Source organism: Fusobacterium varium, assembly GCA_021531615.1.
Taxonomy (GTDB): Bacteria; Fusobacteriota; Fusobacteriia; order Fusobacteriales; family Fusobacteriaceae; genus Fusobacterium_A; species Fusobacterium_A varium_C.
In genome coordinates, this window is record JADYUE010000003.1 from 1 (window position 1) to 57,671 (window position 57,671).

At 29.1% G+C, this 57,671-nt stretch carries 57 protein-coding genes, 1 other RNA gene and 2 riboswitches (1 of these 60 running past the window's edge); of the genes, 36 read left to right on the top strand and 22 right to left on the bottom strand.

Annotation, left to right across the window (positions count from 1 at the left end):
- Positions 1-257: 257 nt before the first annotated feature.
- Together feoB and I6E31_02600 are read left to right on the top strand one after the other, a co-directional pair.
- A complete protein-coding gene (feoB, locus tag I6E31_02595; protein ID MCF2638858.1) occupies positions 258-2,600 on the top strand; it encodes a ferrous iron transport protein B in 2,343 nt (780 codons plus the stop codon).
- A gap of 228 nt (positions 2,601-2,828) precedes the next feature.
- A complete protein-coding gene (locus tag I6E31_02600; protein MCF2638859.1) occupies positions 2,829-3,836 on the top strand; it encodes a hypothetical protein in 1,008 nt (335 codons plus the stop codon).
- Between the two features lie 35 nt (positions 3,837-3,871).
- On the opposite strand, the gene I6E31_02605 is transcribed toward I6E31_02600, so the two are convergent.
- The 5 genes from I6E31_02605 to I6E31_02625 all read right to left on the bottom strand — a co-directional run bounded on the left by I6E31_02605 (position 3,872) and on the right by I6E31_02625 (position 8,291).
- Positions 3,872-4,522 carry a porin family protein gene (locus I6E31_02605; protein MCF2638860.1) on the bottom strand — a complete coding sequence of 217 codons (651 nt, stop codon included), beginning with the start codon at positions 4,520-4,522 and terminating at the stop codon, positions 3,872-3,874.
- A 63-nt stretch (positions 4,523-4,585) separates the two neighbouring features.
- A riboswitch (cyclic di-GMP riboswitch) is annotated at positions 4,586-4,661 on the bottom strand.
- Between the two features lie 5 nt (positions 4,662-4,666).
- Positions 4,667-5,068, bottom strand: a complete 402-nt coding sequence (locus I6E31_02610) for a hypothetical protein (GenBank protein ID MCF2638861.1) — start codon at positions 5,066-5,068, stop codon at positions 4,667-4,669.
- Between the two features lie 12 nt (positions 5,069-5,080).
- The gene (locus I6E31_02615) at positions 5,081-5,854 is read right to left on the bottom strand and encodes an alpha/beta hydrolase (GenBank protein MCF2638862.1); all 774 of its coding nucleotides are present in this window, start codon (positions 5,852-5,854) and stop codon (positions 5,081-5,083) included.
- Between the two features lie 62 nt (positions 5,855-5,916).
- A riboswitch (cyclic di-GMP riboswitch) is annotated at positions 5,917-5,992 on the bottom strand.
- 52 nt (positions 5,993-6,044) lie between these two features.
- Positions 6,045-7,997 (bottom strand): GGDEF domain-containing protein, encoded by a 1,953-nt coding sequence (locus I6E31_02620; protein MCF2638863.1) that lies wholly within the window; start codon positions 7,995-7,997, stop codon positions 6,045-6,047.
- An 18-nt stretch (positions 7,998-8,015) separates the two neighbouring features.
- Positions 8,016-8,291: a chorismate mutase gene (locus tag I6E31_02625; protein ID MCF2638864.1), complete on the bottom strand. Its 276-nt coding sequence runs from the start codon at positions 8,289-8,291 to the stop codon at positions 8,016-8,018.
- A gap of 153 nt (positions 8,292-8,444) precedes the next feature.
- Here I6E31_02625 and aroB point away from each other — a divergent pair, with 153 nt between their 5' ends.
- Genes aroB through aroA form a run of 3 tightly spaced genes read left to right on the top strand, consistent with a single transcriptional unit; the run spans position 8,445 to position 11,834 of the window.
- Entirely contained in the window at positions 8,445-9,446 is a 1,002-nt protein-coding gene (gene aroB / locus I6E31_02630) for a 3-dehydroquinate synthase (protein ID MCF2638865.1), read from the top strand.
- A gap of 8 nt (positions 9,447-9,454) precedes the next feature.
- Positions 9,455-10,579, top strand: coding sequence for a chorismate synthase (gene aroC, locus I6E31_02635; GenBank protein MCF2638866.1), 1,125 nt, complete (start codon positions 9,455-9,457; stop codon positions 10,577-10,579).
- Positions 10,569-11,834, top strand: a complete 1,266-nt coding sequence (gene aroA, locus I6E31_02640; GenBank protein MCF2638867.1) for a 3-phosphoshikimate 1-carboxyvinyltransferase — start codon at positions 10,569-10,571, stop codon at positions 11,832-11,834. Before aroC ends, aroA begins: the two co-directional genes overlap by 11 nt.
- A 47-nt stretch (positions 11,835-11,881) precedes the next feature.
- Here the strand turns inward: aroA and I6E31_02645 are convergent, their stop codons facing one another.
- Positions 11,882-12,751: an ROK family protein gene (locus I6E31_02645; GenBank protein MCF2638868.1), complete on the bottom strand. Its 870-nt coding sequence runs from the start codon at positions 12,749-12,751 to the stop codon at positions 11,882-11,884.
- Between the two features lie 181 nt (positions 12,752-12,932).
- On the opposite strand from I6E31_02645, the gene smpB reads away from it, so the two are divergent.
- From smpB to I6E31_02660, 3 genes are all read left to right on the top strand, one after another.
- Positions 12,933-13,373 carry an SsrA-binding protein SmpB gene (smpB, locus tag I6E31_02650; protein ID MCF2638869.1) on the top strand — a complete coding sequence of 147 codons (441 nt, stop codon included), beginning with the start codon at positions 12,933-12,935 and terminating at the stop codon, positions 13,371-13,373.
- A gap of 50 nt (positions 13,374-13,423) precedes the next feature.
- Positions 13,424-13,774, top strand: a transfer-messenger RNA (tmRNA) gene (ssrA, locus tag I6E31_02655).
- 151 nt (positions 13,775-13,925) lie between these two features.
- Positions 13,926-14,513, top strand: coding sequence for a hypothetical protein (locus tag I6E31_02660; GenBank protein MCF2638870.1), 588 nt, complete (start codon positions 13,926-13,928; stop codon positions 14,511-14,513).
- Positions 14,514-14,562: 49 nt separating this feature from the next.
- Here I6E31_02660 and I6E31_02665 read toward each other — a convergent pair whose 3' ends face one another.
- The 4 genes from I6E31_02665 to I6E31_02680 all read right to left on the bottom strand — a co-directional run bounded on the left by I6E31_02665 (position 14,563) and on the right by I6E31_02680 (position 19,397).
- Complete coding sequence (locus I6E31_02665) at positions 14,563-16,299, bottom strand: ABC transporter ATP-binding protein (GenBank protein ID MCF2638871.1); 1,737 nt, start codon at positions 16,297-16,299, stop codon at positions 14,563-14,565.
- Positions 16,289-18,019: an ABC transporter ATP-binding protein gene (locus tag I6E31_02670; GenBank protein MCF2638872.1), complete on the bottom strand. Its 1,731-nt coding sequence runs from the start codon at positions 18,017-18,019 to the stop codon at positions 16,289-16,291. Before I6E31_02670 ends, I6E31_02665 begins: the two co-directional genes overlap by 11 nt.
- 67 nt (positions 18,020-18,086) lie before the next feature.
- Complete coding sequence (locus I6E31_02675) at positions 18,087-19,010, bottom strand: hypothetical protein (protein MCF2638873.1); 924 nt, start codon at positions 19,008-19,010, stop codon at positions 18,087-18,089.
- A gap of 189 nt (positions 19,011-19,199) precedes the next feature.
- Positions 19,200-19,397 (bottom strand): cold-shock protein, encoded by a 198-nt coding sequence (locus I6E31_02680; GenBank protein MCF2638874.1) that lies wholly within the window; start codon positions 19,395-19,397, stop codon positions 19,200-19,202.
- A 323-nt stretch (positions 19,398-19,720) separates the two neighbouring features.
- Between I6E31_02680 and I6E31_02685 the strand changes: the two genes are divergently transcribed.
- Positions 19,721-21,070, top strand: coding sequence for an MATE family efflux transporter (locus I6E31_02685; protein ID MCF2638875.1), 1,350 nt, complete (start codon positions 19,721-19,723; stop codon positions 21,068-21,070).
- A gap of 26 nt (positions 21,071-21,096) precedes the next feature.
- Here the strand turns inward: I6E31_02685 and I6E31_02690 are convergent, their stop codons facing one another.
- The 4 genes from I6E31_02690 to I6E31_02705 form a co-directional block, all read right to left on the bottom strand.
- Entirely contained in the window at positions 21,097-21,603 is a 507-nt protein-coding gene (locus I6E31_02690) for a hypothetical protein (GenBank protein MCF2638876.1), read from the bottom strand.
- Positions 21,604-21,734: 131 nt separating this feature from the next.
- The gene (locus I6E31_02695; protein MCF2638877.1) at positions 21,735-21,929 is read right to left on the bottom strand and encodes a glycine zipper 2TM domain-containing protein; all 195 of its coding nucleotides are present in this window, start codon (positions 21,927-21,929) and stop codon (positions 21,735-21,737) included.
- A gap of 69 nt (positions 21,930-21,998) precedes the next feature.
- Positions 21,999-22,310 carry a hypothetical protein gene (locus I6E31_02700; GenBank protein MCF2638878.1) on the bottom strand — a complete coding sequence of 104 codons (312 nt, stop codon included), beginning with the start codon at positions 22,308-22,310 and terminating at the stop codon, positions 21,999-22,001.
- Complete coding sequence (locus I6E31_02705) at positions 22,311-22,973, bottom strand: flavin reductase family protein (protein ID MCF2638879.1); 663 nt, start codon at positions 22,971-22,973, stop codon at positions 22,311-22,313.
- A gap of 145 nt (positions 22,974-23,118) precedes the next feature.
- Between I6E31_02705 and I6E31_02710 the strand changes: the two genes are divergently transcribed.
- Genes I6E31_02710 through minE form a run of 3 tightly spaced genes read left to right on the top strand, consistent with a single transcriptional unit; the run spans position 23,119 to position 24,889 of the window.
- A complete protein-coding gene (locus tag I6E31_02710) occupies positions 23,119-23,787 on the top strand; it encodes a septum site-determining protein MinC (GenBank protein ID MCF2638880.1) in 669 nt (222 codons plus the stop codon).
- A gap of 28 nt (positions 23,788-23,815) precedes the next feature.
- Positions 23,816-24,607, top strand: a complete 792-nt coding sequence (gene minD / locus I6E31_02715) for a septum site-determining protein MinD (protein ID MCF2638881.1) — start codon at positions 23,816-23,818, stop codon at positions 24,605-24,607.
- 9 nt (positions 24,608-24,616) lie between these two features.
- Positions 24,617-24,889, top strand: a complete 273-nt coding sequence (gene minE, locus I6E31_02720; protein ID MCF2638882.1) for a cell division topological specificity factor MinE — start codon at positions 24,617-24,619, stop codon at positions 24,887-24,889.
- Between the two features lie 345 nt (positions 24,890-25,234).
- On the opposite strand, the gene I6E31_02725 is transcribed toward minE, so the two are convergent.
- The 7 genes from I6E31_02725 to I6E31_02755 form a co-directional block, all read right to left on the bottom strand.
- The gene (locus I6E31_02725) at positions 25,235-26,557 is read right to left on the bottom strand and encodes an amidohydrolase (GenBank protein MCF2638883.1); all 1,323 of its coding nucleotides are present in this window, start codon (positions 26,555-26,557) and stop codon (positions 25,235-25,237) included.
- Between the two features lie 12 nt (positions 26,558-26,569).
- On the bottom strand, positions 26,570-27,697 hold the full coding sequence (locus I6E31_02730; GenBank protein ID MCF2638884.1) for a M20/M25/M40 family metallo-hydrolase: 1,128 nt from the start codon (positions 27,695-27,697) through the stop codon (positions 26,570-26,572).
- A 386-nt stretch (positions 27,698-28,083) separates the two neighbouring features.
- Positions 28,084-28,902, bottom strand: a complete 819-nt coding sequence (locus I6E31_02735; protein ID MCF2638885.1) for an HAD family phosphatase — start codon at positions 28,900-28,902, stop codon at positions 28,084-28,086.
- A 49-nt stretch (positions 28,903-28,951) separates the two neighbouring features.
- Positions 28,952-30,445, bottom strand: coding sequence for a DHA2 family efflux MFS transporter permease subunit (locus I6E31_02740; protein MCF2638886.1), 1,494 nt, complete (start codon positions 30,443-30,445; stop codon positions 28,952-28,954).
- A 14-nt stretch (positions 30,446-30,459) separates the two neighbouring features.
- On the bottom strand, positions 30,460-31,632 hold the full coding sequence (locus I6E31_02745; GenBank protein ID MCF2638887.1) for an HlyD family secretion protein: 1,173 nt from the start codon (positions 31,630-31,632) through the stop codon (positions 30,460-30,462).
- A 10-nt stretch (positions 31,633-31,642) separates the two neighbouring features.
- Positions 31,643-33,064, bottom strand: a complete 1,422-nt coding sequence (locus I6E31_02750; protein MCF2638888.1) for a TolC family protein — start codon at positions 33,062-33,064, stop codon at positions 31,643-31,645.
- A gap of 133 nt (positions 33,065-33,197) precedes the next feature.
- Positions 33,198-33,962: a sugar phosphate isomerase/epimerase gene (locus I6E31_02755; GenBank protein MCF2638889.1), complete on the bottom strand. Its 765-nt coding sequence runs from the start codon at positions 33,960-33,962 to the stop codon at positions 33,198-33,200.
- A gap of 237 nt (positions 33,963-34,199) precedes the next feature.
- Between I6E31_02755 and I6E31_02760 the strand changes: the two genes are divergently transcribed.
- The 19 genes from I6E31_02760 (at position 34,200) to I6E31_02850 (ending at position 51,042) form a co-directional block, all read left to right on the top strand.
- Positions 34,200-35,609, top strand: a complete 1,410-nt coding sequence (locus I6E31_02760; GenBank protein ID MCF2638890.1) for a coproporphyrinogen III oxidase — start codon at positions 34,200-34,202, stop codon at positions 35,607-35,609.
- 14 nt (positions 35,610-35,623) lie between these two features.
- The gene (locus tag I6E31_02765) at positions 35,624-36,127 is read left to right on the top strand and encodes a helix-hairpin-helix domain-containing protein (GenBank protein MCF2638891.1); all 504 of its coding nucleotides are present in this window, start codon (positions 35,624-35,626) and stop codon (positions 36,125-36,127) included.
- 11 nt (positions 36,128-36,138) lie between these two features.
- Positions 36,139-37,032, top strand: a complete 894-nt coding sequence (gene hslO / locus I6E31_02770; protein ID MCF2638892.1) for an Hsp33 family molecular chaperone HslO — start codon at positions 36,139-36,141, stop codon at positions 37,030-37,032.
- A 3-nt stretch (positions 37,033-37,035) separates the two neighbouring features.
- Positions 37,036-37,794 carry a TatD family hydrolase gene (locus tag I6E31_02775; GenBank protein MCF2638893.1) on the top strand — a complete coding sequence of 253 codons (759 nt, stop codon included), beginning with the start codon at positions 37,036-37,038 and terminating at the stop codon, positions 37,792-37,794.
- Positions 37,795-37,803: 9 nt separating this feature from the next.
- Entirely contained in the window at positions 37,804-38,625 is an 822-nt protein-coding gene (locus I6E31_02780; protein ID MCF2638894.1) for a methyltransferase domain-containing protein, read from the top strand.
- Positions 38,626-38,628: 3 nt separating this feature from the next.
- Entirely contained in the window at positions 38,629-38,994 is a 366-nt protein-coding gene (gene acpS, locus I6E31_02785) for a holo-ACP synthase (GenBank protein ID MCF2638895.1), read from the top strand.
- A gap of 6 nt (positions 38,995-39,000) precedes the next feature.
- The gene (locus I6E31_02790; GenBank protein ID MCF2638896.1) at positions 39,001-39,462 is read left to right on the top strand and encodes an NAD(P)H-dependent oxidoreductase subunit E; all 462 of its coding nucleotides are present in this window, start codon (positions 39,001-39,003) and stop codon (positions 39,460-39,462) included.
- A gap of 18 nt (positions 39,463-39,480) precedes the next feature.
- Positions 39,481-40,582, top strand: a protein-coding gene (gene prfB, locus I6E31_02795) for a peptide chain release factor 2 (protein ID MCF2638897.1) whose coding sequence is annotated in 2 segments (ribosomal slippage) — positions 39,481-39,552 and positions 39,554-40,582 — 1,101 coding nt in all. Because the reading frame shifts where the segments join, the coding sequence is not laid out codon by codon here.
- Positions 40,583-40,959: 377 nt separating this feature from the next.
- Positions 40,960-42,474, top strand: a complete 1,515-nt coding sequence (locus tag I6E31_02800; protein MCF2638898.1) for a glutamate--tRNA ligase — start codon at positions 40,960-40,962, stop codon at positions 42,472-42,474.
- A 236-nt stretch (positions 42,475-42,710) separates the two neighbouring features.
- On the top strand, positions 42,711-43,370 hold the full coding sequence (locus I6E31_02805; GenBank protein ID MCF2638899.1) for a DUF969 domain-containing protein: 660 nt from the start codon (positions 42,711-42,713) through the stop codon (positions 43,368-43,370).
- 14 nt (positions 43,371-43,384) lie between these two features.
- Positions 43,385-44,299 carry a DUF979 domain-containing protein gene (locus I6E31_02810; protein MCF2638900.1) on the top strand — a complete coding sequence of 305 codons (915 nt, stop codon included), beginning with the start codon at positions 43,385-43,387 and terminating at the stop codon, positions 44,297-44,299.
- Between the two features lie 36 nt (positions 44,300-44,335).
- The gene (gene pcp, locus I6E31_02815) at positions 44,336-44,977 is read left to right on the top strand and encodes a pyroglutamyl-peptidase I (protein ID MCF2638901.1); all 642 of its coding nucleotides are present in this window, start codon (positions 44,336-44,338) and stop codon (positions 44,975-44,977) included.
- A 568-nt stretch (positions 44,978-45,545) separates the two neighbouring features.
- Positions 45,546-46,118: a tetratricopeptide repeat protein gene (locus I6E31_02820; GenBank protein ID MCF2638902.1), complete on the top strand. Its 573-nt coding sequence runs from the start codon at positions 45,546-45,548 to the stop codon at positions 46,116-46,118.
- A 71-nt stretch (positions 46,119-46,189) separates the two neighbouring features.
- Entirely contained in the window at positions 46,190-46,738 is a 549-nt protein-coding gene (locus I6E31_02825; protein MCF2638903.1) for a DnaJ domain-containing protein, read from the top strand.
- A gap of 89 nt (positions 46,739-46,827) precedes the next feature.
- Positions 46,828-48,177: a bifunctional UDP-N-acetylglucosamine diphosphorylase/glucosamine-1-phosphate N-acetyltransferase GlmU gene (gene glmU / locus I6E31_02830; protein MCF2638904.1), complete on the top strand. Its 1,350-nt coding sequence runs from the start codon at positions 46,828-46,830 to the stop codon at positions 48,175-48,177.
- A 3-nt stretch (positions 48,178-48,180) separates the two neighbouring features.
- Positions 48,181-49,158 (top strand): ribose-phosphate pyrophosphokinase, encoded by a 978-nt coding sequence (locus I6E31_02835; GenBank protein MCF2638905.1) that lies wholly within the window; start codon positions 48,181-48,183, stop codon positions 49,156-49,158.
- A 117-nt stretch (positions 49,159-49,275) separates the two neighbouring features.
- Positions 49,276-49,926, top strand: a complete 651-nt coding sequence (locus I6E31_02840; GenBank protein ID MCF2638906.1) for a threonylcarbamoyl-AMP synthase — start codon at positions 49,276-49,278, stop codon at positions 49,924-49,926.
- Positions 49,926-50,363 (top strand): hypothetical protein, encoded by a 438-nt coding sequence (locus I6E31_02845; protein MCF2638907.1) that lies wholly within the window; start codon positions 49,926-49,928, stop codon positions 50,361-50,363. Before I6E31_02840 ends, I6E31_02845 begins: the two co-directional genes overlap by 1 nt.
- A 130-nt stretch (positions 50,364-50,493) precedes the next feature.
- The gene (locus I6E31_02850) at positions 50,494-51,042 is read left to right on the top strand and encodes a hypothetical protein (protein MCF2638908.1); all 549 of its coding nucleotides are present in this window, start codon (positions 50,494-50,496) and stop codon (positions 51,040-51,042) included.
- A 42-nt stretch (positions 51,043-51,084) separates the two neighbouring features.
- Here the strand turns inward: I6E31_02850 and trpS are convergent, their stop codons facing one another.
- A complete protein-coding gene (trpS, locus tag I6E31_02855) occupies positions 51,085-52,071 on the bottom strand; it encodes a tryptophan--tRNA ligase (GenBank protein MCF2638909.1) in 987 nt (328 codons plus the stop codon).
- Between the two features lie 132 nt (positions 52,072-52,203).
- On the opposite strand from trpS, the gene I6E31_02860 reads away from it, so the two are divergent.
- The 5 genes from I6E31_02860 to I6E31_02880 form a co-directional block, all read left to right on the top strand.
- The gene (locus I6E31_02860) at positions 52,204-53,151 is read left to right on the top strand and encodes an ROK family protein (protein MCF2638910.1); all 948 of its coding nucleotides are present in this window, start codon (positions 52,204-52,206) and stop codon (positions 53,149-53,151) included.
- Positions 53,152-53,381: 230 nt separating this feature from the next.
- A complete protein-coding gene (mglB, locus tag I6E31_02865; protein MCF2638911.1) occupies positions 53,382-54,422 on the top strand; it encodes a galactose/glucose ABC transporter substrate-binding protein MglB in 1,041 nt (346 codons plus the stop codon).
- Positions 54,423-54,514: 92 nt separating this feature from the next.
- A complete protein-coding gene (gene mglA, locus I6E31_02870) occupies positions 54,515-56,017 on the top strand; it encodes a galactose/methyl galactoside ABC transporter ATP-binding protein MglA (GenBank protein MCF2638912.1) in 1,503 nt (500 codons plus the stop codon).
- Between the two features lie 18 nt (positions 56,018-56,035).
- Positions 56,036-57,055 carry a galactose/methyl galactoside ABC transporter permease MglC gene (gene mglC / locus I6E31_02875; protein MCF2638913.1) on the top strand — a complete coding sequence of 340 codons (1,020 nt, stop codon included), beginning with the start codon at positions 56,036-56,038 and terminating at the stop codon, positions 57,053-57,055.
- 164 nt (positions 57,056-57,219) lie between these two features.
- On the top strand, positions 57,220-57,671 hold the 5' portion of the coding sequence (locus tag I6E31_02880; GenBank protein ID MCF2638914.1) for a helix-turn-helix domain-containing protein. 424 nt of this gene lie beyond the right edge of the window; 452 of the gene's 876 nt are visible here — the first part of the coding sequence; its start codon is at positions 57,220-57,222; the stop codon falls past the right edge of the window.

Here is a 57,671-nt window from a genome sequence, read left to right on the forward strand (position 1 = left end):
TTGAAAATGCAAAACTCACTCGCAAGCTCGCTCAAACACGTTGCATTTTCTTAACTGCATTTCGCTGGAGGGATTCTAATATTCACTTCCAAATTACGTCAACTTGATGTTAGGGATAATATATTTTTATTTTAATTATTAGAACGATAAATTATAGTTTAATTAAAATTTCCCTTTGATTTTTACAAAATTGGTATATAATATCTAAAGTAGAAAAAAGATTTTGAGAGAAAAATGTTGTACAGGAGGAAAATATTATGACATTAAAAGAGTTACCAATAGGAAAGACAGCAACAGTTCTTTCTGTTGGAGGAGAGGGAGCTTTAAGACAACATTTCTTAGATATGGGAATTATTCCAAATGCTAATGTTACAATGATGAAACATGCTCCTATGGGAGATCCTGTTGAGTTAAGAATAAATAGTTATGAACTTACACTACGTTTAGCTGATGCTGAAAAAATTGAGATTACAGATGTAAGAGATGAAGTTAGAAAAGAGAGAGAGTTTTTAGAGAAAAAACGTATATCTCACCCAGGACTTGGTGAGGGAGGAAAATATCATAAAAAAGAGGGAGAAAATCCTTTACCTGATGATGTAAAACTTACCTTTGCTTTAGTTGGAAATCAAAACTGTGGAAAAACAACTTTATTCAATCAACTTACAGGTTCAAATCAACATGTAGGAAACTTTCCAGGGGTAACAGTTGATAGAAAAGATGGAGTTATAAAGGGGTATCCAAATACATTAGTTACAGATTTACCAGGAATCTATTCACTATCACCATATTCAAGTGAAGAGATTGTTACAAGAGAGTTTGTATTAAATGAGTGTCCTAAAGGAATAATAAACATAGTTGATGCAACAAATATAGAGAGAAATCTTTATTTGACAATGCAGTTAATGGAATTAGATATTCCAATGGTATTGGCTCTTAATATGATGGATGAAGTTAGAGATAATGGAGGACATATTTTAATAAATGAGATGGAAGAGCTATTGGGAATACCAGTAGTACCTATTTCAGCAGCTAAAAACGAGGGAATAAGTGAACTTATAGATCATGCTATCCATGTGGCAAAATATCAAGAGTATCCAAAAAGACATGATTTTTGTGATATAAATGATAATAAAGGAAGTGTACATAGATGTTTACATGGAATTATGCATATGATAGAGGATCATGCAGAGCAGGAAAAAATCCCTTTACGTTTTGCAGCAAGTAAAATTACTGAGGGAGATAATCTAGTTTTAGAGAGATTAAAATTAGATCAAAATGAGAAAAATACAATAGCTCACATAGTTAGTCAATTGGAAGCAGAGAGAGGACTTGATAGAGCAGCAGCTATTGCAGATATGAGATTTAGCTTTATAGAGAAAGTTTGTCAAGAAACAGTAAAAAAACCAAAAGAGAGCAAGGAGCATATTAGAAGTATAAAGATAGATAAAATTTTAACAGGAAAATATACAGCAATTCCAGCATTTATTGGGATAATGGCAGTTGTATTTTGGCTGACTTTTAATGTGATTGGAGCTTGGCTATCAGATATTTTAAATCTAGGTATTGAATGGATGACGTTAGGTGTTGAAAATCTTTTAGTTAGAGGAAATGTAAATGAAGTTTTATGTTCTTTAATTATAGATGGAATCTTTAATGGGGTAGGAAGTGTAGTTGGTTTCTTACCGATTATAGTAACTCTTTTCTTCTTCCTATCTATGCTTGAAGATAGTGGATATATGGCAAGAGTAGCCTTTGTGATGGATAAACTTTTAAGAAAGATAGGACTTTCAGGAAGAAGTATTGTTCCTATGCTTGTAGGTTTTGGTTGTACAGTTCCTGGGGTAATGGCAAGTCGTACTCTACCATCAGAAAGAGATAGAAAGATGACAATATTATTGACTCCTTTTATGAGTTGTTCAGCTAAACTTCCAATATATGGATTTTTCACAGCACTGTTTTTTCCAAAATCAGGAGCTTTAGTAATGGTAGTACTATATTTTATAGGTATATTTGTAGGAATATTAATGGCTCTTTTAATGAAAAAATCTCTGTTTAAAGGGGAAGCAGTACCATTTGTAATGGAGTTACCTAATTATCGTATGCCTGGAACAAAAAATGTTGCTCATCTATTATGGGAGAAAGCAAAGGATTTCTTACAAAGAGCCTTTACAGTTATTTTTGTGGCAACTATTGTAATATGGGTACTACAAACATTCAATATTCATTTTAATGTTGTAGAAAGTTCTCATAATAGTATCTTAGCAAAAGTTGCTGGTTGGATAGCACCTATTTTTAAACCTTTAGGTTTTGGAGATTGGAGAATTTCAACTGCTCTAATAAGTGGAGTTATGGCAAAGGAAAGTGTAGTTTCAACATTGTCAGTTTTATTTGGAGATACAAAAACTCTATTGGATATGTTAAGTACAACAGGAGCAGCAAGTTTATTGGTATTCTGCTTATTATATACTCCTTGTATAGCAGCAGTGGCATCAGTAAAGAAAGAGCTTGGGGGAAAATGGGCAACAATAGTGGCTTTAGGACAATTTTTAATAGCTTGGATAGTGGCATTTATTATAAGAATTATTGGAATGATTCTTTAGGAGAGTTATATGAATCTATTTAGTATAATTTTATTAGGTATAATTTTTATATATCTGATTTTTTCTCTTGTGTATATATATATAAAAATAAAAAAAAGGGTAAGGGGTGCAATGGAAATTGTAGCTCATGCTCTAAAAGTTGTAAGTAGAAATTTTGATATATTTTCTAGCTGAAATATTGCATTAAAAGCGTTTAAGGTAGAAAATACTAAAATAAGGAGGAAATAAATGAGTATTTATGCTTTAAGAGTAGATATTGCAAAAGAGGTTTATAATTCATTAAAAGATGAAGGAGTAGCTCGTTTTACTTGGTCTTATTCAAAAGAAGGAAATTTGAAAGAGATAGAAAGTAAAATAAAGAAATTTGGTTGGGAAAATTTAACTGAAATTGAAAAAGATTGTTGGAAAGCTAATTTTATGTTAAGTATCAAAGAAAAAGATTATATTGTATATATTAATGTTCCAGAATATGGAGAGTGTACAGTAGCCAAGGTTACAGGAGAATATTTTTGGAATTGGGAAAAATACAAATCAGATGGAAGTCATTGTTTACTAATTGATAAGGAGAGTATAAGAACATTTAATAGAAATGATAAAAATATTCCATCAGATTTAACTAGAAGATTTGGATTGCAAGGAAAATATTGGAGGATATATTTAGAAGATAAATTTTATAATCTTTTACAAGATATAGATGACAAAAAAATTACAGGTGAACTTGCTTCTAGTGAAAGTAGATTACTTAATTGTATAAATGAAAAAATAAATCCATATTTAGAAAGCATTTGTGAAGAACTTCAACATTATCATGTGGGAAAATATTTGGAAGAATTAATAGTGAAAGTTTTAGGAGAAATTCCAGAAATAAAAAATATTAGCAGAAAATCAGGAATATCAGATAAAGGTGGAGACATTTTATTTGATTATGAGAATACTGATGTTTTTGGAAATTATTCACAAAAGAAATGTGCTATTCAAGTAAAATCTTATGAAGGAATTATCAATTATGATCAAGCAATAAAGGACATGAAAAATATTTTTGAGTATGATGATAGTTTAGACCTTGGAATAATAATGACAACTGCAACAAGTATAGGTGAAGAATTTAATGAAAAGTTAGAGGAATTAAATAAAGAATTACTTGAAAAAAAGAAAGAAAAATCAGTAACTATTTTATATGGAAAAGATTTTGCTAGATGGGTTTTAAAATATGGAGAAAAATTTTTTAATAGATAAACTATAGGCAAAAAGGGACTTTAAAGTCCCTTTTTTTAGAAATTAAATTTATATCCCACAGAAAGAGTAACTCTTGAGTAATCAAAGTCCTCTTTTGCTTTCTCCCCTTGAGAAGAAATTGCTTCAAATTTAGCCTTGTTGATTTTGTACATTAAATCAGCAACAAAGTTATTGTATTCAACTCCAGCTCCCACTCCAAAATATAATCCATTTTTTATATCAGAAGAGAATTTTCTAGTTTCTTCTAGATCATATTCAGTTACTTTAAAACTTCCACTACTGTGATTAAATGAGTATCCTAAATCAGCTTTTAAGTAAGGTTTAATATTTGAATTTGTAGGTATATTGTATTTAGTAACTAAATAAATAGGTACAGATGAAAATTTAGGCATATCTAATTTAACATCATATTCTCTATCAACTAATGATTTTGTAGAACCGTGATCTTGATAAGAGATACCAGCACCAAATTCTAAGTTAGGATAGATCTCTCTAGTAGCTTCAATAGTAAGTTCATATCCCATTCTATCAGCTTTTTTTCTATTGATAGTTTCACTATCTCTTGGAGTTATTACATCAAATTTTTGCCAGATATCAGCTCCAGTTTTCAGATATAGATTTGTATCTTGAGATGCTAAAGCTACACAAGATAAAGTTGTCATTCCTAGTAATATTTTTTTAATCATTATATTCCTCCTGTATTTAAATAAAATAATTTTTGTAATAAAAAAGCTGCAAGTTAAAAATTTTCTTGCAGCTGGCTGTCATTTTAAAGACCCTATAGTTTTGCGTCATAATGTTTCCATTATTTTGCCTATTCAATTGGTAAATTAGAACCAAAGTCCAGAAGATACTCCTACACTTGTACTTGTAGATTTGCTCGTTGTTTTAGAGTGAATCTTAGTATTTGTAACACTTGTATTTCCAGAACTACTTGACATTTTTCCAAAGATATCACTATCTATACTAGAATTTCCAAGAGATGCAGTTGTTGAAAAAATATCAGTATCAGTTTTTGATTTTGTATGTGTTTTTGTTTTTGAAGAGTGAATTTTAGAATTTATGTAATCAGCATTATTATATAAAATAGTTGCTATTACACTTTCATAAATTATATTTTCTCTGCTTCTAGCTGTTGTTGGCGTAGTTGCTTTATTAGTAGAATTAGTTGTATTTGCATTTGTACATCCCATAACAAATATAGTTATAAAGAATAAAAATAATTTTTTCATATTGTCTCCTTTTTAAGAATTAAAGATATTAAATAATATTTTATTAGTTTCATAAGAGTTTTCAAGATTAGAGATATGTCCAGCTTTAGATATCTTAATTAATTTTGAATTAGCTACGTATTTAGACATAAGCTCAGCTTCATGAAAAGGTCTAGGAATATCAAACTCTCCAGTAATAAAATATGTTGGGATTTGAATATTTTTTAAAAGCTCTAATGAATTTTCTCTTCCAAAAATAACTCTTCCAAATGGTACAATATATTTCAAGTTATCTTTAGAGAATCCTTTTAATTTTTTTAAAAAATTTAAATAAAGTTGAGAATTTTTATCTATTTGTGGAGAGAAAAAAATAGGGGCTATTTTATTTGCTAACTCTTCAGGTATTTTTTCCTCTTTTTCAATAGTATCTAACATTGAAAAATAAAGTTGTTTCATCTCTATTGGTTCATCTCCAGAAAAAGAATCCATAATAACTAATTTAGAGATTTTATCCTTATCTATATTGTAAATATATGGAGCTAACATTCCACCAACAGAAAGTCCTACATAGATATAGTTATCAATATTTAAACCATCTATAAAATTTTTAATCTCTTTTGCTAATTCACTTAGAGATGAAATATTATTAAATAAAGAGTTGCCATGTCCAGGAAGATCAATAGCAATACATCTAAAATTATCTTTAAAAAACTCAAGTTGAGGTTGCCACATCTCTTTATCCCAAAGATAAGAGTGAACAAAAATTATAGTTTTTCCTTTTCCAATATCACTATATGAAAATTTCATAATTTCCTCCTAAAGTTTAAAATAAAAAAAGTTGCAACGAAGAAAGAAGTATAACTTCTTTTAGTTGCAACTGGCTGTCATTTTAAAGACCCTATAGCTTTGTGCCATAATGTTTCCATTATTTTACCTAATTTAATTTTTTATAGCTAATAATACTATATACTTATCTAAAAAGTCAAGAAAAAAATTTTTAACTATGATTTTTAAATAGAGAAAATCTATTCCTTCCCTCATTCTTTGATTGATATAAAGCTGAATCTGCATCATTAATTAATTTAGAAAGATCATTAGAATTTTTTACAGTATTTTTAGTTCCACCAACACTTAAAGTAATATGATCAGAGACTAAAGAAAATTTATGAGGAATATTTTTTTCTTCTAACCTTTTAAAAATTTTCATATAGATATTTTCAAGATCAAGAGAGTTTCTGTTTTTTAATATTATTAAAAACTCCTCTCCACCATATCTAATTACACAATCTCCCCTTTCAATAGATGAATTTAAAATCTCAGCAACACTTTTAATAACATAATCTCCTTGAATATGTCCATAATTGTCATTGTATTTTTTAAAATAATCAATGTCCAACATTAAAACTCCAATTTCAATAGATTTAGAATTTTTTTTATCTAAATTTTCTAAAATCTTTTTTAAATATTTACGATTATAAACATTAGTAAGTTGATCTATGAAGTTATTCTTCTTTAATCTAGATATTCTTGTAATTTGGAAAAATATAAATGCTGTTATAATTAAAATAGAATAGATCAAAAGCCTAATTTTTAAATTAGATATTTTCTCTTGCTCCTTTAATTGATCAGCAATAAAAGATTTTTCAATAAACTTTAGATAATCTTTTTTTACTTGAAAATCAAACTCTCTATTTACATGAATTAGTTTTTCATGTGCTATTGAGTATTTATCGAACTCTTTAGTTTTTTCATATAACTCCATTTGCAAAGAATAAATTTCACTTTCAAAACCTAATTGATTTGTATTATTTTCAATTAAAATATTTTCTAAAAGTTTTTCAGCTTGTAAATAATTTTTTTCTGCAATATATAGTTCACAATAGGACAATTCTATAAAAATATCATTATTTAATATCCCATTATTTTTATTTTGATATAGAAGTTCTTCACATTGTTCTAAATATTGTTTTGCCTTTTTTAAATGATCTTGATAAATTTCAATTCGAGCAAGATTATTATAAACAAAAATTTTAACTCCATCTACAATTTTATCAGGGAGAAAAGGTATAATTTCTAAAGTTTTCTTAGAATATTCCCTTGCAGTGGAGTATTTTTTTAATTGAATATAACTAGCAGTTCTATTGGTATAAGCACCATATTTAGAAGAGGCATTTTCATATTGATCTTTCATAGGAATATTAATAGCAAGATTATATTTTTCAATAGCAGTTTCATAATCATGAAGTATAAAATGCATATTTCCAATATATTCATAAGCCTTTATTCTAATACTATTTTTTAAATTTATATCTTTTATACTTTCAGCTTCAGAAATAATTTCATAAAAAAGATAGATACTTTCAGCATAATTTTTATTCATCATCTTAAATATAGCAACATAACCTTTTAATTTTAACTTATTTGCTGGAGTTGTATTATCTGAATCCTTTATATATTTTTCAAGTAGATATATAGCTGTTTTTCTATCTTTTTTATTTGATAGGATAGTAGAGAAATTTTCCCAAATAAAGTTGATATCATTGGCTAAAATAGGATATTTATCAATACTATCTATAATATATCTGACTCTTTGAAGATCACCACTTCCACTTAATTTATAAATACAGTTATTAATAAAAAAGTTAAGATATAGCTTTAAAATAGAGTCTTTGCTATTTTTTAATTCAGCATGTCGTAACAGCTCTTTAGCTTGTAAAAAATCATTATTATAGTAACTTTTTAGTCCTCTAAAAAAATAATCTTCAGCTGAATTTTCTTGAAAATTTTTATCAATAGAAAAATCCTCTAAATTTTTAGTGATAGAGTAATTTAAAATTTTATTGTAAATAATAGAGGATTCTAACTCCTTATTATTTGACTTTTTATAGAAAATAAGAAGAATTATAAAAGTTAAAATTATTGTAAAATAAATTAAATATCTTTTTTTCATCTATTCTCCTTAAAGATACTATTTTTTCTCCAATATCTCTTTTTGATATTTTTTAGAGATACCCATCATCATTTGAATAAATTCAACATAATACTCTTTGTATTTTTCTTCTTGTATAAGAGAAGAATTTTTTTTAATAACCTCTTGCTCTCTTTTTTCATCAAAGATAGGAAGATTATTTTCTATTTTATAGCTAATGACATCTTCCACAGCTTTCATTCTCTCTTCAAAAAGAGAGGCAATCTCTCTGTCTATTTCATTGATTTTAACTCTAGCTTTTTCAATTTTATTCATAATAAAAACCCCTTATATTGTTAATTTATAATATATTATACCATTTTTTTTATAGTACATCTAGAAAAGAAAAAGAGATAAAAATACAACTTCTTGTAGAAAAACTTAATCTCTGATAAAATTAAAATATTAGTGAAATAGTAGAGGTGAAAAATGAAAATTTCAGTAGATTTAAAAGAGAATAGTTATGATATTTTAATAGAAAATGGAATTTTAAATAGAGTTGGAGAATATATTGATCTCAATAGAAAAGTTATGATAATAACTGATAATGGAGTTCCTAAGGAGTATGGAGATATATTGTTAAGCCAATGTTCAATGGGAGAAATAATAGTTGTTGAGCAGGGAGAGCAATCTAAAAGTTTTTCAACATATGAAAGGATATGTAAAAAACTTTTAGAAAGTAGTTTTCATAGAAAAGATCTGATAATTGCTTTAGGTGGTGGAGTTATAGGAGATTTAGCGGGGTTTTGTGCATCTACCTATATGAGAGGAATAGATTTTATCAATATTCCAACTACTACTCTTTCTCAAATAGATAGTTCAATAGGAGGAAAAACAGCTATTAATTTAGGAGATACAAAAAATATAATTGGTGCTTTTTATCAACCTAAAAAAGTCTTTATTGATTTTAAAACTTTAGAAACTTTATCAGAGAGAGATTTTAATAATGGTATGGTAGAGGCTTTAAAAGCAGGATTAATTTATGATAAGGAGATATTTGAACTTTTTGAAAGTGAGGATATAAAGAAAAAATATAGAGATATAATTATAAAATCTATTTTGGTAAAAAAAGATATTGTGGAAAAAGATGTAAAAGAGCAAAGTTTAAGAAAAATACTAAATTTTGGACATACAATAGGGCATGGAATAGAGGGATACTTTAATTTTAATGAGCTTTTACATGGAGAAGCAGTAGCTTTGGGAATGTTGCCTATGATTGAAGATGACAGCTTAAGAGAGAGAACAAAAAAAATTATTGAAAAATTAAATATAAGAATAGATATTAAATATGATAGGGAAAAAGTTTTTAAGTTGATGGTTAAAGATAAAAAAGCTGATACCTCTAAGATAACCCTTGTAAAAGTAAAGGAGTTAGGAAGTGCATATTTAAGTGATGAAACTTTTGAACAATGTAGAAAATATTTAGATTAGGAGAGATTATGCAAAGTGTAATTGGAAATAGTATAAAATTAAGTCTTTTTGGAGAATCTCATGGAAATATGATAGGAGTTGTAATTGATGGATTAGCTCCTGGAATAAAAATAGACACTAAATTTATTCAAGAGCAACTTGATAAGAGAAAACCTAAGGGAAAAATTTCAACTCAAAGGCATGAGGAAGATGATTTTAAAATAGTTAGTGGATATTTTAATGGATATACAACAGGGACACCACTGTGTATTATGATAGAAAATAAGGTTCAAAAAAGCAAAGATTATGAAAAAACTAGAGATTTAATGAGACCATCACATGCTGATTATACAGCTGAAAAAAAATATCTAGGATATCAAGATTTTAGAGGTGGGGGACATTTTTCAGGAAGAATTACAGCTCCATTGGTAGCAGTAGGGGCAATATGTATTCAAATATTGAGGGAAAAAGGGATAGTTTTAGGAACACATATATTAAAATGTAAAGATGAAAGAGATAGAAATTTTTCATTAGATGGAGAGAAATTAAAAAAAGAGATAGAAATTGTAAATAACAGATACTTTCCAGTTTTTGATGATGAAAAAGAGGAAAATATGAAAAGAGTAATAGAAGAGGCAGGAAAAAATCTAAATTCAGTAGGGGGAATTTTAGAAACAGCAGTGATAGGAGTTCCTAGTGGAGTTGGAGAACCTTATTTTAATTCTATTGAAAGTATTTTATCACATCTGCTATTTTCTATTCCAGCAGTAAAAGGGGTAGAGTTTGGAGCAGGATTTTCAATAACTGATATGTTTGGTAGTGAGGCAAATGATAGCTTTTACTATAATGAAAATAGAGAGGTAAAAACTAAGAGCAATAATAATGGTGGAATTAATGGTGGAATTTCTAATGGAATGCCTATAATAATAAAAACAGCAATAAAACCTACACCATCAATTTACAAAGAACAAGAGAGCATAGATATTTCTAAACATGAGAATATAAAATTTAATATTGAGGGGAGACATGATCCAGCTATTATTCATAGGGCAAGAGTTGTAGTTGATTCAGTTGTAGCTTTTGGGATTTTAGATCTTTTATGTATGAGATATGGTTATATGTTTATGAGAAAGGAAGAGATAGATGAAAATTAAGATTTATCCATCAAAATGTAGTGGAGAGATAAAAATTCCATCATCTAAAAGTATGGGGCATAGAGCAATAATATGTGCATCTTTGGCTAATGGAAAAAGTATAATAAGCAATTTAGATTATTCAGATGATATTTTAGCCACTATTGATGGAATGAGAAAACTAGGAGCTAATATCCAATGTGAAAAAGATAGATTGATAATAGAGGGAATAGAAAATTTTGATAGTTTAAAAGATAAGATAATTGATTGTAATGAGTCAGGATCTACACTTAGATTTTTTATACCAATATTTTCTTTAACAGGAGAGAAAATTAGTTTTATTGGAAGAAATAGATTGTTAAAAAGACCACAAAAAATATATGAAGAGATTTTTAAAGAGCAAAATCTATATTATTTTCAAGATGAAAACAAGATTGAGCTAAAAGGGAAATTAAAAGCAAAAGAGTATTTTATTGAAGGAAATATAAGTTCTCAATTTATAAGTGGACTTCTATTTACTTTGCCACTTTTAGAAGAAAACTCGATTATCAATATAAATCCACCTTTTGAATCTGCTTCATATATAGATTTGACAATGGAAGTTTTAAAAGAGTTTGGAATTAATATAAATAAAGTTACTCCATTAAAATTTGAAATTCAAGGTGGACAAAAATATATAGCAAAGGATTATAAAGTTGAGGGAGATTTTTCACAACTAGCATTTTTTGCTGTATTAGGTGCTTTGAACAATGATCTAAAATGTATAGGAGTTAAGCATAATTCCAAACAGGGAGATAAGGCGATTATAGATATTTTAAAGAAAAGTGGAGTTAAGATAGAAGAGATAGAAGAGGGATATTTGATTCACAAAGGTAAAATAAAAGACTGTGAAATTGATTTAGGAGATTGCCCAGATCTTGGACCTATTTTAAATGTACTAGCAATGTATGGAGAGGGAGAGTTTAAGATATTTAATGCTGGTAGACTTCGTCTTAAAGAGAGTGATAGAATCTCTGCAATGGAAGAGGAGTTAAAAAAATTAGGGGTAGAGATAAAAACAACTGAAGATGAGATTAAAATTTTAGGAAAGAGAAATTATTTAGGAGATATAGAGTTTTTTGGACATAAAGATCATAGAATAGTAATGAGTTTGGCCATAGCAGGAACAATGTTAGAAAAGCCTATAATTATTGATGGAGCAGAGGCAGTGGAAAAATCTTATCCTAAATTTTTTCAAGATTTAGAAAGTTTAAATATAAAAGTTGAATATTTATAAAATAAAAGGATATTGTAATTAAATTTACAATACCCTTTTTAAATTTGTTATTTTTTAAAACATAAAGCCAATGCTCCTAATAAAGCTGAATCATCTTTTAATTTAGGAAGAACAATATAATCATCTATATTCTTTAAAATCTTATCATTTTGTACATAATTATTTAGAAGTTTAACAACTCTTTCCTTAATTAAAGTTAAAAGATTTCCTCTCTTTATAATATCTCCACCAATAATAATTTTTTCTGGAGATAAAACAAGAATATAATTTACAAGAGCATGAGCTATATAGAAAGCTTCCATATCCCAAGCTGGATGATTTTCAGGAATATCTTTAAATTCAACTCCCCATCTTCTTTCAAGAGCCATTTCAGATGCCATTCCTTCAAGACAGTTACCACCATGGAAAGGGCAGTTTCCTACAAATTTGTCTCTAGGATGTCTATTTACAAAAATGTGTCCCATCTCAGGGTGTAACATACCATGAACTAATTTTCCTTCAACAATAGCTCCCCCACCTACACCTTTTCCAATAGTTAAATAAATAGTGTTAGAGATATTTTTTCCTGCTCCCCAGATATGTTCCCCATATACAGCAGTATTTACAATAGTATCAAAATAAACAGGTATATTAAGAGCTTTTTCAATCTCTCCAACAATATTAAAATTTCTCCAAAAAGTTTTTGGAGTAGAAGTTATATATCCATATGTTTCAGAGTCTTTGTTTAAATCAATAGGTCCAAAGCAACCTATTCCAATAGCTTCAATCTTCTTATTTTTAAAGAAAGAGATAACTTTTTCCATAGTAATTTCAGGAGTTTCAGTTTCAAAAGAAACTCTTTCCATAATCTCTCCTTTTTCTGTTCCTATACAGCAAACAAATTTTGCTCCACTAGCTTCAATAGCACCAAAGAACATAAAACCATCCCCTTTAAACATCTTTTTTTTATTTTACCATTTATTTTTACTTTTATCAAAACTAATATAATAAAAATATAAGATGTAATAGAAAATTTAGCAATTTCTTAGAAATTATAGTATAATAAAAAAGTAAATAGGAATGTTAGAATATTAATGAAATAGATTTTTAGGAGGAGAAATGGTATTAGCAGGAAATAAGAAAGCATTTTTCGATTATTTCATAGAGGATAAATTTGAAGCTGGAATAGAATTAGTAGGAAGTGAGGTTAAATCTGCAAAGGCAGGGAAATTAAGTATAAAAGAGTCATTTATTAGAATAATAAATGGAGAAGTTTTTATTATGGGAATGTCAATTGTACCTTGGGATTTTGGAAGTGTATACAATCCTGAAGAAAGAAGAGTTAGAAAACTTCTTTTACATAAAAAAGAGATAAAAAAACTACATGAGAAAGTAACTCAAAAGGGGTATACAATAGTTCCTTTAAATGTTCATCTATCTAAAGGATATGTAAAACTTGAAATAGCTCTTGCTAGAGGAAAGAAAACTTATGATAAGAGAGAAAGTATAGCTAAAAAAGATGTAGAGAGAGATCTGCAAAGAATGGCAAAAATAAGATAGTATTGAAAAATAGCTAGGTATATGATATAATATTATGACAATTAAATAATGGGAGTGCAAAGGTTTCGACGGGGTTCTCAGGTTATAGGTAGCAGGTCAGGGTGACCGCTGTGAGAGGTCAAGCACATCGTTTAGATGGAAACAGAAATTACGCTTTAGCTGCTTAATAAGTCAGCTCACCTCTGAACATTCTCTTCTGTAGGCGTGTTCAACCGAGGTGTCACTAAAATACAGATTACCCTAAGTGATTTCTCTAAGCTTTAGGGGACATTTTAGAGGATAGCTTTAATCAGCCCTGTCTGTGGGATTGGTTACTGCGAAGTTCAATAGCAGACTAAGCTTGTAGAAGCCTATGGCGCTGGCAATTTCGGACACGGGTTCGATTCCCGTCACTTCCACCAAAGTAAAAATAAACTGTTTTAAAGATAAGTCATCTTTTGATATAGATCAATAAGATGGCTTTTTTGTATATTAAAAAAGCAGATAAAATATGTTAAAATTATAGAAAAAGAATTAACAATTTATTACAATGTTAAATAAAGAGGGGAAGTTATGGAGAAAAAAGAGTTCTATGGAAATGGGAAATATGAAAAATTTAGTGAAGTAAATGGTATAAAAGAGGGAAAAGCTATTTATTACTGGAGAGAAGGAAGTATATTTAAAGAAAATAGTGAAGATTATGGAAAGATCAGAGAGGAGTTTAACTATCAAAATGGAGTAAAGCAAGGAAAAGCAACTATTTATTTTGATGTAGATAAAACTCAGAAAATTAAAGAGGAATTTAATTATATAGATAATATAAAACAGGGAGTAGCTTACCTTATTTATTCAAATAAAGTTGAAAAAAGATATTATACAGCTGGAAAACTTAGTGGAAAAGCTTTTGTATATAATATTGATGGAAGTGTAGAGATAAAAGATTATGAGAGTAACAAAGTAAATTTTAGAAGTTTAAAAGAGCTATTAGGAATTGAGTTAAATGAAGATGAGAAAATTGATGAAAAAGAGTATGAAATTTTAAAATCTGAAGCTGAAAGATATTTTAAAGAGGTAGCAGACTTATATAAAACTTCAGGAAAAAGAGAATACTCTATTTCAAAATCATTTATTAAAAACTATTGTTCAAAGGCAAAAGAATAACAGAAATTAAAAAGCTCTCTATGATACAAATTCATAAAGAGCTTTTCTATTAGAGCATATATTGTGTATTGTAAAGTTCGTGGTAGAAGCCATTTTTCTCCATTAACTGAGAATGTGTTCCCTGTTCAATTATATGTCCATCTTTTAAAACTAAAATAAGATTAGCATTTTTAATAGTAGAAAGTCTATGGGCAATAATAAAACTTGTTCTACCTTTTACTAAGTTAGAGATAGCTTTTTGTAATCTTATCTCTGTTCTAGTGTCAACTCCACTTGTAGCCTCATCAAGTATTAAAAATTTAGGATTTGAAGCTATAATTCTAGCAATAGTAATAAGTTGTTTCTGCCCTTGAGAAAGGACCATATTATCTTCACTAACTACTGTATCATAACCTTGAGGTAGTTTAATAATAAAATCATGAGCACAAGCAAGCTTTGCACTTTCAACAACTTTATCAAAATCAATTTCACTATTTTCATAACTGATATTCTCTCTAATAGTTCCAGTAAATAGCCAACTATCTTGTAGTACCATTCCAAAAAGTTTTCTAATATCCTTTTTCTTATAAAGCTCAATATCCTTATCATCTAGCAGTATTTTTCCAGAGGTAATATCATAAAATCTCATTAATAAATTAACAATAGTAGTTTTTCCACCACCAGTAGGACCTACAATAGCGACTATCTCTCCATGTTCAGCTTTAAAAGATAGATCCTTTAATACAGGAGTATCTTCATTATATGAGAAATTAACATCTTTAAACTCAATTTTTCCCTCTAAAGAGTTTAAATCAATATCCAAAGTTCCTTTTTCAACATCTTCAGGTTGATCAATAAAGTTAAAGAAACGTTCAGCACTTACAATTACAGTTTGAACTATACTATATGCTTCAGAGATACTAGCAATAGGACGATTAAAAAGCTTTGAATAGATAACAAAACTTGAAAGTCCCCCAAGAGTGATCTTGCCATTTAGCATAAAGATAGCTCCAATTAAAATTATTAAAGAGTATCCTAAGTTACCAATAAAATTTAGAGTAGGAAAATTAAATCCTGCTAAAAACAGAGATTTTATAGCATTCTCTTTATAGTTGGAGTTTAATTCACGGAATTTAGAAATAGCTCTCTCTTCATAGGAGAAAGATTTAACCTCTGCTTCTCCAGTTAATATTTCATCAACATACCCATTTAATTGCCCTAAATATTTTTGTTGAACTCTTCTTTTCTCTCTGCTTTTTTTAGAGATTTTCTTTAAAAAGTATCCAGTAAATGTAACTAAAAATATCTGTATCAAAGTTAAAGATGGACTTATATACAACATAATCCCTAAGGCAGTAGATATTGTAAGAAGATTTACTACAACTCTAGTTCCTATTTGAGATAGAGAACCACTAATATTATCAATATCGTTTATCATAATAGTTATAATATTCCCTTGAGATACTCCATCAAAATATTTAAGAGGAAACTTATGAATTTTTTCAATCCCATCTTTTCTCATAGTGTTTACAATATCTTGAGAGATAATATTCATCTTTATATTTTGTATCAATGTCAATACAGCACCTGTAATATATGAGAAAAGTAAAAGTATAGATATTTTTCCTAATTGTATATAGTTTGCTTTCTCCATATGAAAATGTATCTCATTAATTCCCTTACCAACTAAATATGGACCTACTAAAGTAAGAAGATTTCCAATAATTGCTAGAATAATAAGGAAAATAAATTCAAACTTATACTTCATAAGATATGGAAAAAGCTTTTTAAATATATTATTTTTCACAGTATCTTCCTCCTGGAATACAAATTTCTTGTGACTCACAGATCTCTCTATACACTTCACAATTTTTTACAAGATTATCATGAGTGTCAAAGCCTGCTATTTTACCATTGTCAAGAACAATAATTCTATCATGTTTCATCAAAGATGCTACCCTTTGAGAAATAGTAAGAATTGTTGTATTTTTTAAATAGTTCTTTAATCTGTTTTTAAGATTGTATTCTGTTATAAAGTCTAAAGCACTAAAACTATCATCAAAAAGTAAAATTTCAGGTTGCTTTATAAGTGTTCTTGCTATTGAGATTCTTTGCTTTTGCCCACCAGAAAAATTCATTCCACCTTTAGTTACATTTGTTTTATACTGATCAGGAAGTTTTTCTATAAATTCTTTTCCCTGTACAATTTCAGCTATCTCTCTTATCTCTTCATCACTTGCATCTTCTTTACCCCAACGGATATTTTCTTCTATTGATTGAGAGAATAGAAAAGATTTTTGTAAAACTATTCCAATTTTGTCTCTTAACTCTTTTTCATCATATTTATTGATATTTACCCCATCAATTAAAAGTTCACCTTTTGTAGCCTCGTAAAATTTTGGTATAAGAGATATAAAAGTTGTTTTTCCAGAACCTATACCACCTATAATTCCTATATTTTCTCCTCTTTTTATTTTTAGATTGATATTTTCTAAAATATATTTATCTGTTCCATCATAAGAGAAAGAAAGATTTTTAAATTCAATAATATCATCAGTTACTAATTTTTCAAACTCCTCTTGAGACATATTCTCTATATTTTCAGATAAGATCTCCTTAACCCTCTTATATGATATTGCTGTACGGCTATAAAGAGTAAATAGGAAAGATAGTGCATTCATAGAGAATAAAAGCATATTTAAGTAGTTGATAAAAGCTACAACTTCCCCTAGATGCATCTTACCATAACTAACTCTTATTCCTCCAAACCAAAGAACAGCTACAACTCCTAAATTCATAATTAATGTTATAAATGGTAATTTACTAGACATCAAGTTATCTGCTTCAACAGTTTTATCTTTTAGATCATCATTTCTTAATCTAAATTTTTCTTTTTCAACATTTTCTTTCGATAGAGCTCTAATAACTCTTATACCAGTCAGATTTTCTCTTAGAACAAGTGTTAAATTATCTAATTTCTTTTGAACTTCACTATATTTTCCAAAAGATTTTTTCATATAGTAAAGTGTACTTCCTACTATTGAAGGAACAATTATTAAAAATAATATAGATAGAACAGGATTGATAGTGACAGCCATAAATACAGCTCCTATTCCTGTTACTAACCCTCGAAGAACCATTCTTACACACATAAGAAACATATTTGTAATTTGATCAACATCTTTAGTTATTCTAGTAATTAGAGAAGCTTGAGTATATTTATTCAAATGTACAAAGTTAAAATTTTGAATCTTTGTAAAAACATTATCTCTTAGAGAAGCACCAAAATTTTGAGTAGCATGAACTGAAAAATAGTTACACAAAATAGAGGATAAATATCCTCCAAGAGCGATTCCAACCATAGTTAATCCCATTTTAATTATGTAATTCATATTTTGATTAGCTACACCAATATCTATAATTTTTGCCATAATTAAAGGGAGAGATAGATCACAAAAAGCTTCAGTCATTTTAAAAAGAGCTGCTACTGAAGCTTTAGGTATAAAGGGTTTAAAGTATTTGAACATTTCTCCTCCAGTTAAATTTTAAATAATTACATTAAATTTTAACATATATTTTCTAATAAAAAAATATCTATTTTTCAAACCAAAATCTCACTTTTTTAGGTAAAATATCTAAATATTTTTCTATAAAGAAAGTAATTTCTTTAGATTCTATTTTTTCTATATTTTTATATTTTTCAAGATTGTATATATTATCATTAGTTGCAAAAAGAAAAATTTTCATTTTTTTAGAAAGATCAAAATATTTATCAGCATTGATATTTGTATTTCCACTCTTTACTTGGACACCGTATAAATTTCCTTTGATATCTATAAGTTGAAATTCAATTAAGCTAGTATCTTCTTTACAAGTAGACGTATAAATATATAATTTTTTTTCTATTTGAAGATATAAGCCAACTATTTCTTCAATATCTTCAGCACTCAATAAATTTTTCCAATCAGCTATAGGGAAATGGATTGAGTTATTTTCTATGTTAATTTTACAATATAGTGATAATTCATTTTTATTTTCATAGACTTTTTGAAGAGTGCTAGGATTTCTAAAACTAGCAATTATTTTTCCAGGAACTTCATTTTCTACAAAATCTTTTTTTAACCATTTTACTTTTCTATAAAAACCAATTTGATATCTATTTGGAATAAAATCTTCATTTGGATAAGTATTATATAAACAATTTTCATCAATAATAATTCCTAGTTTATAAATACCATCACATCTTGTCCAAATATAATCACCTTTTTTCATTCTATTAAAAAGAATATTAGTATATGTGATATATGATCTTGTTCTATAATTAGATTTTTTTAAACTTTCATAAATATGTTCTTTTATAGCATGAGCAGAAATATTAATATTTTCTAGTCCAAGTAAAAAATTTTCTTCTTTACTCCAACCAATTCCTACGAATTCTTTTTCAATCCATTTTTTAAAAGATTCTTTGTGTTCAACTAATTGACTACCAGGTTTACAATTTATTCTCCATATATTCATAGAAAATACCTCCTTTTATTTTTATATTTCCTATAACCTTGAACGTTAAAAAATCAAAATATCAGTTAATTCATTTTTTCTCTAGAGAGATTATATCATTTTTATTATTACCTTAAAATTATTAATTAAAATAAATAAAAAAAGGAACTAAGATTGACTTAGCTCCTTAAAGTTTCAAGACTAAACTAATTATCTAACTTTGATATTAGCTGCTTGAGGACCTTTTTGTCCTTCAATGATATCAAAAGTTACTTCTTCATTTTCATTTAAAGTTTTGAATCCTTCTTTTTGGATTTGAGAGAAGTGTGCAAATACATCTTTACCATCTTCACCTGTAATAAATCCAAATCCTTTTTCTTGATTAAACCATTTAACTGTACCTTTCATTGTGTACCTCCATAAAATATTATTGAACAATAGAACTCGTGACATTTTGATAGTAACTAAATTAGCTACCATGAAAATCTTAATAAACATAAAGGTATTTCTGAAAGAATACTTTAAATATTAAATCTCAAACTTCAAAACTCATAAATTTATTATTGCTATACAGGTAGTATACTACACTTTTCAATATTTGTACAGCTTTATTTTTATTGACAGAAGAAAAATGAAATAGTATAATATAAAGATAACAATAAAAAAACTATTAATACGTAGCAGGTGGGCAGCTTATAACCCATCTGCTTTTATTTTTTTAGGAGGAAAAAATGTTTAAATTAGATAAAAAATTTATAAAAACTTTGATGCTTTTAGCAATACCCATTATTTTACAAAGTTTAGTAACAGCATCATTAAATCTTCTTGATAATCTGATGATAGGTTCATTGGGAGAAAATGAGATTGCAGCAGTAGGAATATCTAATCAATTTTATATGCTATATTACTATACAATTATGGGAATTACTCTAGGAGCAGGAATATTTATGTCACAGTTCTGGGGGAAAAAAGATGTAGCAAGTATTCATAAATTTTTAGGAATATCATTAGTTGTTGGAATGGTAAGCACAATATTTTTTGCAATATTAGCATTTTTCTTTCCAGAGATGATAATGAAAATTTTTATAGATGAAAATATTGTCATAGAACAAGGAGTTGCATATTTAAAAATGGTGGCTCTAAGTTATATTTTTACTACTATATCTCTTGCTTATGCAGCAGCTTTAAGAAGTATTGGACAGACTAAAATTCCTATGTATGGAAGTTTAGTGGGACTTGTATTTAATGGAATATTAAACTATATCTTTATTTTTGGTAAGTTTGGAGCTCCTGTTATGGGAGTTGCTGGAGCTGCTTTAGGGACAACTGTTTCAAGATTTATGGAGTTAGCTTTTATTCTATTTATTATTTATAAAAATAAAAATGTTGTAGCAGGAAAAATTTCACAACTTCTTGACTTTAATTTTAATCTTGTAAAAAGATATTTTATTACTGCTACTCCTGTAGTTTTTAATGATGTTATGTGGATAGCAGGGATTACAGCATATTTTATAGCTTATTCAAAATTAGGAATAAATGCCACTGCTACAATGCAGATAGCTAATACAATTAATAATGTTTTTAATATTTTTGGAATAGGAATAGCATCAGCATCAGCTATTTTAATAGGAAATAAGATAGGTGCAGGAAAAGAGGAAGATGCCAAAGAAGATGCAATTAAAATATCAGTTTTTGGAGTATTGATAGGAATTATTATAGGAATATTCTTTTTCTTCTTGTCTCCTTTTATAGCTATGCTATTTAAAATAACTCCTGAAACATATAATAATGTAATTTTTGTTTTAAGAGTAATGGCTATTGTTTTGCCATTAAGATTTTTTGGAATTACTCAAATTATAGGGGTATTACGTGGTGGTGGAGATGTAATGTATGCAATAATCACAGAACTTGTAGCAGTATGGCTAATTGGAGTTCCTCTTTCATTTATAGGAGCAGTATATTTTAAACTTCCAATAACAATAGTGTATATTTTAGTTTGTTTAGAAGAACCATTTAAAGCTATTGCTACTTATCCTAGATTACGTTCAGGTAAATGGATTAAAAATTTAGTTAAGAATTAAAAAAATGAGCTTCAGGGCTCATTTTTTTATAATTCTTTAAATAAGAGATTATTTAAGATATCTGTGGGATTTGCATTTCTATATTTTTCTCTCAATTTTTTTTCTTTTTCAAGTTTTTCAAGAGTTTCTTTATCAGTTACAACATTTTTCTTTTTTTCAGGATATTTTTCTATTTTATATCCAGTAACTATTTTACTATCAATATCAAAATAGATCTCTAAAAAAGTTTCCTTAATTGCTTTTTGACTATAAACTATCTCAACAGGAAGCAAGGATTTTAAGATCTTTTTATTTTGAATACTATTTTTAGTGTAATAAGTTCCCTTGTGGTAAACATAAGTATAAGGACTTTCTTTTCTTGAAGCTATAAAATATGGCTTTCCAAAGATATCTATAATATCATTTTCAGTTGTTTTATTAACAGATATTAATGGAGATATAGAATTTTTTAATTCATTATTTAGTTTTAAAGTTTTTAATGATGTGCAGCTAGAAAATATGATTAGCAATATTAAAAAATAGTATTTTTTCAAGCTATCTCTCCTTTCGTTTTTTAAGATATAGTATATCATAAAAAAAGTTAGAAAAAAATATTTAATTATAGGTAAATAAAAAAGTTACCTCCTAAGAAGTAACTTTTTAAATATAAAATTAAACTTTGATTCTATTTGTTTTTATCTGCTATAATAGCTCCAGCAGCAGCACCAACTCCAGCACCAACTATAGTACCAGTATTTCCACCAATAAGATGTCCAGCTACAGCTCCAGCAGCAGTTCCAGCAGCGATATGTTTTTCAGTACGAGTACATCCAGCAAAAGCAAGTACAGAAATAGCTAAAATTATAAATAATTTTTTCATATAAATTACCTCCTGTTTACAGTATAAGAGTCTCTTTAATAGAAGTATACAACAAAAAATAGAAATTTCCTAGAGTTTTATAATAATATATTTTTTATTTTTATAATTTACAATCTCTTGAGCTTTTTTATTGATCTTTCCAAATTTTCTATGAGTATATTTTCTAGCATGTTTAGGTGGGTAATCTTCAAAAGTTCTTGATCCCATAAGAGCTATAGTATATTCTAATTCAGCTTTATCAGGAGTAACAAGATAATCTTCTCCAGCAAAAGAGAATAAAATTCCTGGATACATATGATCTCCTTTTATCTGTTTAAAGTTAAAAGGTTTACCTAACTTTTCAACTAAATATTGTCCTAAAGCATTTATTCTATCTAACATCTATCTTTTCACCTTTTTCTTTTTTGTTGTAGTTTTTCTTTTTGTTTTATTTTCAGGTACTGTTTTTCTTTTTAAAAGTTCTCTTTTTTCAATAGTTTTTTTCTTAGCAACTGAATAACCAAAGCTTCCAATAGCTTCTTTTGGCATTGGGAAATATTCTCCATGAGAATAAGCAATAAGGTTAGCCCATTCAAAATGGATTTTTTCATTTTCATCTAATAATCTTGAATCAATATGTGAGCATAGAACCTCAGCTAAAAAAAGATCATGAGTTCCAAGAGGGATAATTTGTTTTACTTTACACTCAATATTTACAGGACACTCTTCAATATATGAAGATTTTACCTCTTTCCCATCTTTTAAAGTGAATCCCATCTCTTTAATTTTATCATTTGTTCTACCTGAACGAACTCCACAATAGTCAGTTTCTCTAGTTAGTCTTCTTGTAGGAAGATTAACAGTAAATTCCATAGTTTCTTTTATATATTCATAAGATAATCTTTCAGGTCTAATAGATATTGAAAGCATAGGAGGTTTTGTACAAATAGTTCCTGTCCAAGCAACTGTAAAAACATTATCTTTTCCCTCTGAATTTTTACTTGTTATTAAAACAACAGGAACAGGATTTAAGACAACACTTCCCTTAAAAAGTTTTTTTTCCATATTTATTCCTTTCATCAGTTATAATTTACTTATGAAATTATATCATTTTTTCTAAATATGTACAATTATTAAGTGTGGAAATTGTTGCTTATAAAAAGAGCTTATGATATACTAAAATTATAAAGTTGGGTAAAAGGTGAAACTTATGAATAATTATGTTATTTTGAAAGGAAAAAAGGATAGGCTGGTAATACATCTAAATTCAGAGGTAGACTTTTTAACTCTTAGGGATAGCTTAGTTGAAAAGATACAAGAGGCTAAAAATTTTATTGGAAGTGTTCACTTAGCAATAGAATTTTCTAATAGAGTTTTAACTGAATTAGAGGAAAATGTTCTTATTGATTTGATTAAATTAAATAGTGATATAAATATTACCTATGTCTTTTCTGAAAGTGGTTCAGGAATAAATAAAAAAGAGAAGATAAAGTTTTTTAAAGCAGTAACTGAAGAGGGACCAACTAAATTTTTTAGAGGAACTCTTAGATCAGGAAGTAAAATAGAATATGATGGAAATATAGTTGTTATTGGAGATGTAAATCCAGGAGCTATGTTGAGGGCAAAGGGAAATATAATAGTACTAGGACATCTAAATGGAGCTGTTTATGCAGGACTAGATGATGATAAAGATGCTTTTATAGGTGCTAACTATATGAATCCAATTCAACTTGTAATAGGTAGTACAATAGCTAAACCTATGCAAAAAGAGATATTAGATACAAATAAGGTAGATAGAAAAGGAGGCTTCAAGATAGCCTACATAAAAAATAGTGAGATATTAATAGAAGATTTTAGTGCACGTTCATATAATGAATAACTAAAACTTTAAGTTAGGAGTGATAAAAATGGCAAAGGTGTATGTAGTGACATCAGGAAAAGGTGGAGTAGGAAAAACTACTACTACTGCTAATCTTGGAGCTGGGTTAGCTTTAAAGGGGAATAAAGTTCTTTTAATAGATACAGATATTGGATTAAGAAACCTTGATGTAGTAATTGGATTAGAAAATAGAATTGTCTATGATCTAGTTGATGTAATAGAGGGAAAATGTAGAATTGCACAAGCTTTAATAAAAGATAAAAGATGTTCAAATCTATGTTTATTACCAGCTGCTCAAATTAGAGATAAAAATGATATCAATGGAGATCAAATGAAAACTCTTATTGATGCTTTGAGAAATGATTTTGATTATATTATAATTGATTGTCCAGCAGGAATAGAGCAAGGATTTAAAAATGCAATAGCTGCAGCAGATGAGGCAATAGTAGTTACAACTCCAGAAATTTCAGCTACAAGAGATGCTGATAGAATAATAGGGCTTTTAGAGGCTAATGAAATAAGAAACCCAAAACTTATTGTAAATCGTATAAAAATGGATATGGTAAAAGCAGGAAATATGTTAAGTGTAGAAGATATTCTTGATATACTTGCAATTAAATTATTAGGAGTAGTTCCTGATGATGAGAATATTGTTATCTCTACAAATAAAGGAGAACCTTTAGTATATAAAGGTGAGTGTCTAGCAGCTGATGCTTATAGAAATATAGTAGAGAGAATGGAAGGAAAGGATGTTCCATTTTTAAATCTAGATGTAAAACTTGGGTTTTTTGAAAAATTAAAAATGGTTTTTGGAAAGTAGGTAGAAGGAATGGGAATTTTTGATTTTTTTAAGAAAGAGGATAACAGCTCTAAAAATATTGCTAAAGATAGACTGAAATTTGTTTTAATTCATGATAGAGCTATGCTACCAGCAAGTGTCTTAGAAGAGATGAAAGATGAGATAATAGCAGTTATATCTAAATATGTGGATATTGATAAAGAGGCTCTTAATATAGAGGTAACTGAAAACCCAGAAAATAAAAGAAGTACAGCTTTAATAGCTAATATTCCACTAGTGGCTAAAAAAGAGAAAAATAGTTAAAAAAGAAAGAGATAGTTTTGCTAACTACCTCTTTTTAAGTATATAAACTATAATATATTTTTTCTTTTCTTAATATCAGCTAAAATGGAATTTGGAGAAGAATATTAGAGAGAGTTACGAAATCTGACGCTAAAAATTCCGACGTGTTTGAGACGAAGTCGAGTTTCGGAATTTTAGTCAGATGAGTATTACTCTCTCTTTATTCTTTGACATGGAATTTAGCTGATATTTAAAATATAAGTTTTGATAACTTAACTTGACTAATAATCGCTAAATGCAAAGGTACTTTGTCAAAACCTAACAATACACAAGAAAAAATGAACTTAGTTAGATATATTATAATTTTTATCCTTTTATAGTCTTATCATTAGATTGTAAAAACTCTAAATATTCCTCTTTAGTCATAGCTGGTTTAAAGTTAGCTAAAATCTCTTTTCCAATTTTTGCATTATCAAAAAGCAGATCTACAACAGTTAGAGCTAAAGATTTAGCAGGAGCAAGATAAGCAAACTCTTCATCTGTAATAGAATAGTTTCTAGTGTGCAGAGCTCCTGTCACTCCACCAAACATAGGATGTAAAGTAGGAATAATATGTGACACATCTCCAAAATCAAATGATCCTGTAAAATCTCCACCTTCTATAATTTCATCATCTTTAATTCCTATAAAATTTATATTTTCTCTTAAAACTTTCTCCATTGAATCATGCCTTAAAATAGGAAGATACCCTGGAAGTTCTTTAATCTCAATTTCAGCACCAACAGCCATAGCACCAGCCATTAAAGCACGATTAACTTTTTTATTAGCATCTATAAGACTTTCAATAGTTCTAGCTCTAACATAAGCTTCCATTCTAACATCAGCAGGGACAACATTAACTATATCTCCACCCTTAGTTATAATTGGATGAAATCTAACTTTATCAGCTTCTTTGAAAGTTTCTCTTTGAGCATGTACATTATTTATAGCTAACATAGCAGCATTTAAAGCATTAATACCCTCATAAGGAGCAGAACCAGCATGAGCTTCTTTACCAATAAATTTAACTTCCTTACCAATGAAACCATTACTTACAGGACCAACTAAAACTTTTTTATCTCCAGTGTCAAGAGCATGGAACATAAGACTCATATCTACATCATCAAATGCCCCTTTTCTAATAAGTTCCTGTTTACCACCAAAATATTTAATTTTTCCCTCTTCTTTTAGTTTACTTCTATAAGCAAGTTCAATAAACTCTTCAGCAGGTGTGGCAATAAAATCAATCTTTCCATCTAGCTCTTTAAAGACACCAGACTTAATAAGTCCAATAGCAACTCCTAACATCCCAGCAATTTGAATATTATGTCCACAAGTATGAGAAGCTCCTATTGAGTTAGCATCACAATGTTCAGCACAAGATATACCATCAAGTTCTCCTAAAATAGCAACTTTAGGACCAGTTTTATCTTCATTTATTCTTGCACGACAACCTGTGTAAGCTATATTTTCTTCAATATTCTCAATATTTAATTCATTTTTAAAAAATTCAACAACAGATTTAGTAGTTTCAAACTCTTTATAACCAAATTCAGGGTTGTTATAAATTTTTCTTCCAATATTGATTATAATATCTTTGTTCTCTTCAATAGCTCTGATAACTCTTTCCTTTAATTGATTCTTATCCAATTAAATCATCTCCTATTTTAGATATTTTATAATATAGTTTAAAATTGCTTCAGTAGTTTTTAAAAGATCTTCAATAACTAGATACTCTTCAACAGTATGTACTTTATACATTCCTACTCCAACAATAATAGAGTTAAACCCTTCTTTAGCTAAAATATTACTGTCAGATCCGCCACCAATAACTTTTAATTCACTTTCTACTCCTATTTCTTCATATACCTTAGCAAACTCCTTACCGAATTTAAGATCATCTTTAGGTTTTAAAATAGGATAGTTGTATGAAAGTTCTAAAGTATACTCACCATTAAATTTATCAGCTACATTTTTAGCAATATTTTCATATTCATCAATTATATTTTCAAGAGTTTCTTCTGAATGGCTTCTTACCTCTCCATGAAAGGAGCAGTAGTCAGGAACTACATTTGTAGGAAATTGTGAAGTTATACTTCCAATATTTGAAGTTGTAAGTTCATTAATACGTCCTATTTTCATTTTAGCAATAGCAGTAGCTGCCATAGAGATAGCATTGATTCCCTTTTCAGGCTCAATACCAGCATGAGCTTTTTTACCTCTAAAAGTGAAGGTAAAATTATATTGACAAGGAGCTGAATGGGCTATGATACCAGCTCTTCCAGCATTATCAAGAACTATCATATTAGTAGCAGGTCTCATATTTTCAGACACATCTTTCCATTCAATACTTTTTGCCCCAAGCATACCAGCTTCTTCTCCAGGAGTTAAAAGAACATATATATCTTGATGAGAAAGATTATTCTCTTTTAAAATTCTAAGAACTTCAATAATAGATGCAACTCCACCTTTATCATCTCCTCCAAGGGTAGTAGTTCCATCTGTTTTTATAATACCATTTTCTATTATAGGAGAGATATTTTCACAAGGTTCTATAACGTCCATATGAGCACATAAAGTTACTCCTTCACCTACTAAATCCCCTTTAAATTTAGCAAAAATTGTAGGAGCATCCCCATTATATTTTGTATAGCCATTATCAAGATAGATCTCTCCACCAAGTTCTTTTAGAGTTTCTATTAAATAATTAGCAAACTTTCCCTCTTTTTTAGATGGAGAATAAATTTTTACCATTTCAATAAAATTATTAATAATTCTTTCTCTATTAATCATAATTCCTCCAATAGTTTTATTTATAGTTAAGCAAATTATAATTTATCTAACTAAGCTCAGTTATCTAGCACATCATTAGGTTTTGACAAAGTACCTTTGTTATTTGCAGTTATTAGTCAATTTTAGTTATCTCTATTTCCTTTTTTAACATCAAGTTGTCTCCATGTCAGTGAATAAAGAATCCCTATGGCTCATTCCGTTGTATGGGTCTCGCAGGAGTTCCACTCCTGCATCTCAAAAATAGTAGTCGCTAAAGCTTCTCTATTTTTGGAACTCGCTACGCCTCAAACACGTTGCATTTTCTTAACTGCATTTCGCTGAGGGCTTCTAATATTCACTTCCAAATTACGTCAACTTGATGTTAGGAATAATATATTTTTATTTTAATTATTAGAATGATAAAATACAAATTTTTCTATTAGATCAGCAATTCCACCATCATTGTTAGATTTTACAATAAAATCAACTTGTTCTTTTATTTCAGGTTGAGCATTTTCAACAGCCACAGAAGTTCCAGCAGCTTTTAACATAGGAAGATCATTAAAAGAATCACCAACAGCTATAACTTCTTTAATAGGAATATTAAGTTTTTCAGCTAATTTTTTAACAGCTACCCCCTTATCAATTCCAAGTTTAGTTACTTCAAGGAAGAAAGGCTTAGAAATAGCAATACTATATTTATCCCCATACTCTTTTTTTAATTCAACTTCAACTTTTTTTAGATAGCTAGGTTCAGCTAAAAGCATACATTTAACAGCCCCTCTATCTACATATTCTTTAAAACTTTTTACTACTCTATGATTCATCTTAGTTAAATTAACTTCTACATCTATATACTCACTTTCAGTTTCAGAAACTACTTCATCATTGATATAAGTTAAAATATGAGTATTATATTTTTTACTAAAGTCATACATCAAGTGCAGATCCTCTTTTTCAAGAGATGCTTCAAAGATATTTTCATTAGTTTTACAATTAGTAATAATAGAACCATTGAAAGATAAAATATATTCATCAAATTTCTCAGCTTCAATCTCCTTTGCAAGATCTCTCATAGCAAAAGTAGGTCTTCCAGAACAAAGAATAAATTTTATTCCAGCTTCTTGAGCTTTCATAATAGCTTTTAAATCAACAGGTGATATTTTTTTCTCAGAGTTTAGAAGAGTATCATCTAAATCTGTAACAATCATCTTATATTTCATAACAACCCCCAGAACAGATATTTTCTTTCAATTATATCAAATAGTAAAACTATTTTACAATAGGTCTTCTTGCTAAAAATATAAGGGGAATAAGTAGTAAAATCATAATTCCACTACCAATAATAATATCATTTACTCCCATTAATGCAGATTGTTGAGTTATAAGTTCATTTATCATCTCTAATTTCATATGTAGAGGAGATGAAAAATGGTTGATATAACTTTGAAAGTTAGGGTTTCCAACATTGATAGCTGAAACAATATCTTGATGATGCGTAGAGATTCTGTTATTCCAATAGTTTATTGCAAGAGATGTACCGAAACTATTCCCTATATTTCTAGTAAAATTATATAGTCCTGATGCCCCTGCTAACTCTTCTGGGGGAATATCTGAAAGGGTAATTGTATTTAGAGGAATAAAGAAAATTCCCAATCCTATTCCTGTTAAAAAACGAGAGCCTGCAATGTAACTTGCTGTTATATCTGGTGGGTAGTTTCCAGTTAAAATAGCTGTGATACTAAAAAGTACAAAACCAAATACAACAACTTTTCTAGCATCTAAATTATTTAAAATACTTCCTAAAATAGGAGCAGTAAAAAGAATAGAAAGCCCCAATGTAGAGGTAGCTATACCACTATCTAAAGCTGTGTATCCCATATAGTTTTGTAACCATAGGGGAATAACTACAACTGAAGCAAAAAAGGCAATAGATGCTACTGTTATGCTCAATGCCCCTATACTAAAGTTTTTATTTAGAAAGAGTTTAACATTTACTACTGGAGTAGGGTGATACCACTCCCAAATAACTAATATAGTTAAAAATATAAAGGCGATTAATGCTAAACTTATAATAAATGGACTTTGGAACCAGTCTAAATCGTTTCCTTTATCTAACATTATTTGTAGAGCAGATATTCCAATAGCTAAAAAGATAAGTCCCCATTTATCAACAGGAACTTTTTCTATCTTATCTTTGTAACCTTTTTTTCTAAAAATAAAGTGAACTATATATGTAGATAAGATACCAAAGGGAACATTTATATAGAAACACCATCTCCAAGAGAATGAATCTGTTATCCAACCACCTATTACAGGTCCGAGAACAGGAGCAAGAACAATTGTCATAGACCATATACCTAGAGCCATAGCTTTTTTCTCTTTTGGATAGAAACTTAGCATAAGTGTTTGTGATAATGGAATCATACTAGCTCCCACTATTCCTTGAAGAACTCTAGCAAAAAGCAGAAAGCCAAAAGAAAAACTTACACCACAGAGAACGCTTGCTCCAGTGAAGAAAAGAGTGGCAAGGGTATATTGCCTTACAATGCCAAATCGTTTAGTTAACCAACCGATTAAAGGTAAAAATATAGCTTCAGAAACTGCATATGATGTAATAACCCAAGTTCCTTGGGTAGGAGCAACAGCAAAATCTCCAGCTATATGGGTTAAAGATACATTTACAATAGTACTATCTAAAACATTCATAAAAGAACCTATTGATAGTGCCAGTGTAGCAGATATAATTTCAAAAGGAATACTCATAAAAATCACCAGCTTTATTGGATATTATTTTTTATAATATTATTAACCTGTTCATCTATTGTTGCTTCATCAATAGAGTATAGAGATGAAGTTTTTTCTTGAAAAGGAACTATTTTATCACTATTTTTTTCTAAATATACAGTAGCTTTCATAGAACTACCAATAGGAATTATTCCATTTTCTTTAATACTATCACTATCAATGTGAACTCTCACAGGGACTCTCTGAACAATCTTTATCCAGTTACCAGTGGCATTTTGTGCTGGTAAAAGAGATAGAGAACTACCTGTTCCAGCTGATATTCCTTGAACATAACCACTGTATTTTTTCTTGTTAACATCACTTACAAGAGTAACTTTATTTCCAACTTTAACATTTTTCATCTGAGTCTCTTTTAAGTTTACATCAGCCCAAGTATTTTCAAGATTTATTATTGTTAGAAGCTCTTGAGAAGGAGCAACTTCTTGTCCTAAAAATATAGCCTTTTTAGCTACAACTCCAGAAACTGGAGCATAAATTTTAGTTCTCTCTAAATCTACATAGGCTTTTTTATATGCAGTAATAGCTTGTTGAACATCAGGATGAGTCATGATAGATGTACTACTAACTTGAGTTATAGCATTATCTAAAGCTGAGTTACTTTGTTCTAAAGAGGCAATAGCTATATTTAAATTATCTTTAGCAGTAAGAAATTCATGTTTACTAGCAAGTCCAGCTTCATAGGAATTTTTTGCTATTTGATAATCTGTCTTTGCCTTTTTTAATCTGTTCTCTTTAGCAATTACATCTTTTTGAAGTTGAGCAACTTGAGAGTTAAGAGATGAATAATAACGTATAGCTTTTCCTAGAGATGCAGTGGCATTTTCTAGTGCTAATCTATAATCAATATCATCAACAGTAGCTAGTAAATCTCCTTTATTGACATATTGAGTGTCTTCAACCATAAGTTTATTAATTGTACCACTAACTTGAGAGGTAATAATATTTTGAGAACCATTTACATAGGCATCATCAGTATCTTCAATAGTTCTTCCATATAGTGCCCAATAAAGTATAAAAATAACTCCTATAACAACTAAGCAAATTATAAAAGTAAGTATTTTTTTTAAGGCTATTTTTTTATTTGAATTTTTTGTTTCATTGTTTTCATTACTGTTTTCAATTTTTTTAATCTCTTCCATGATCATTCTCCTATAATTATTTTTCTATTTTATAAGCTCCACCTAAAGAGTTTAAAAGAGTTAATTGTTGAGTACTAAAGTTAAATAACTCTTTTTTATTTGATAATTTATAGTTGTTCCAATCTAGTTCTTTTAAAAGATAGTCTAATTTAGAGATACTACCAATAGTTAAACGTTCTCTATTCTCTTTTAATATTTTAGTTTGTACAGATAGATTTACATCTGAAGTCTTTAAATTTTCACAACTGATTTTTGTTTTATACAATTCACTTTCAATATTATTTAAAGCTGTAATAACAGCATTGTTATACTCTTCTATAAAGATATTGAGATCTTCTCCAGCCATTTTATATTTGCTTGTAATAGCTCCTGAATGAAAAATTGGTAGATATATACTTGGACTTATGAAACCTAAAAGAGAATCTCTTCTTAAAATTTTCTCCATAGTTATACCCTCAAAACCTATCTGTCCTGTAAGTGAAAATTGAGGATAGAAATTAGCTTTTTCTGCTTCAAGATGTTTCTCCTGTCCTTTGATAAGCATAATATAGTATTTAATATCTGGACGATTGATAATTATATCTGAAGAGATAGTTGAAGGAATAGCGATTCTCTCTTTTAAAACTACATCTGCCATTGAGTATTTCCCATTTAAAAGTTCAGCTATCTCTTTATTATGTTTATTCCCAGTTAAAATATTTAAGTTATTTAAAGTTAGCTGAAGATTTAAGCTATTATCTTTTAAAGCTGAGTCTATATTACGTAGCTCATTTTCAGATTGCCAAATATCACTATTGATTCCATTACCGATTTGTACATTTTTTTTGTTAAAAGATACAATCTCTGTAAGAATATCTTTTTGAGAGAGTAAAATTTTCTTCTCTTGTTGAAGATAATTCCAATAAAAATATAGTTTTGCTACTCTATTAGTTATATTTAACTCTATCCAGTCAGAGTTTAATTTAACAGCTTCACATTTATATTTTTGTTCATCAGCTAATGAGTGTAACTTATTGAAAATATCAATATTATAATCACCTTGTAAACCTAGAGAGCCAATGGTAATTATTTTTCCGCCAAATGGTGGTGGAGTCATTCCATTTTTACCTAATCTCTCTCTTTTTAAGTTGTTAGAGCTATCTATTGATACCCCCAGAGCTGAATCTGCTAATTTAATAGCTTCATCAGATTTAGAAATATTAAGTTTAGCTATTTTCAGATCTTCATTTTCCTCTAAAGCAAAGTTAACTAACTTGTCTAGAATAGGATCTTTATAGATTTTCCACCACTCTTTGCAAGAAAAAATCAAAGTCCTATCATTAGGAATATTAGTTTGAATACTATTAGGTTCTATTATATTTTCAGTTTTTATTTTTGGAATAGGTGAACATCCTATAAAAGCTAAAAATATAAAAGTAAAAAATAATTTTTTCACTATATTTCCCTCCTTTAAAATTTATAAAACACTTCAATAGAGTTTTCAAAAAAAGAAGAAAATTCCTTTTATTTTAAAAAATTTCAAAAAATAAAAAAAGGAAGCTAAGCTCCCAAAAAATTAAGACAATAGAAGATTATAGAGAAGTGTTTAAAAAGTTGAAATCTGAGATAAGAGTTTTTTTCTCAACACTTGGAGAATATTCTAGAACTAATCTATTAACTCCAATTCCTCTTTTTAATATATCTAAAAATTTATTTATATTAAAGTCGTTTTTTCTGATACTTTGGTGTAAATCTAATTCTCCATCATTAGTATGAAGATGATAAGCAAAGATAGAATCACTATTTTCCTTCATAATATCAAAGATATTCCATCCATTGATCTCTGCATGTCCAATATCTAAAACAGTTTGATATTTTTCATCTTTTAAAAACTTAAAGTATTTTTTTTCTGAAAAGATAGCCTCTTCTTTTAAACCTACATTTTCAAGAATAACCTTTACTCCATATTTTTTACCAAGTTCAACTAATTTTATAATTTTAGCTTTAATTAGAGCAATATCGCTATTTTCTTCGTGGTATTCACTTGTATGAAGAATAATATAGCTACCATTATATTTTTTTACAATTTCAAAGCAGTGAATATATGTTTCAAGAGCTTTTTGCCAATTTTCCTCATCACTGTCAGATAGAATACAAGTTTTGTATGGTCCATGAAAGGCAACCTCTTCAAATTCGATAGTATCTAGAAGTTTTAATGTTTTTTTAAAGTCAGAAGCATTGTCTGGTTCAAGAATAAACTCCATATTTTTTATATTGTTGTGTTCAATAAATTTTTTTATCTCTCCGTAGTTATTATTTTGAAAGATTAAACTACTTATAAATATTTTCTGTGACATTTTTATCCCACTCCTTTCTTTTAAATTTAATCTTTTTCTGTTAATTGAATTTAAAAAACAGGTAAAAGGTAAGTAAAAACTTATTCTTAGAGATAAAAATATTTTAAAAACTTTCTAAAGATGGTATAATTTTTTTGAGTTATTCTAAAAGACAAGAAATATAAATTATGATATAATATAGAGTAAATTTTTAAAGATAAGGTAATTGAAAAATATTAGGGAGAAAAGGAGAAAAAAGTGATAATCAACTCAGATTTTGAGATAAATGAGAGAAGTGTTGAAGAGTTTGCTAGGGTAATGGTACCAGAGGCATTGGAAAAAACATTGAATCTATCTTTATTAAAAGATGATAAAAATATAGAGATAAAAATGGAGATAGATAATAAAGTAGAAAGTTTCTCTTATATAAATTGTGAAGATAAGATAGAAGAGCAAAAACAGACAATGACAAAAATTCTATTATTAAAATTCTATAATAAAAATTACTCTTGGGGTGGCTTAATGGGAGTGAGACCTACAAAGGTTTTAAGAAGATTATTAGCCACAGGGTCTACATATGAAAAGGCTGAAAATATGTTGAGAGATTTTTATTTGGTAACAGATGAAAAGATAAAACTTTTAGTAGATACAGTTAAAAAAGAGAATAAATTTCTAAATAGAGAGCATATAAATCTATATATAGGGATACCTTTCTGCCCTAGTAAATGCAAATATTGTTCTTTTGCATCTTATGAGATAACAAGTGGAGTGGGAAGATATTACAATGGTTTTGTAGATACTCTTTTAGAAGAGATAGAGATTACTGGAAAATACTTGAAAGAGAAAAGCTTAAAGATAGAGTCTCTATATATGGGTGGGGGAACTCCTACAACTCTTAGTGAAAAAGATTTAGAAAGAGTGTTAATTCAAATAAATAGACATTTAGATATGACTAATATTAAAGAGTTTACTTTAGAGGCTGGAAGAGAGGACTCACTTACTGAGAAAAAGTTTTATTTAGCTAAAGAGTATGGAGTGGATAGAATAAGTCTGAATCCACAAACTTTTAATGAAGAAACTTTAGCAAAGGTAAATAGAAGATTCAATAGAGAAAACTTTGACAAGTTTTTTAAATTAGGAAAAGAACTTGGTTTTATAATCAATATGGATTTGATAATTGGATTGCCTGATGAAAGTACAGAGGATATTTTATATACTTTAGATGAAGTAGAAAAATATGATATAGATAATCTAACTGTTCATTCACTAGCATTTAAAAGAGCCTCAAATCTTTTTAAAGAGGATAAAAGTAGAAAAGAGATTGATAGAGAGGTAATTGAAAATAGAATAAAAGATTTAGTTGCATCTAAAGAGATGTTCCCATACTATATGTACAGACAAAAAAATATTATGGAATGGGGCGAGAATGTTGGTTACTCTAAAGAGGGAAAAGAATCTATTTTTAATATAGAGATGATAGAGGAAAATCAATCAACTATGGGACTAGGTGGAGGAGCTATAACAAAAATAGTCTTAGAAGAGGGAGATGGAAAAGACTATATTGAAAGAATAGTAAACCCTAAAGACCCTGCTCTATATATAAGAGAGATGAAAGAGAGAATGGAAAGTAAGTGTAAATTGTTTGATAGGCTAGGAGAGGTAAAATGAAAAATTGGATACTGATTTTTGTAGTTATGCTTACACTTGGTTTATTTACAGAGTATAGTTTTACAGAGGAAAAACCTAAGTTTAAAGTTATTATGAGTGAAAATATGCTTGAGAAAAAAGATTTTAGATTGGACATAAATCTTGCAACAAAAGAGGAGATGAACAATAGTAAAATTGGAAAGAGCTACATTAGTAAGATAATTGATTATAGAGAAAAAACAGGTGGTTTTTTAAAGATTGATGAATTAAAGAGAATAAAAGGGATTGGAAATGCAACTTTTGAAAAGCTATCTAAGAAATTTAAGATAGAATCACCAATTAACAAGAAACCTCTGTATATTAATGATGCTAATGAGGAACTTTTAAAATACTATGGTTTTGATAAAAAAGAGATAAAGAAATTAAAAGATTATTTAGATAAAAATAGAAGAATAGATAATAATATCCAGCTGATGGAGCTGTTATCTAAAAAAAGATATGAAAAATATAAAGAAATAATAAAATATGATAAATTTTAGAGGTGGTAATAATGAGTAGAATAATAAGAGGAGTTAGTAAAAACGCAAGATTCTTTTTGGTAGATACAACAGATATAGTTCAAGAGGCTTTAAATATTCATAAGTGCAGTCCTACAGCTATAGATGCTTTTGGAAGATTATTGACAGCTGGAGTTATAATGGGAAGTACTTTAAAGGGAAAAGATGTTTTAACTTTAAGAACAGATACAGATGGACTTTTAAATAATATGGTAGTTACAGCAACAGCAGATGGTGGAGTAAAAGGATATCTTTCTAATCCTTCAGTAGATGTACCACTAAGAGATGATGGAAAATCAAATGTAGGGGCATTAGTTGGAAGAGGAACAATGAAAATAATAAAAGACATGGGATTAAAAGAGCCTTATGTAGGAATTTCAACAGTTGATACTGGAGAGATTGCACAAGATTTAGCATATTATTTTTATAATTCAGAACAAACACCTACTGTAATTGCTTTAGGAGTAAAATTAAAAGATGCAAATACAGTGGCTTGCGCTGGTGGATATATGTTACAACTTTTACCAGATGCAGAAGATGAGTTTATAACAGCTCTTGAAAATAAAATTCAAGCTATAAGACCTATGACAGAGCTTATGATGGGTGGAATGGACTTAGAAAGAATTTTAAAACTTCTATATGAAGATATGAATAGTGAAGATAACGAAAAATTAGTAGAAAGCTATGAAATCTTAGAGGAAAAAGAAGTTAGCTATAAATGTGATTGTAATAAAGATAAATTCTATAAAGGATTAATTACTTTAGGAAAAGAGGAATTAAATAAAATTTTTGCAGAAGAGGAAAAAATAGAGGCTGAGTGTCATTTCTGTGGAAAGAGATATGAATTTAAAAAAGAGGATTTCAAAGATATTTTAGAGGTGAAATAAAAGATGAAATTAATAGATTCTCATGCTCATTTAGATAATGAACAATTTAATGAGGACAGAGAAGAGGTACTAAATAGAATAAAAGAGAATTTAGATTTTGCTGTAAATATAGGGTATAACCTAGCTAGTAGCAAAAAAAGTGTTGAGTTTGCTAAGAATTATGATTTTATATATGCAGTAGTTGGAGTACACCCTGATGATATAGGGGAGTACTCTGATGAAGTAGAGAGAGAATTAGAAAAAATAGCTCAAGAGGATAAAGTTTTAGCTATTGGAGAGATAGGACTTGATTATCATTGGATGACTTTTCCTAAAGAGCAACAGCAAGAAGTTTTTAGAAAGCAGATGAAACTTGCTCAAAGAGTTGGTAAGCCTGTGGCAATTCACTCAAGAGAGGCTATGGAAGATACATTGAAAATCTTAAAAGAGTTTCCTGATGTAAAGGGGATTTTTCATTGCTACCCTGGATCATTAGAGACAGCTAAAGAGGTAATAGATAATTATTATTTAGGAATAGGTGGAGTCTTAACTTTTAAAAATGCTAAAAAATTAGTTGAAGTTGTAGAAAATATTCCTCTTGATAAACTAATAATAGAAACTGATTGTCCATATATGGCTCCTACTCCATATAGAGGAAAGAGAAATGAGCCAATATATGTTGAGTATGTTGCTAGAAAAATAGCTGAAATTAAAGGAATTAGTTATGAAGAGGTTGTAGAGGTAACTAATAAAAATACAAGAAAAGCTTATGGAATGGAATAGGAGAAAAATATGAAAATTTGTCCTGTATGTAAGGAAAAATTAGCAAGAGAGAATAAAACATATAAGTGTATAAATAATCACTGTTTTGATATGGCTAAACAAGGGTATCTAAATCTTTTGCTTTCAAATCAAAAACATAGTAAGACACCTGGTGATGATAAAGAGATGGTGTTGAGTAGAAAGAGATTTTTAGAGAAAGATTACTATAAGATTATCTCTGACAGTGTTAATAATATAGTTTTTAAGTTGAGAAATTCAAATAGTTTAGAGATATTGGACATAGGTTGTGGAGAGGGATACTACACAGGTAGATTAAAAAAATTTCTTGATGAAAATGGTGTTGAAAGCAATATTACAGGTATAGATATATCTAAAGAAGCTATTATCTGTGGAGCAAAAACATATAAAAATATTGATTGGGTAGTGGCAAGTGCAACAAATATTCCTTTAGAAGATGAATCACTAGACTATATAATATGTATGTTTGCAAAAATAATACCTGAAGAGAAGATGAGAACTTTAAAGAAAGGTGGAAAACTTATTATTGTATCAACTGGAGAAAAACATCTGATTGAGCTTAAAGAAGTTGTATATGATAAAGTAAGAACTGAATTTTATTCACCAATAGAGGATCTAAAAATATTTAAACATCTTGAAACTGTAAATTGTACTGGAAAATCTTTTATAAAAGAGAATGAAAGCATAAAAAACCTTTTTGATATGACTCCGTATAAGTGGAGAAGTCCAAAAGAGGGAGTAGATAGATTGTTTAGTTTAGATAACTTAGAGATAACAATAGATGTAAATATTGATATTTTTCAAAAGGATTAAATTATGATATTGGGAATAGGAAATGATATTGTCGAGATATCAAGAATAGCAAAAGCTATATCAAATGAGAAATTTTTAAAACGTGTTTATACAGAAAAAGAGATTGAGATTATAAGTAAAAAGGGGAACTCTGAAGCTAGCTATGCTGGGAGATTTTCAGCTAAAGAGGCTATATCAAAAGCTTTAGGGACAGGGGTCAGGAATTTTAATTTAACAGATATTGAGATACTAAATGATGAACTAGGAAAACCTTTTGTTGTTTTTAAAAATAATCTTTTAGAGATAATGAAAGGGAAAAAAATTGAAATTTCTATTTCACATTCTAGAGAATATGCTACTGCAATAGCAATATTAATAGAGAAGGAGTGATAAAATATGGTGACAAAAGAATTTTATAATGAACTTGAAGAGTATATAAATAGTTTAAAAGATAAAAAAGATGATGTTAAAATTTTAAACTTTGTAATAGAAAAATTAGATAGTATTCCTATGGAAGTTCAAAAATTTATAGCAGAAAAAACAGGACTTATGGAAATTTCTATTGAAAATACAATTAATTTTTATCCTAAATTTAGAAATAAAGTGGCAGGAAAAAAAGTTAAAGAGGTTGCTATCTGTGTAGGAATGACTTGTGGAAGTTGGGGTAAGGGATATTATGATGAACTTGCTAAAATTCTTGAAATAGATGAAAAGGGAATTTCAAAGGATGGGAAAATCCAACTTACTACAAAAAGATGTTTTGGAAGATGTGCAAAAGGTCCAAATATGTCAATAGATGGAACTATATATAGTATGGTAACTATGGACGAGATAAAAAGAAGATTAAATTTAAAATAGGTATTGGGAGGAACTAACTTGGATATATTAGATATAAAAAGAGAGTTTGCAGAGTATAAACAAACAATAAATGATATTAGGGGGTCTCTTTGACTTAGAAAAGAGAGAGGTTAAGATAGCAGAATTAGAAAAGCAAACTATGGAAGAGAGCTTTTGGAATGATAAAAGAAAAAGTTCAGCTGTGATAAAAGAGATGAACGGAGAAAAAGAGATAGTTGCAGAGTATAAAAAACTTGAAGCTGAAGTTGGAGAAGAGGAAGTTTTAATAGATTTTGTTGAGATGGGAGAGGAAGAGTTTCAAGAGGAGTTAGAGGAGAAACATAAGATTCTTGGAAAGGATTTAGATCATTTTGACACAAGACTTCTTTTAGATGGAGACTATGACTCTAATAATGCTATTGTGACAATACACTCAGGAGCAGGGGGAACAGAAGCTTGTGACTGGGCAGATATGTTATATAGAATGTATTCAAGATGGTGTAATGATAAAAAATATAAGATAAGTGAGATGGACTTTATGCCTGGGGATAGTGTAGGGATAAAATCAATTACTTTCTTAGTTGAAGGAAATAATGCTTATGGATATTTAAAAAGTGAAAAGGGGATTCATAGATTAGTAAGAATCTCTCCTTTTGATGCTAACAAGAAAAGACATACATCTTTTGCCTCTGTGGAAGTGGTGCCAGAGGTTGATGAGAGTGTTGAGGTTAATATAAAACCTGAAGATTTGAGAATTGATACATATAGAGCTAGTGGAGCTGGGGGACAACATGTTAATATGACAGACTCAGCTGTTAGAATAACTCACTTACCAACTGGAATTGTTGTAACTTGTCAAAGAGAGAGATCTCAATTGAGCAACAGAGAAACAGCAATGAAGATGTTACAATCAAAGCTTTTAGAGGTTGAATTAAAGAAAAAAGAGGAAGAGATGAAGAAAATTCAAGGAGAGCAAAGTGAGATTGGTTGGGGTAACCAAATAAGATCATATGTTTTCCAACCTTATACTTTAGTGAAAGATCATAGAACATCTGCTGAATCTGGAAATATAAAAGCTGTTATGGATGGAGATATAGATATCTTTATAAATGGATATTTAAGATGGAATAAAGCTAAATAATTAAAGTGAAATAAATTATTCCTAACATCAAGTTGACGTAATTTGGAAGTGAATATTAGAAGCCCTCAGTGAAATGAAGTTAAGAAAATGCAACGTGTTTGAGCGAAGTTTACGAAGCGAGTTTTGCATTTTCAACGGAATGAGCTATCGGGATTCTTTATTCACTGACATGGAGACAACTTGATGTTAAAAAAGAAATTTAGTTAACTGAACTTGACTAATAATCGTTAATGCAAAGGGACTTTGTCAAAACATGGCGATATACAAAAAAATGACCTTAGTTTAGTTATATTATAGTTTATTCAAATAGTATATAGAAAAAATAATAAAACTATGTTAAAATATATGGTAAATTAAAAAACAAAAGGGGTGAAACAATGGAAAAGAGAGTAAGAACAAGAATAGCGCCATCACCTACTGGAGACCCACACGTAGGAACAGCCTATATTGCACTTTTCAACTTAGCTTTTGCAAAGGTAAATAATGGAGATTTCATATTAAGAATAGAGGATACTGACCAGAACAGATATACAGCAGGATCAGAGCAAATGATTTTTGATGCATTACACTGGCTTGATCTTAGCTATGCAGAAGGTCCAGATGTTGGTGGAGAGTATGGACCATACAGACAATCTGAAAGATTTGAAATCTATGGAGATTATGCAAGACAATTAGTAGAAAAAGGTGGAGCATACTACTGCTTCTGTATTCAAGACAGACTTGAAAAATTAAGAGAAAGACAAAAAGCTATGGGAAAAGCTCCTGGATATGATGGACATTGTAGATCTCTTACTAAAGAAGAAATTCAAGCTAAATTAGATGCTGGAGAACCTTATGTAATCAGATTAAAAATGCCTTATGAAGGGGAAACAGTTATAAAAGATAGATTAAGAGGAGATATCGTATTTGAAAATAATAAAATAGATGACCAAGTTTTATTAAAAGCAGATGGATTCCCTACTTATCACCTAGCAAACGTTGTAGATGACCATTTAATGGGAATTACTCATGTAATAAGAGCTGAAGAATGGATAGCTTCAACTCCTAAACATATTCAATTATATAAAGCATTTGGTTGGGATGCACCTGAATTTATTCACATGCCTCTACTTAGAAATGCAGATAGAACAAAAATATCAAAAAGAAAAAATCCTGTATCATTAAACTGGTATAGAGATGAAGGATATCTAAAAGAAGGAATTGTAAACTTCTTAGGATTAATGGGATACTCTTTTGGAGAAAACAAAGAGATATTCACATTACAAGAGTTTGTTGAAAACTTCAACATTGATAAAGTTTCACTTGGAGGACCAGTATTTGACCTTGTAAAACTTGGATGGGTAAACAACCACCACATGAGATTAAAAGATCTTGATGAACTTACAAAATTAACTGTTCCTTTCTTCCAAAAACAAGGATATGTTGGAGAAAATGTAAGTGAAAAAGAATATGAAGCTATTAAGAAAATGGTAGCAATTTTAAGAGAATCAGCACAAACAATGAAACAAATAGCTGTTGAAGCAGCTTGTTACTATCAAGATGAATTTGAACTTCCAGTTGTTACTGAAGAAATGAACAAGAAAGAGAGAAAAAGTGTTGAAAAATTAAATGCTTCTATTGAAGATCCAGTTGGAAAAGAAGCTATAAAACTATTTATCTCTAAACTTGAAAAATGGGAAAAAGAAGAGTTCACAGTTGATGAAGCTAAAGATCTTCTTCATTCAGTAATGGATGAAATGGGAGAAGGACCAGCAAAAGTATTTATGCCTTTAAGAGCTGTAATCACAGGACAAGCTAGAGGGGCAGATCTATTCAATGTACTTTATATCATAGGAAAAACAAGAACATTAAATAGAATTAAAACTATGGTTACTAAATACAACGTGTTATAATAATTTTTAAATGTCAAAGGGAATTTTCTCTTTGGCATTTTTTTATTAATTAGTTATTAAGAAAAACATAATAAAATCAATATAATCTATTTTATATCCTAAAGTAAACAAAAAAATTGAACAAAGAAAAAAATTGACTTAATAAACGAATAAGTATATATTATATACTAAAGATAAAATTACTATTTTTATATTAATAAAGTAGTATAAAATTAAGACAAGGAGGGAAAAATATGATTATAAAATTAATAGGAGTACTAATTATTGTAATCGGATTTATGTTAAAACTTGATACTATAGCAGTTGTTTTAGTAGCAGGATTAGCTACTGGACTTGTGGCTGGTATGGGATTTGTTGAGATTTTAGAAGTTTTAGGGGGAGCATTTGTTTCAACTAGATATATGACACTTTTACTTTTAACTTTAGCTCTTGTAGGAATACTTGAAAGAAATGGATTAAGAGAGAGAGCAGAGATGTGTATTTCAAAACTTAAAGGTGCAACTTGTGGAAAAGTATTAAGTATCTATGTTGTAATTAGAACAATAGCAGCTATCTTATCTTTAAGAATAGGAGGACATGTTCAATTTATTAGACCACTAGTTTATCCAATGGCTAAAGGAGCAGCAGAAAAAGAAGGAAAACTTAGTGTAGAATTAGATGAAGAGCTAAAAGGACATGTTAATGCAGTAGAAAACTATGGAAACTTCTATGGACAAAATGGATTTATAGCAGGGGCAGGAGTATTATTAATAGTAGGAACTTTAAAAGAATTAGGAATCTCAAATATAGAGGCTTACTCTGTAGCTAAATCTAGCTTAATAATGGCAGTTCTATCAGTAATAATTTCTATTATTAGAAACTATATGTTTGATATGAAGATAAAAAGAAGTAAGTAGGATGGTGAATAATAATGGTAAATACTATATTAGAAATTATGTATATATTCTGTGGAATTGTTTTAATAGTATGTGGAATTTATGCTTTAAATGATAAAGGAAATAGTAAAAGACTAGGAAGTGCTCTATTTTGGATATTATTTGGTATTTTATTTATGGCAGGACCATATTTAAATAAAGCTTTAGTAGGGGCTATGCTATTAGTAATGGGAATTTTAACAGCTACTAAAAGTGTATCAGTAGGATCGTTGATTAATAGTTCTGAAGAGTTTAGAAAAGCTAAAGCAAAAGAGATAGGAAATAAGATTTTTATACCAGCTATATCAGTTGGAGTGGGAGCATTTGCAGTAGCTCAATTTACAAAATTAGGTGGACTTGTAGGATTAGGAATAGGAGCATTAGTTGGACTTATTTTAACAATGATTGTAACTAAAGAAAATCCTAAATATATTCCATATGATTCAAGTAGAATGTTACAACAAATGGGACCAACAGTTATATTACCACAACTTCTAGGAGCTTTAGGAGCTGTATTTGCTAAAGCAGGAGTAGGAGAGGTTATTGCAACTATGATGGGAGGAGTTATTCCAGAAGGAAGCAGACTTTTTGGAGTAATTGGTTACTGTGTGGGTATGGCAATATTTACAATGATAATGGGAAATGCCTTTGCAGCTTTTGCAGTAATAACAGCAGGGGTAGGAGTTCCTTTTGTTATAGGACTTGGAGCTAATCCAGCATTAGTAGGAGCTTTAGGATTAACAGCAGGTTATTGTGGAACTTTAATGACACCTATGGCAGCAAACTTTAATATTGTTCCAACATCTATATTGGAGATGAAAGATAAAAATGGAGTAATAAAAGCACAAATACCACAAGCATTGATATTATTAGTATTACACATAGTAGTAATGTATTTCTTTGCTTTTTAGTTTAAGATAGAAATTAGAATATTTTAGGAGGTAAAAATGAAAGTATTGATAACAGGTTTTGATCCATTTGGAGGAGAAAAAATAAACCCAGCTTGGGAGGCAGTAAGAGCATTACCAGATAATATAGATGGAATAGAAGTAGTAAAATTACAAATACCAACTGTATTTAAAAAATCAGCAAAAAAACTTTTTGAAAATATAGATAGTGTTAAACCAGATGTAGTTATTTGTGTAGGACAAGCTGGTGGAAGATATGAATTTTCTGTAGAGAGAGTAGCAATCAATGTAGATGACGGAAGAATACCAGATAATGATGGATATCAACCAGTAGATTCTCCAGTTTTTGAAGATGGAGAAAATGCTTATTTTTCTACTTTACCAATAAAAGCTATAGTTGAAGAGGTTAAAAAAGCTGGTATTCCAGCAGCAGTATCAAATACAGCAGGAACATATGTATGCAACCATATTATGTATTCTCTACTTTATTATTTAAATAAAAATAATCTAAATATAAAAGGAGGATTTATTCATGTTCCTTTTATACCTGAACAAGTAGTTGAAAAGAAAAATACACCTTATATGGAATTAACTAGAATAACTAAAGCATTAGAGATCTCTATAAAAGCTATTAGAGATTATGAAAAAGATCTTGTTATATCTGGTGGAAAAGAGTTTTAATATTTCTTTTAGGCTATTGCAGATAAAAATGCAATAGCCTTTTTTTAATAAACTATAATTTCCAAAAGTAGAGGAGTGTAAACGACTACTACTTTTGAGACGCAGAAACGGAGTTTCTGTGAACTTTAAATTAATTAGAGTTTTTCCTAATATCAGCTAAATGTAATTTGGAGAAGAATATTAGAGAGAGTCGCGAAATCTGACGCTAAAAATTCCGACGTGTTTGAGGCGAAGCTGAGTTTTGGAATTTTAGTCAGATGAGTATTACTCTCTCTTTATTCTTTGACATGGAATTTAGCTGATATTTAAAAGAAATAGAGATAACTAAAATTGACTAATAGTCGCTAAATACAAAGGTACTTTGTCAAAACCTAACGATACATAAGAAAAAATAAATTTAGTTAAATATATTATAGTTTGAAAAATAATAACTTCTTTGGAAGAAAAATAGTCTAATAAAAAAATAGGATATTTTTCATATACTTAATAAAGAAATTCTACAATAAAGAAAAAAATTGTGTTATAATAATATAAAAGCAAATCTTTTTGCAAGGAGGATGATCATAAGTTGTTAGGAGCAGAATTATTGAAAACAGAAATATTTAGAGATTATAGCAACAAAGATCTTATTAAAGAAGAGGAAAGTTTAAGATTTTCACTTTTAGAAAATCCTCAAGATATAGAAAAATTAAGAGAATTAGCAATAGTATTATATAATAAAAAAGATTACAGTGGAGCAATCAATTTATATGAAAGATTAGCAAAAATGAAACCAGAAAGTTATGAAGTTTTTGCTTTTTTAGGATATCTTTATTATGAAGAAGAAAATTATGCTAAATCAATAGAAAATTATGATATAGCATTGGAAATAAATCCAACAAGTTCTTTTGTTTATTTTTTATTGGGGAACTCTTATTCAAGAGCAGGATTGATTAAAGATGCTATCAATAGTTATGATTTTGCTATATTCTTAGATTTAGATATATATACTGCACATTTAGATTTTGCAAGAAAATATGAGGCTATAGGACAGAAAGAAAAAGCTTTAAAAGAATATATTATAGCTTATGAAATAGACCCAAGAGATAAAAAGATAGCTGAAGATATAGCTAGATTAAAATCTGAGCTTGGAAGAGGTTAAAGATTATTAATAGAAGGAAAAGGGTAACTTTTCTTTCTATTTTTGATTTTTAATTTAAAAATAAGGAGAAAATAATGCAGAGTATTTCATTAGGTTTTATATTGATTATATTCCTATTTATAGGAGTAACATTTGGGTTTAATAGAGCAGTAGCTTCAATCCCATTTTTGTTTTTTATATTTGTATTAGTATGGTTTTTTGGTTGGTTTGTAATGGCATTTTGGCCGCTTATATTGATAATAGTACTTATAAACTATCTGTCAAATAAGAATAATCCTAAAACGACAAAGAGAAGAACATATTATTATAAATTTGATAGGACAGAGGACTTTGATGAGTTTTTCCGTAAGGCTGGGCAACAAAGTGGAGGGTATTCATATGGAGGTTCAACTGGAGGAAATCCTTTTGGTTATGCAGAGGATAAAACAAAATATTATAAAGTGTTAGGTGTTAATCCTAATGCAACAAAAGAGGAGATTAAAAAAGCTTATAGGGAGTTGGTAAAACAACACCACCCAGATAAATTTACAAATGCTCCTGAGGAAGAAAGAGCATATCATGAGAAAAGAATAAAAGAGATAAATGAGGCTTATGATAAATTATCAAAAGATTTTTCTTAACTTGAAATACATAGGAAGCTATGGTATAATGAAACTGTGTGCTTAACATTAAGGAAAATTAAGTCAGCCTTAACATCAAAGGAGAAATTATGAAACTAAAAACATTGATTTTAGCTGCGGGAAAAGGAACTAGAATGAAATCAGAACTTCCAAAAGTTATTCATAAAGTAAATGGAGTTCCAATGATTTCAAAAATAATAAGTGTTCTTAATGGATTGGAGCCAGAAGAAAATATATTAATACTTGGACATAAAAAAGAAGAGGTATTAAAAGTAGTTGGAGAAGAGGCAGATTATGTTGTTCAAACTGAACAATTAGGAACTGGACATGCTGTAATACAAGCAAAGGAAAAACTTGCTGATTATGATGGAGATGTAATGGTTCTTTGTGGAGATACACCACTATTAAGAGAGGAAACTTTAAGAGATTTATATAATTTCCATAAAGAGAGTGGAGCTGTAACAACAATACTAACATCTATATATGAAAATCCATTTGGATATGGAAGAATAGTTAAAGAAGATGGATTAGTAAAGGCTATTGTTGAAGAAAAAGAGGCAACTCCAGAGGTTAAAAAGATAAAAGAGGTAAATGCAGGAGTTTACTGTTTCAATAGCAGAGAGCTATTTAATGCTTTAGCTAAGATAAATAATAACAATGAAAAAGGTGAATACTACCTAACTGATGTTATTGGAATACAAGTAGGAGAAGGAAAAAAAGTTCAAAGCTTTGTATTAGAAGATAATATGGAGATATTAGGAGTTAATTCAAAAGTTGAATTAGCACAAGCTTCAGAAGTTTTAAGAGGAAGAAAAAATCTTGAACTTATGGAAAATGGAGCTATATTAATAGATCCAAAAGCTACTTATGTAGAGGAAAGTGTAAAAGTTGGAAAAGACACTGTAATCTATCCTGGAGCTGTACTTCAAGGAGATACAGTAATTGGAGAAAATTGTGAGATTTTAGGAACTACTAGAATTATAGATAGTGTTCTTGGAAATAATATAAGAATAGAGAGTTCAGTAATTGAAGAGAGTCAAATAGATGACTATGTAACAATGGGACCTTTTGCTCATTTGAGACCAAAAACTCATTTAAAAGAAAAAGTTCACATTGGAAACTTTGTGGAAGTTAAAAAATCTACTCTTGAAAAAGGAGTAAAAGCTGGGCATTTAACATATTTAGGAGATGCTCAAGTTGGAGAAGATACTAATATAGGAGCAGGTACAATTACTTGTAACTATGATGGTAAAAACAAATTTAAAACAGTTATAGGTAAAAATTCATTTATAGGAAGTGATTCAATGTTAGTTGCTCCTGTAAATATTGGGGAAAATTCTTTAGTAGGAGCTGGATCTGTTATAACTAAAGACGTTCCTGAAAATTCATTAGCTGTATCAAGAAGTAAGCAAATCATTAAAAATGACTGGAGGAAATAAAAAATGTTAAAATCTGAAAATGTTAAGATTTTTGCTGGAACATCAAACGTAGAATTAGCTAAGAGAATAGCAGATTGCTATGGACTACCACTAGGAGAGGCTGAAGTAGTTAGATTTAAAGATGGAGAAGTATTCGTTAAAATTGACGAAACAGTAAGAGGAAGAGATGTATTTGTTGTTCAACCTACATCTGAACCAGTAAACGAAAACTTAATGGAATTACTTGTATTTATCGATGCATTAAAAAGAGCATCTGCAAAAAGTATCAATGTAATTATCCCTTACTATGGTTATGCTAGACAAGATAGAAAATCAAGTCCCAGAGAACCAATTACTTCTAAATTAGTAGCAAACTTATTAACAACAGCAGGAGCAAGCAGAATAGTTACTATGGACTTACATGCTGACCAAATTCAAGGATTCTTTGATATCCCAGTTGATCACATGCAAGCACTACCATTAATGGTAAAATACTTTATGAAAAAAGGACTTTATGGAGATGATGTAGTTGTTGTTTCTCCAGATATCGGAGGAGTAAAAAGAGCAAGAAAACTTGCTGAATGGCTAGATTGTAAAATAGCTATCATCGACAAAAGAAGACCAAAACCAAATATGTCAGAAGTAATGAACCTAATCGGGGAAGTTCAAGGAAAAACAGCTATATTTATAGATGACATGATCGATACTGCAGGAACAATAACAAATGGAGCTTCTGCAATTATAGAAAGAGGAGCTAAAGAAGCTTATGCTTGTTGTACACACGCTGTATTCTCTGATCCAGCTATTGAAAGATTAGCAGCTTCACCTTTAAAAGAAATTATAGTTACTGACTCTATAGCTTTACCAGAAAGAAAGAAACTTGATAAAATAACAGTTCTTTCAGTAGATGAAATCTTCTCTGAAGCAATTAGCAGAATTGTTAACAACCAATCAGTTTCTGAATTATTTGAAAAAGTTGAAGGAAAAAGAACAAACAAATAATTGAGAGAATAAAATAATTTTATTAAAAAGCTAGTAGTTTTACTAGCTTTTTATTTATATATATGATAAAATTATTAATATTTTAAAAAATAAATTTTATCAGATAAGGTGCTAATCATGGATAAAAAAGAATATAATGCTTTAAATATTAATTATGAAGAGATTGAAAGATATTTGAGAGCAGGAAAATTAATAATCTATCCTACAGATACAGTGTATGGTGTAGGGGGCATTATAGAATCAGAAGAAACTATAGAAAATATATATAAAGCTAAAGAGAGAAATTTTAAATCTCCATTGATAGTATTGGTAAGTGATGTGGAGAAAATAGAGAAAATAGCTTATATAAATGAAAAAAATAGAGAAAAAATAGAAAAGTTAATAAAAAGATTTTGGCCAGGTGGACTTACAATAATTTTAAAAAGAAAAGATAATGTACCTGATATAATGGTTTCAGGAGGGGCAACAGTTGGAGTTAGAATGCCAGAACATGAAATTGCTCTAAATATAATATCAAGAGCTGGAGGAATGTTACCAACAACAAGTGCCAACATTTCAGGAGAGGCTACTCCTAAAAGTTATTTAGAACTTTCTGAAGAGTTTAAAAGTCGGGTAGATATAATAGTTGATGGTGGAGAGTGTCCAATTGGAAGTGCCTCTACTATAATAGATATGAGTGATGAGCCAAAAATATTGAGGCTAGGTGCCATATCAGTTGAAGAGATAGAAAAAGTGATTGGAAAAATTAACGGGGAGGAAAAAAATTAATGAAACCACAAAGAGTAAATCCAAATATGATGAATCCTATGGAGATGAACAACATGTCTGCTATGATGGGTATGATGAACAATCTTCAAAGAATAGGAAAAGGAAAAAGAAAATATAAAGTAACTTTAGATAAAAATAGTAAAAAGTTTTTAGCTAAATTTATGGAAGAGGTTAAAAAACAATTTGCAACAAGTCCATTAGGAGCTCAAGGGCAAAATGTTTCTGATTTCTTTAGCTATGTAAAAGAATTAGCAGATTCTAAAGATCAAACAGAGCTTATGTTAAGCTTTGAAGAGTATGAATTCCTAAAAAGAATGCTTATTGATTCAATAAGAGGAATGGAAGGAATGGAATTCAAATGGTACCAATTTGTAAAAAAAGGTATGATAAAATTAATGACAAAACAATATAGAGAGATATTGAAACAATTTAAATAGTTTGAGAGAGGGAATTATAAATCCCTCTTTTTTCATATTAATAGAAATAAAAATACAATTTGTTTTTTTATTAGGATATGTGATATTATTGAATTAGGGTTAATACAATAATAACTAGGGGTGGTTTTTTATGAAATCTTTAATGAAAAACATATTAGTATTAAATCAGAAAACTCTTTTAATCACTTTTAAAGAGATTGAAAAATCAACAGGGGAAGATTTAGCTTATCTAGTTTCAAATCTAAAAAATTTAGATGAGTTAAATGAAAATATTTTAAAAGAAAATAAAATTGAAGTGGAAGAGCTAAAATTAGAGGTTTTAAAAGTAAAAGAAGTTCTTAGAATAGTTGAGGATTATAGAGATAAAAAAATAGAAAAACCTCAATTATTAAAGGAATTAGAAAATATAAAAAATAAAAAAGTTGAGATAAAAAAAGTTGAAAAAGCTAGAAAAGAAGATTTAGAAGAGATATTTAAAATGTTAAGAAGAGATCTTGTAACAGATAGAGTTCATATAGATATGAATGAATTAGCTGAATTTGAAGAAACTGAAGATGCTTTGATGTTCTGTAATAAAATTCTAGATCCATACTTAGATAGATATTTTAAAGGTGGAAACTATTCTAATGAAGAGAGAGATGAGATGAAAGATAGGATATTTGATATAGTAAGAGGATAGAAAAATCCCCAGATAGCAGGAAAGTTATCTGGGGTTATTTTTTTATCTATAAGCATTACCAATAAGTCCAACAGCCTCTTTAGCTCTCATTACCTTTTCTCTAGCAATAGCTCTAGCTTTTTTAGCTCCTTCATGAAGTACTTCTTCAACATAAGCTCTGTTCTCTACAAGTTTTTCTCTTTTTTCTCTAGCTTCTCCAAAGTATTCTAAGATAGCATTAAGAAGCTCAGTCTTAGCATGTCCATAACCGAAGTTTCCAGCTAGGAATTTTTCCTTTAGTTCATTTTGTTTCTCAATAGAAGCAAAAAGTGCATAGATTTTAGCTATATTGTTATCTGGATTTTTAGGCTCTTCTAGTGGAGTAGAATCTGTAACAATACTCATAACCTGTTTTTTAAGCTCTTTTTTAGAAGCAAACATATTGATAGTATTACCATAAGATTTACTCATTTTTTGTCCGTCAGTTCCAGGAATAACAGCTACTGAATCAAGAATTAGTGGTTCTGGAAGTTTAAATAGATCAACTCTATATTGTTGGTTAAACTTCATTGCAATATCTCTAGTCATCTCAAGATGTTGTTTTTGATCTTTTCCTACTGGAACAACATCTGTATCATAGATTAGAATATCAGATGCCATAAGAATAGGATAAGTCATAAGTCCAGCATTTGGTGAGAATCCTTTAGCAATTTTATCCTTATATGAATGTCCTCTTTCAAGTAATCCTACTGGAGTTACATTTGAAAGAAGCCAAGATAATTCAACATGTTCAGGGATATCTGATTGTAAGAATATTGTAGATTTTTGAGGATCTAAACCTAGTGCAAGATAATCTAAAACAATATTATATGAATTTTCTTTTAAAGCTTTTGGATCAGTTAGAGAAGTTAAAGAATGATAGTCAGCTATGAAATAAAATCCTTCATAATTCCCACTGTTTTGATTTTTAACAAACTGGCTAATAGCACCAAAGTAGTTTCCTAGATGTAGAATACCACTGGGCTGAATACCAGATAAACTTCTTTTCATAGAAAGCCTCCTAAAATATAAATATATCTAACATAGTACCATATCTAAAAAAAAAATTCAATAATACTGATTTTTTTAAAATTGTAGTATAATTAATTATACAGTTCAATAAAAATTATGGAGGGATACAAAATGAATTATTATGCTGGAGTAGATCTAGGAGGAACAAATACTAAAATAGGAATTTTAAATAGAGAGGGGGATATTTTAAAAAGTAGAATAATAAAGACTTTATCAGCAGAGGGAGTAGATAATACTTTAGAGAGAATTTGGAAAACAATACAGGAGTTAGCTCAAGAACTTGATATAAATATAAAAAATATTAAGGGAATTGGGCTTGGAATACCTGGACCAGTGTTAGAACAAAGTATAGTAGCATTTTTTGCTAATTTCCCTTGGGAAAGAAATATCAATATAAAAGAGAAACTGGAAAAACTTACAGGAATTGAAACAAAACTTGATAATGATGCCAATATTATAGCTTTAGGAGAAGCTAAATATGGAGCAGCTAAAGGAAGTAAAAGTAGTGTAACAGTGGCACTAGGAACAGGAATAGGTGGAGGAATCTATATAGATGGTAAATTAGTTTCTGGGGCTAAAGGTGCAGGTGGAGAAGTAGGACACATGAAAATAGTAAAAGATGGAAAACTATGTGGATGTGGACAAAGAGGATGTTTTGAAGCATATGTTTCTGCTACTGGATTAATAAGAGAAGCTGTTTCAAGATTGACAGTAAATAAACAAAATCTTCTTTATAAGATGATAGATGGAGATTTGATGAAACTAGAAGCTAAAGATATTTTTGATGCAGCTAGAGAGGGAGATGCTTTTTCATTAGATTTAGTAGATTATGAAGCAGAGTATTTAGCTTTAGGAATAGCTAATATTTTAAATATAATAAATCCTGAGGTTGTAGTTTTAGGTGGTGGAGTAGCTTTAGCTGGAGATATTCTATTGAATCCATTGAGAGAAAAATTAAGTAAGTATGCTCTACCAGTAACTTTAGAAGAATTGAAAATAGTTCAAGGTGTATTAGGAAATGAAGCTGGGATTAAAGGAGCAGTTGGATTATTTAACTAATTAATTGAAAAGAAAAGAGAAAATCAAGAAAAAAATGGTAAAAATTAAAAACTAAATATCTTTAGTTTAAAAAGTTTTCATAAAAACAAAATAACGGTATTGACAAAGTTGAGATAAAAGATTATATTTATAGTGATAGTATAAAAATAAAATTTTAACTTCGTAAACAAATTATAAAGTTCTAATTTTAAACAGTACACACTATATAAAATCTCAGGAGGTATTTTGGTATGAAGAAAACAAGTTTAATACTAGGAGCATTATTATTAGCAGCAGGACTAACTGGTTGTGGAGATAAAAAAGAAGCTGCTCCAGCAGAAAAAGCAGCAGAAGCACCAAAAGCTGAAAAAAAATTAAACATAGGATTTACAGCTTATAAATATGATGACAACTTTATCGCTCTATACAGAAAAGTTGTATTAGCAGAAGCTGACAAAGTAAAAGATAAAGTTGAGTTATCAATGGTTGACTCTCAAAATGCTCAACAAACTCAAAATGACCAAATAGATGTAATGCTTTCTAAAGGAACAGATGCATTAGCTATTAACTTAGTTGACCCAGCAGCAGGACAAACAGTTATGGAAAAAATTAAAGCTGAAAATGTTCCAGTTGTATTCTACAATAAAAAACCTGCAAAAGAAGTTTTAGATGCTTATGATAAAGCTTACTATGTAGGAATCGACCCTAACGCTCAAGGAATAGCTCAAGGGGAACTTATTATGAAAGCTTGGAAAGCTAACCCTGAATTAGACTTAAATAAAGATGGAAAAATTCAATATGTTATGATTAAAGGAGAACCTGGACATCCAGATGCTGAAGCAAGAACTATCTACTCAGTAAAAACTCTTAACGATAAAGGAATTGAAACTGAAGAACTTCATCTAGACGCTGCTATGTGGGATACTGCAATGGCAAAAGATAAAATGGATGCATGGTTATCAGGACCTAACGGAGATAAAATTGAAGTTGTAATTTGTAACAATGATGGAATGGCTCTAGGAGCTATCGAATCAATGAAAGCTATGGGTAAAAACCTTCCAGTATTTGGAGTTGACGCATTACCAGAAGCTCTTGTAAAAATTGAAGCTGGAGAAATGGCTGGAACAGTTCTTAACGATGCTAATGGACAAGGAAAAGCAACTTGGGATATGGTTGTAAACTTAGCAGGAGGAAAAGCTCCTACTGAAGGAACTGAATGGAAACTTGATGGAAAAGAAATCTTAATTCCTAGTATCGGAATTGACAAAGAAAATGTAGCACAATTCAAATAAGATGAAATTATAAAACATTAAATTAGAGGGGAGATTGTTTTGTAACATCTCCCCTTTAAATAAAGAACGACAGAGTAACAAAAGGAGACACGATGAAAAATTTAGAATATATTCTTGAGATGAACAATATTTCTAAAGAGTTTCCGGGGGTAAAAGCGTTGGATGGGGCTAACTTAAAAGTAAGACCACATTCTGTTCATGCATTAATGGGTGAAAATGGAGCTGGAAAATCTACTTTAATGAAATGTTTGTTTGGAATTTATGAAAAAGATGGTGGAAATATATTATTCGATGGGAAAGAAATAAACTTCCACTCTGCAAAGGAAGCACTTGATAATGGTGTTTCAATGGTTCACCAAGAACTTAACCAAGTTTTACAAAGAAATGTGTTAGATAATATATGGTTGGGAAGATATCCTAAAAAAGGTTTCTTTATAGATGAAAAAAAAATGTATGAGGATACTAAAAAGATATTTGAAGATCTAGAAATAGATGTAGATCCTCGTGCAAAAGTAGCTGACTTAGCAGTTTCTGAAAGACAAATGATAGAGATTGCAAAGGCAGTATCATATAATTCGAAAATAATCGTGATGGACGAACCTACTTCTTCACTTACTGAAAAAGAGGTTGCACATCTGTTTAAAATTATAAATAAATTGAGAGATAAAGGTTGTGGAATTGTATATATTTCACATAAGATGGAAGAGATAAAAGCTATATCAGATGATATCACTATTCTTAGAGATGGAAAATGGATAGCTACAGAATCAGTTGCTAATTTAACAACTGAACAAATTATCAATATGATGGTAGGAAGAGATCTGACAGATCGTTTCCCACCTAAAGATAACCAAGTAAAAGAGTGTATTTTAAAAGTAGAAGGACTTACAGCAGTACAACAACCATCTATTCAAGATGTTAGCTTTGAACTACACAAAGGTGAGATCTTAGGAATAGCAGGACTTGTTGGAGCTAAAAGAACTGATATAGTTGAAACAATATTTGGTATAAGAGAAAAAGCTGAAGGAAAAATTACTCTTAATGGAAAAGAGGTTAAAAATAAAACTCCTAATGAAGCTATAGAAAATGGATTTGCTCTTGTAACAGAGGAACGTAGAGCTACTGGAATTTACAGTATGCTAGATATACTGTTTAACTCTGCAATTTCAAATCTAGATAGTTATAAAAATAATTTTAAACTACTAGATAATAAGAAGATGGCTGAAGATACTCAATGGGTAATTGATAGTATGAGAGTAAAAACACCATCACAAAGCACAAGTATAGGATCACTTTCTGGAGGAAACCAACAAAAAGTTATTATAGGAAGATGGCTTCTAACTGAGCCAGATGTACTTATGCTAGATGAGCCTACAAGAGGAATAGACGTTTTAGCAAAATATGAAATTTATCAATTAATGATAGAACTAGCTAAAAAAGATAAGGGAATTATAATGATCTCTTCTGAAATGCCTGAGCTTTTAGGTGTTACAGATAGAATACTTGTTATGAGTAATGGTAGAGTTGCTGGAATAGTAAAAACATCAGAGACAACTCAAGAAGAGATTATGACTTTATCAGCTAAATATCTATAGGAAAAGGGAGAGTAAAAAATGAATATTCGTAAAAAAGATGGAAGTATAGATTTTAAAAAATTACTAATTCAAAGTGGATTGTATCTTGTACTATTTTTAATGTTGGTATTAATTGTTGCAAAAGAACCTTCATTCTTAAGTATAAGAAACTTTAAAAACATTATTACACAATCATCAGTTAGAGCAATTATAGCTCTTGGAGTTGCAGGACTTATTGTTACTCAAGGTACAGACCTTTCAGCAGGAAGACAAGTTGGACTTGCAGCAGTTATTTCAGCAACACTTCTTCAAGCTAGTACAAATGTTAATAAAGTTCTAGATATTGGAGAATTACCAGTAATAGTTGCTATTTTAGTTGTAACAGTAGTTGGAATGATCATTGGATCTATCAATGGATTAATAGTTGCAAAACTAAATGTTCACCCATTTATTGCTACTTTAGGTATGATGACAATCGTTTATGGAATGAACTCACTATATTATGACTCAGTTGGTAAAGCATCACCTATCTCTGGATTTAGTGAAGCATATAGTAACTTTGCTCAAGGAACTATTGGTTCAGGAAGTTTCTCAATATCATATTTAATTATATATGCTGCAATAGCAACAGTAATTATGTGGGTATTATGGAATAAAACAAAATTTGGTAAAAACGTATTTGCTGTTGGAGGAAACCCAGAAGCAGCTAAAGTATCGGGGGTAAACGTTACAAGAACATTAGTTGGAATTTATGCTCTATCAGGAATCTACTATGCATTTGGAGGATTACTAGAAGCAGGACGTATCGGTTCAGCAACTAACAACCTAGGAAACATGTATGAAATGGACGCAATTGCAGCTTGTGTAATTGGAGGAGTTTCATTCTATGGAGGAGTTGGAAAAATCTCTGGTATCATTACAGGAGTTATCATTCTACAAGTTATCAACTATGGATTAACTTATGTAGGAGTAAGCCCTTACTGGCAATATATCATTAAAGGTATTATAATAGTTGCAGCAGTTGCATTTGACTCTATTAAATATGCTAAGAAAAAATAATTAGGATTAAAAAATAGAATAAAATAAAAAAGTCTGGCTAAATAGTCAGACTTTTTTAATAACGACGATGAAAAATTTATGTTTAAAGTATATAAAAAAATTGTATAATATTCAACAAGAATTGAGACAAAAAAATATAATAAAAACGACATGGAGAATGAAAAATGCAAAATTGTGAGATAAAAACAAATGAAAATAATGAGGAGTTAGTACAGCACGGAGATTATGAGTTTCCTTGTGCTTTATATTTCTCAGATATAGACGTATATACAGCAAGTGAGATAGCATGGCACTGGCATAAGGAGATAGAGATAGTTGTATTATATGAAGGAAGAGTAGCTTTAGAAACAGAAAAGAAAAGTATTGTTTTACAAAAGGGAGATGGAGTATTTATAAACTCAGAGGAGCTACATTACTTTAAAAAAATAGGAGATGAAAAGTGCCTACTTGTATCATATGTTTTTGATAAAAGTTTTGTAGGAGGAGATAAGGGAAGTATTATAGAGAGAAAATACATAGAACCTTTAGTACAAAATAAAACATTGTCTCTTTTTAAATTTTCAAAAGATTTAAGTGAACAGTTGGTAAAAGCTTTTTTTCAATATGAGGAGAAGAG

What these genes read in the sequence shown, in the direction of transcription:
- mglB (MCF2638911.1), top strand. Translation starts at nt 53,382, where the DNA reads ATGAAGAAAACAAGTTTAATACTAGGAGCATTATTATTAGCAGCAGGA.
- I6E31_02735 (MCF2638885.1), bottom strand. Translation starts at nt 28,902, where the DNA reads ATGAAATATAAGATGATTGTTACAGATTTAGATGATACTCTTCTAAAC.
- I6E31_02850 (MCF2638908.1), top strand. Translation starts at nt 50,494, where the DNA reads ATGAAATCTTTAATGAAAAACATATTAGTATTAAATCAGAAAACTCTT.
- hslO (MCF2638892.1), top strand. Translation starts at nt 36,139, where the DNA reads ATGAGTAGAATAATAAGAGGAGTTAGTAAAAACGCAAGATTCTTTTTG.
- I6E31_02780 (MCF2638894.1), top strand. Translation starts at nt 37,804, where the DNA reads ATGAAAATTTGTCCTGTATGTAAGGAAAAATTAGCAAGAGAGAATAAA.
- mglA (MCF2638912.1), top strand. Translation starts at nt 54,515, where the DNA reads ATGAAAAATTTAGAATATATTCTTGAGATGAACAATATTTCTAAAGAG.
- I6E31_02745 (MCF2638887.1), bottom strand. Translation starts at nt 31,632, where the DNA reads ATGATCATGGAAGAGATTAAAAAAATTGAAAACAGTAATGAAAACAAT.
- aroB (MCF2638865.1), top strand. Translation starts at nt 8,445, where the DNA reads ATGAAAATTTCAGTAGATTTAAAAGAGAATAGTTATGATATTTTAATA.
- I6E31_02680 (MCF2638874.1), bottom strand. Translation starts at nt 19,397, where the DNA reads ATGAAAGGTACAGTTAAATGGTTTAATCAAGAAAAAGGATTTGGATTT.
- I6E31_02695 (MCF2638877.1), bottom strand. Translation starts at nt 21,929, where the DNA reads ATGAAAAAATTATTTATAATTTTAGCTATTTCTGTACTTGCTTTTGCT.
- minE (MCF2638882.1), top strand. Translation starts at nt 24,617, where the DNA reads ATGGGAATTTTTGATTTTTTTAAGAAAGAGGATAACAGCTCTAAAAAT.
- mglC (MCF2638913.1), top strand. Translation starts at nt 56,036, where the DNA reads ATGAATATTCGTAAAAAAGATGGAAGTATAGATTTTAAAAAATTACTA.
- smpB (MCF2638869.1), top strand. Translation starts at nt 12,933, where the DNA reads ATGGTATTAGCAGGAAATAAGAAAGCATTTTTCGATTATTTCATAGAG.
- I6E31_02605 (MCF2638860.1), bottom strand. Translation starts at nt 4,522, where the DNA reads ATGATTAAAAAAATATTACTAGGAATGACAACTTTATCTTGTGTAGCT.
- I6E31_02860 (MCF2638910.1), top strand. Translation starts at nt 52,204, where the DNA reads ATGAATTATTATGCTGGAGTAGATCTAGGAGGAACAAATACTAAAATA.
- I6E31_02625 (MCF2638864.1), bottom strand. Translation starts at nt 8,291, where the DNA reads ATGAATAAAATTGAAAAAGCTAGAGTTAAAATCAATGAAATAGACAGA.
- I6E31_02675 (MCF2638873.1), bottom strand. Translation starts at nt 19,010, where the DNA reads ATGAATATATGGAGAATAAATTGTAAACCTGGTAGTCAATTAGTTGAA.
- minD (MCF2638881.1), top strand. Translation starts at nt 23,816, where the DNA reads ATGGCAAAGGTGTATGTAGTGACATCAGGAAAAGGTGGAGTAGGAAAA.
- pcp (MCF2638901.1), top strand. Translation starts at nt 44,336, where the DNA reads ATGAAAGTATTGATAACAGGTTTTGATCCATTTGGAGGAGAAAAAATA.
- I6E31_02700 (MCF2638878.1), bottom strand. Translation starts at nt 22,310, where the DNA reads ATGTTAGATAGAATAAATGCTTTAGGACAATATTTAGTTGAAAAGTTA.
- aroA (MCF2638867.1), top strand. Translation starts at nt 10,569, where the DNA reads ATGAAAATTAAGATTTATCCATCAAAATGTAGTGGAGAGATAAAAATT.
- I6E31_02685 (MCF2638875.1), top strand. Translation starts at nt 19,721, where the DNA reads ATGTTTAAATTAGATAAAAAATTTATAAAAACTTTGATGCTTTTAGCA.
- I6E31_02775 (MCF2638893.1), top strand. Translation starts at nt 37,036, where the DNA reads ATGAAATTAATAGATTCTCATGCTCATTTAGATAATGAACAATTTAAT.
- I6E31_02705 (MCF2638879.1), bottom strand. Translation starts at nt 22,973, where the DNA reads ATGGAAAAAAAACTTTTTAAGGGAAGTGTTGTCTTAAATCCTGTTCCT.
- I6E31_02845 (MCF2638907.1), top strand. Translation starts at nt 49,926, where the DNA reads ATGAAACCACAAAGAGTAAATCCAAATATGATGAATCCTATGGAGATG.
- I6E31_02840 (MCF2638906.1), top strand. Translation starts at nt 49,276, where the DNA reads ATGGATAAAAAAGAATATAATGCTTTAAATATTAATTATGAAGAGATT.
- I6E31_02755 (MCF2638889.1), bottom strand. Translation starts at nt 33,962, where the DNA reads ATGTCACAGAAAATATTTATAAGTAGTTTAATCTTTCAAAATAATAAC.
- I6E31_02645 (MCF2638868.1), bottom strand. Translation starts at nt 12,751, where the DNA reads ATGTTCTTTGGTGCTATTGAAGCTAGTGGAGCAAAATTTGTTTGCTGT.
- I6E31_02740 (MCF2638886.1), bottom strand. Translation starts at nt 30,445, where the DNA reads ATGAGTATTCCTTTTGAAATTATATCTGCTACACTGGCACTATCAATA.
- acpS (MCF2638895.1), top strand. Translation starts at nt 38,629, where the DNA reads ATGATATTGGGAATAGGAAATGATATTGTCGAGATATCAAGAATAGCA.
- I6E31_02660 (MCF2638870.1), top strand. Translation starts at nt 13,926, where the DNA reads ATGGAGAAAAAAGAGTTCTATGGAAATGGGAAATATGAAAAATTTAGT.
- I6E31_02670 (MCF2638872.1), bottom strand. Translation starts at nt 18,019, where the DNA reads ATGTTCAAATACTTTAAACCCTTTATACCTAAAGCTTCAGTAGCAGCT.
- glmU (MCF2638904.1), top strand. Translation starts at nt 46,828, where the DNA reads ATGAAACTAAAAACATTGATTTTAGCTGCGGGAAAAGGAACTAGAATG.
- I6E31_02610 (MCF2638861.1), bottom strand. Translation starts at nt 5,068, where the DNA reads ATGAAAAAATTATTTTTATTCTTTATAACTATATTTGTTATGGGATGT.
- I6E31_02620 (MCF2638863.1), bottom strand. Translation starts at nt 7,997, where the DNA reads ATGAAAAAAAGATATTTAATTTATTTTACAATAATTTTAACTTTTATA.
- I6E31_02800 (MCF2638898.1), top strand. Translation starts at nt 40,960, where the DNA reads ATGGAAAAGAGAGTAAGAACAAGAATAGCGCCATCACCTACTGGAGAC.
- aroC (MCF2638866.1), top strand. Translation starts at nt 9,455, where the DNA reads ATGCAAAGTGTAATTGGAAATAGTATAAAATTAAGTCTTTTTGGAGAA.
- I6E31_02710 (MCF2638880.1), top strand. Translation starts at nt 23,119, where the DNA reads ATGAATAATTATGTTATTTTGAAAGGAAAAAAGGATAGGCTGGTAATA.
- I6E31_02615 (MCF2638862.1), bottom strand. Translation starts at nt 5,854, where the DNA reads ATGAAATTTTCATATAGTGATATTGGAAAAGGAAAAACTATAATTTTT.
- feoB (MCF2638858.1), top strand. Translation starts at nt 258, where the DNA reads ATGACATTAAAAGAGTTACCAATAGGAAAGACAGCAACAGTTCTTTCT.
- I6E31_02600 (MCF2638859.1), top strand. Translation starts at nt 2,829, where the DNA reads ATGAGTATTTATGCTTTAAGAGTAGATATTGCAAAAGAGGTTTATAAT.
- trpS (MCF2638909.1), bottom strand. Translation starts at nt 52,071, where the DNA reads ATGAAAAGAAGTTTATCTGGTATTCAGCCCAGTGGTATTCTACATCTA.
- I6E31_02790 (MCF2638896.1), top strand. Translation starts at nt 39,001, where the DNA reads ATGGTGACAAAAGAATTTTATAATGAACTTGAAGAGTATATAAATAGT.
- I6E31_02810 (MCF2638900.1), top strand. Translation starts at nt 43,385, where the DNA reads ATGGTAAATACTATATTAGAAATTATGTATATATTCTGTGGAATTGTT.
- I6E31_02835 (MCF2638905.1), top strand. Translation starts at nt 48,181, where the DNA reads ATGTTAAAATCTGAAAATGTTAAGATTTTTGCTGGAACATCAAACGTA.